The 54540-nt window shown below is 60.8% G+C and carries 61 protein-coding genes (1 of these 61 running past the window's edge); 34 read left to right on the top strand and 27 right to left on the bottom strand.

Annotated elements, in window-relative coordinates; genetic code table 11:
* The 3 genes from HX821_RS07715 to aldA form a co-directional block, all read right to left on the bottom strand.
* A protein-coding gene (locus tag HX821_RS07715; protein WP_008432553.1) for a mandelate racemase/muconate lactonizing enzyme family protein crosses the window boundary here: on the bottom strand, positions 1-1103 show its 5' portion. The gene continues 115 nt to the left of window position 1, outside the view; the window shows 1103 of its 1218 coding nt (coding positions 1-1103); it begins with the start codon at positions 1101-1103; its stop codon lies off the left edge, out of view.
* A 1-nt stretch (position 1104) separates the two neighbouring features.
* Positions 1105-2415: a nitrate/nitrite transporter gene (locus tag HX821_RS07710; RefSeq protein WP_177035525.1), complete on the bottom strand. Its 1311-nt coding sequence runs from the start codon at positions 2413-2415 to the stop codon at positions 1105-1107.
* A gap of 76 nt (positions 2416-2491) precedes the next feature.
* Positions 2492-3916 carry an aldehyde dehydrogenase gene (gene aldA / locus HX821_RS07705; RefSeq protein ID WP_177008514.1) on the bottom strand — a complete coding sequence of 475 codons (1425 nt, stop codon included), beginning with the start codon at positions 3914-3916 and terminating at the stop codon, positions 2492-2494.
* 208 nt (positions 3917-4124) lie between these two features.
* Between aldA and ccoN the strand changes: the two genes are divergently transcribed.
* Together ccoN and HX821_RS07695 are read left to right on the top strand one after the other, a co-directional pair.
* Entirely contained in the window at positions 4125-5552 is a 1428-nt protein-coding gene (ccoN, locus tag HX821_RS07700; protein WP_003212552.1) for a cytochrome-c oxidase, cbb3-type subunit I, read from the top strand.
* A complete protein-coding gene (locus HX821_RS07695; protein WP_017480401.1) occupies positions 5552-5773 on the top strand; it encodes a cbb3-type cytochrome c oxidase subunit 3 in 222 nt (73 codons plus the stop codon). Before ccoN ends, HX821_RS07695 begins: the two co-directional genes overlap by 1 nt.
* Positions 5774-5883: 110 nt before the next feature.
* On the opposite strand, the gene HX821_RS07690 is transcribed toward HX821_RS07695, so the two are convergent.
* On the bottom strand, positions 5884-6378 hold the full coding sequence (locus tag HX821_RS07690) for a hypothetical protein (RefSeq protein WP_003212554.1): 495 nt from the start codon (positions 6376-6378) through the stop codon (positions 5884-5886).
* 126 nt (positions 6379-6504) lie between these two features.
* On the opposite strand from HX821_RS07690, the gene HX821_RS07685 reads away from it, so the two are divergent.
* Complete coding sequence (locus tag HX821_RS07685; protein WP_177035524.1) at positions 6505-7200, top strand: aspartate/glutamate racemase family protein; 696 nt, start codon at positions 6505-6507, stop codon at positions 7198-7200.
* Here HX821_RS07685 and HX821_RS07680 read toward each other — a convergent pair.
* The 3 genes from HX821_RS07680 to HX821_RS07670 all read right to left on the bottom strand — a co-directional run bounded on the left by HX821_RS07680 (position 7197) and on the right by HX821_RS07670 (position 10131).
* A complete protein-coding gene (locus tag HX821_RS07680) occupies positions 7197-7709 on the bottom strand; it encodes a GNAT family N-acetyltransferase (protein ID WP_177008517.1) in 513 nt (170 codons plus the stop codon). The two genes, HX821_RS07685 and HX821_RS07680, sit on opposite strands and share 4 nt — an antisense overlap.
* 78 nt (positions 7710-7787) lie before the next feature.
* A complete protein-coding gene (locus HX821_RS07675; RefSeq protein ID WP_177020102.1) occupies positions 7788-8933 on the bottom strand; it encodes a glycerate kinase in 1146 nt (381 codons plus the stop codon).
* A 91-nt stretch (positions 8934-9024) separates the two neighbouring features.
* A complete protein-coding gene (locus tag HX821_RS07670) occupies positions 9025-10131 on the bottom strand; it encodes a sugar diacid recognition domain-containing protein (protein WP_003212558.1) in 1107 nt (368 codons plus the stop codon).
* Between the two features lie 161 nt (positions 10132-10292).
* Between HX821_RS07670 and HX821_RS07665 the strand changes: the two genes are divergently transcribed.
* Together HX821_RS07665 and HX821_RS07660 are read left to right on the top strand one after the other, a co-directional pair.
* Entirely contained in the window at positions 10293-11603 is a 1311-nt protein-coding gene (locus HX821_RS07665) for an MFS transporter (RefSeq protein ID WP_003212559.1), read from the top strand.
* A 254-nt stretch (positions 11604-11857) separates the two neighbouring features.
* Positions 11858-12211, top strand: a complete 354-nt coding sequence (locus tag HX821_RS07660; protein WP_023658819.1) for a hypothetical protein — start codon at positions 11858-11860, stop codon at positions 12209-12211.
* A gap of 65 nt (positions 12212-12276) precedes the next feature.
* On the opposite strand, the gene HX821_RS07655 is transcribed toward HX821_RS07660, so the two are convergent.
* Positions 12277-12981, bottom strand: a complete 705-nt coding sequence (locus HX821_RS07655; RefSeq protein ID WP_177023081.1) for an SDR family oxidoreductase — start codon at positions 12979-12981, stop codon at positions 12277-12279.
* 100 nt (positions 12982-13081) lie between these two features.
* Here HX821_RS07655 and HX821_RS07650 point away from each other — a divergent pair, with 100 nt between their 5' ends.
* From HX821_RS07650 to rarD, 3 genes are all read left to right on the top strand, one after another.
* A complete protein-coding gene (locus HX821_RS07650) occupies positions 13082-13984 on the top strand; it encodes a LysR family transcriptional regulator (RefSeq protein WP_177035523.1) in 903 nt (300 codons plus the stop codon).
* Positions 13985-14060: 76 nt separating this feature from the next.
* The gene (locus HX821_RS07645; protein ID WP_102604906.1) at positions 14061-15071 is read left to right on the top strand and encodes an aldo/keto reductase; all 1011 of its coding nucleotides are present in this window, start codon (positions 14061-14063) and stop codon (positions 15069-15071) included.
* A gap of 137 nt (positions 15072-15208) precedes the next feature.
* Positions 15209-16090 carry an EamA family transporter RarD gene (rarD, locus tag HX821_RS07640; RefSeq protein ID WP_023658818.1) on the top strand — a complete coding sequence of 294 codons (882 nt, stop codon included), beginning with the start codon at positions 15209-15211 and terminating at the stop codon, positions 16088-16090.
* On the opposite strand, the gene HX821_RS07635 is transcribed toward rarD, so the two are convergent.
* From HX821_RS07635 to HX821_RS07625, 3 genes are all read right to left on the bottom strand, one after another.
* A complete protein-coding gene (locus HX821_RS07635; protein WP_256344230.1) occupies positions 16059-17291 on the bottom strand; it encodes a dermonecrotic toxin domain-containing protein in 1233 nt (410 codons plus the stop codon). The two genes, rarD and HX821_RS07635, sit on opposite strands and share 32 nt — an antisense overlap.
* Before the next feature lie 158 nt (positions 17292-17449).
* A complete protein-coding gene (hppD, locus tag HX821_RS07630) occupies positions 17450-18526 on the bottom strand; it encodes a 4-hydroxyphenylpyruvate dioxygenase (RefSeq protein WP_003212566.1) in 1077 nt (358 codons plus the stop codon).
* Positions 18527-18772: 246 nt separating this feature from the next.
* Positions 18773-19699 carry a DMT family transporter gene (locus HX821_RS07625; protein ID WP_177035522.1) on the bottom strand — a complete coding sequence of 309 codons (927 nt, stop codon included), beginning with the start codon at positions 19697-19699 and terminating at the stop codon, positions 18773-18775.
* Between the two features lie 77 nt (positions 19700-19776).
* Here HX821_RS07625 and HX821_RS07620 point away from each other — a divergent pair, with 77 nt between their 5' ends.
* The 3 genes from HX821_RS07620 (at position 19777) to HX821_RS07610 (ending at position 22880) form a co-directional block, all read left to right on the top strand.
* Entirely contained in the window at positions 19777-20649 is an 873-nt protein-coding gene (locus HX821_RS07620) for a LysR family transcriptional regulator (protein ID WP_177035521.1), read from the top strand.
* Between the two features lie 124 nt (positions 20650-20773).
* Entirely contained in the window at positions 20774-22318 is a 1545-nt protein-coding gene (locus tag HX821_RS07615) for an EAL domain-containing protein (protein ID WP_177035520.1), read from the top strand.
* Between the two features lie 196 nt (positions 22319-22514).
* Positions 22515-22880, top strand: a complete 366-nt coding sequence (locus tag HX821_RS07610) for a histone-like nucleoid-structuring protein, MvaT/MvaU family (RefSeq protein ID WP_003212570.1) — start codon at positions 22515-22517, stop codon at positions 22878-22880.
* Positions 22881-23050: 170 nt separating this feature from the next.
* Here HX821_RS07610 and HX821_RS07605 read toward each other — a convergent pair whose 3' ends face one another.
* Complete coding sequence (locus tag HX821_RS07605; RefSeq protein WP_008432526.1) at positions 23051-23587, bottom strand: DUF4946 domain-containing protein; 537 nt, start codon at positions 23585-23587, stop codon at positions 23051-23053.
* 193 nt (positions 23588-23780) lie between these two features.
* Here HX821_RS07605 and gloA point away from each other — a divergent pair, with 193 nt between their 5' ends.
* A complete protein-coding gene (gloA, locus tag HX821_RS07600) occupies positions 23781-24302 on the top strand; it encodes a lactoylglutathione lyase (RefSeq protein ID WP_008432524.1) in 522 nt (173 codons plus the stop codon).
* A gap of 63 nt (positions 24303-24365) precedes the next feature.
* Here gloA and ahpF read toward each other — a convergent pair whose 3' ends face one another.
* The 3 genes from ahpF to HX821_RS07585 form a co-directional block, all read right to left on the bottom strand.
* The gene (gene ahpF, locus HX821_RS07595; protein ID WP_003212573.1) at positions 24366-25931 is read right to left on the bottom strand and encodes an alkyl hydroperoxide reductase subunit F; all 1566 of its coding nucleotides are present in this window, start codon (positions 25929-25931) and stop codon (positions 24366-24368) included.
* A gap of 127 nt (positions 25932-26058) precedes the next feature.
* Positions 26059-26622 (bottom strand): alkyl hydroperoxide reductase subunit C, encoded by a 564-nt coding sequence (gene ahpC, locus HX821_RS07590; protein WP_003173835.1) that lies wholly within the window; start codon positions 26620-26622, stop codon positions 26059-26061.
* A 149-nt stretch (positions 26623-26771) separates the two neighbouring features.
* On the bottom strand, positions 26772-27698 hold the full coding sequence (locus tag HX821_RS07585) for a site-specific integrase (protein ID WP_177035519.1): 927 nt from the start codon (positions 27696-27698) through the stop codon (positions 26772-26774).
* 161 nt (positions 27699-27859) lie between these two features.
* Between HX821_RS07585 and HX821_RS07580 the strand changes: the two genes are divergently transcribed.
* Positions 27860-28867, top strand: coding sequence for a DNA-binding protein (locus HX821_RS07580; RefSeq protein WP_003212575.1), 1008 nt, complete (start codon positions 27860-27862; stop codon positions 28865-28867).
* Here the strand turns inward: HX821_RS07580 and gorA are convergent, their stop codons facing one another.
* Both gorA and HX821_RS07570 read right to left on the bottom strand, forming a co-directional pair.
* Positions 28868-30226 (bottom strand): glutathione-disulfide reductase, encoded by a 1359-nt coding sequence (gene gorA, locus HX821_RS07575; RefSeq protein WP_177035518.1) that lies wholly within the window; start codon positions 30224-30226, stop codon positions 28868-28870.
* A 56-nt stretch (positions 30227-30282) separates the two neighbouring features.
* Positions 30283-32421 carry a TonB-dependent siderophore receptor gene (locus HX821_RS07570; RefSeq protein ID WP_134326572.1) on the bottom strand — a complete coding sequence of 713 codons (2139 nt, stop codon included), beginning with the start codon at positions 32419-32421 and terminating at the stop codon, positions 30283-30285.
* Between the two features lie 133 nt (positions 32422-32554).
* Here HX821_RS07570 and HX821_RS07565 point away from each other — a divergent pair, with 133 nt between their 5' ends.
* Positions 32555-33322 carry a helix-turn-helix domain-containing protein gene (locus HX821_RS07565; protein WP_102604912.1) on the top strand — a complete coding sequence of 256 codons (768 nt, stop codon included), beginning with the start codon at positions 32555-32557 and terminating at the stop codon, positions 33320-33322.
* A gap of 55 nt (positions 33323-33377) precedes the next feature.
* On the opposite strand, the gene galU is transcribed toward HX821_RS07565, so the two are convergent.
* Entirely contained in the window at positions 33378-34217 is an 840-nt protein-coding gene (galU, locus tag HX821_RS07560) for a UTP--glucose-1-phosphate uridylyltransferase GalU (RefSeq protein ID WP_003212579.1), read from the bottom strand.
* Positions 34218-34524: 307 nt separating this feature from the next.
* On the opposite strand from galU, the gene HX821_RS07555 reads away from it, so the two are divergent.
* Both HX821_RS07555 and HX821_RS07550 read left to right on the top strand, forming a co-directional pair.
* Positions 34525-34710: a hypothetical protein gene (locus HX821_RS07555; protein WP_003212580.1), complete on the top strand. Its 186-nt coding sequence runs from the start codon at positions 34525-34527 to the stop codon at positions 34708-34710.
* Between the two features lie 144 nt (positions 34711-34854).
* Positions 34855-35139 (top strand): hypothetical protein, encoded by a 285-nt coding sequence (locus HX821_RS07550; RefSeq protein ID WP_003212581.1) that lies wholly within the window; start codon positions 34855-34857, stop codon positions 35137-35139.
* Here the strand turns inward: HX821_RS07550 and HX821_RS07545 are convergent, their stop codons facing one another.
* The 4 genes from HX821_RS07545 to HX821_RS07530 form a co-directional block, all read right to left on the bottom strand.
* Positions 35140-35370, bottom strand: coding sequence for a hypothetical protein (locus tag HX821_RS07545; RefSeq protein WP_003212582.1), 231 nt, complete (start codon positions 35368-35370; stop codon positions 35140-35142). It abuts the gene before it with no gap.
* Between the two features lie 63 nt (positions 35371-35433).
* Entirely contained in the window at positions 35434-36357 is a 924-nt protein-coding gene (locus HX821_RS07540; RefSeq protein WP_003212583.1) for a c-type cytochrome, read from the bottom strand.
* The gene (locus HX821_RS07535; RefSeq protein WP_177035562.1) at positions 36354-36980 is read right to left on the bottom strand and encodes a c-type cytochrome; all 627 of its coding nucleotides are present in this window, start codon (positions 36978-36980) and stop codon (positions 36354-36356) included. Before HX821_RS07535 ends, HX821_RS07540 begins: the two co-directional genes overlap by 4 nt.
* A 218-nt stretch (positions 36981-37198) precedes the next feature.
* Positions 37199-37549 carry a hypothetical protein gene (locus HX821_RS07530; protein WP_003212585.1) on the bottom strand — a complete coding sequence of 117 codons (351 nt, stop codon included), beginning with the start codon at positions 37547-37549 and terminating at the stop codon, positions 37199-37201.
* 212 nt (positions 37550-37761) lie between these two features.
* Between HX821_RS07530 and HX821_RS07525 the strand changes: the two genes are divergently transcribed.
* The 5 genes from HX821_RS07525 (at position 37762) to ada (ending at position 40850) form a co-directional block, all read left to right on the top strand.
* Positions 37762-38064 carry a DUF1883 domain-containing protein gene (locus tag HX821_RS07525; RefSeq protein ID WP_003212586.1) on the top strand — a complete coding sequence of 101 codons (303 nt, stop codon included), beginning with the start codon at positions 37762-37764 and terminating at the stop codon, positions 38062-38064.
* Positions 38065-38075: 11 nt separating this feature from the next.
* The gene (locus HX821_RS07520) at positions 38076-38240 is read left to right on the top strand and encodes a hypothetical protein (protein ID WP_177035417.1); all 165 of its coding nucleotides are present in this window, start codon (positions 38076-38078) and stop codon (positions 38238-38240) included.
* An 82-nt stretch (positions 38241-38322) separates the two neighbouring features.
* A complete protein-coding gene (locus tag HX821_RS07515; RefSeq protein ID WP_177023086.1) occupies positions 38323-39039 on the top strand; it encodes a 2OG-Fe(II) oxygenase in 717 nt (238 codons plus the stop codon).
* Positions 39029-39709 (top strand): DNA oxidative demethylase AlkB, encoded by a 681-nt coding sequence (gene alkB / locus HX821_RS07510; RefSeq protein ID WP_177035517.1) that lies wholly within the window; start codon positions 39029-39031, stop codon positions 39707-39709. The genes HX821_RS07515 and alkB overlap by 11 nt, the downstream gene beginning before the upstream one ends.
* A gap of 76 nt (positions 39710-39785) precedes the next feature.
* Positions 39786-40850 (top strand): bifunctional DNA-binding transcriptional regulator/O6-methylguanine-DNA methyltransferase Ada, encoded by a 1065-nt coding sequence (ada, locus tag HX821_RS07505; protein WP_003212590.1) that lies wholly within the window; start codon positions 39786-39788, stop codon positions 40848-40850.
* A 6-nt stretch (positions 40851-40856) separates the two neighbouring features.
* On the opposite strand, the gene HX821_RS07500 is transcribed toward ada, so the two are convergent.
* Positions 40857-41441: an ABATE domain-containing protein gene (locus tag HX821_RS07500; protein WP_087693903.1), complete on the bottom strand. Its 585-nt coding sequence runs from the start codon at positions 41439-41441 to the stop codon at positions 40857-40859.
* A 176-nt stretch (positions 41442-41617) separates the two neighbouring features.
* On the opposite strand from HX821_RS07500, the gene HX821_RS07495 reads away from it, so the two are divergent.
* The 7 genes from HX821_RS07495 (at position 41618) to HX821_RS07465 (ending at position 48224) form a co-directional block, all read left to right on the top strand.
* The gene (locus HX821_RS07495) at positions 41618-42496 is read left to right on the top strand and encodes an alpha/beta fold hydrolase (RefSeq protein WP_177035516.1); all 879 of its coding nucleotides are present in this window, start codon (positions 41618-41620) and stop codon (positions 42494-42496) included.
* 110 nt (positions 42497-42606) lie between these two features.
* Positions 42607-43671: a nitronate monooxygenase family protein gene (locus HX821_RS07490; RefSeq protein WP_177035515.1), complete on the top strand. Its 1065-nt coding sequence runs from the start codon at positions 42607-42609 to the stop codon at positions 43669-43671.
* Positions 43672-43788: 117 nt separating this feature from the next.
* Entirely contained in the window at positions 43789-44556 is a 768-nt protein-coding gene (gene modA / locus HX821_RS07485) for a molybdate ABC transporter substrate-binding protein (RefSeq protein WP_102604918.1), read from the top strand.
* Positions 44557-45237: a molybdate ABC transporter permease subunit gene (gene modB / locus HX821_RS07480; protein ID WP_003212595.1), complete on the top strand. Its 681-nt coding sequence runs from the start codon at positions 44557-44559 to the stop codon at positions 45235-45237.
* Positions 45237-46322, top strand: coding sequence for a molybdenum ABC transporter ATP-binding protein (gene modC, locus HX821_RS07475; protein ID WP_177035514.1), 1086 nt, complete (start codon positions 45237-45239; stop codon positions 46320-46322). Before modB ends, modC begins: the two co-directional genes overlap by 1 nt.
* A 91-nt stretch (positions 46323-46413) precedes the next feature.
* Positions 46414-47442, top strand: coding sequence for a DNA topoisomerase IB (locus HX821_RS07470; RefSeq protein WP_003212597.1), 1029 nt, complete (start codon positions 46414-46416; stop codon positions 47440-47442).
* A gap of 77 nt (positions 47443-47519) precedes the next feature.
* Positions 47520-48224 carry a YoaK family protein gene (locus HX821_RS07465; protein ID WP_087693906.1) on the top strand — a complete coding sequence of 235 codons (705 nt, stop codon included), beginning with the start codon at positions 47520-47522 and terminating at the stop codon, positions 48222-48224.
* 141 nt (positions 48225-48365) lie between these two features.
* On the opposite strand, the gene HX821_RS07460 is transcribed toward HX821_RS07465, so the two are convergent.
* On the bottom strand, positions 48366-48719 hold the full coding sequence (locus HX821_RS07460) for a hypothetical protein (RefSeq protein ID WP_087693907.1): 354 nt from the start codon (positions 48717-48719) through the stop codon (positions 48366-48368).
* Between the two features lie 109 nt (positions 48720-48828).
* Here HX821_RS07460 and HX821_RS07455 point away from each other — a divergent pair, with 109 nt between their 5' ends.
* Positions 48829-49089 (top strand): hypothetical protein, encoded by a 261-nt coding sequence (locus HX821_RS07455; protein ID WP_003212600.1) that lies wholly within the window; start codon positions 48829-48831, stop codon positions 49087-49089.
* Positions 49090-49241: 152 nt separating this feature from the next.
* On the opposite strand, the gene HX821_RS07450 is transcribed toward HX821_RS07455, so the two are convergent.
* The 3 genes from HX821_RS07450 to HX821_RS07440 form a co-directional block, all read right to left on the bottom strand.
* Complete coding sequence (locus tag HX821_RS07450; protein WP_008432487.1) at positions 49242-49553, bottom strand: AzlD domain-containing protein; 312 nt, start codon at positions 49551-49553, stop codon at positions 49242-49244.
* Complete coding sequence (locus HX821_RS07445) at positions 49550-50245, bottom strand: AzlC family ABC transporter permease (RefSeq protein ID WP_003212602.1); 696 nt, start codon at positions 50243-50245, stop codon at positions 49550-49552. The genes HX821_RS07450 and HX821_RS07445 overlap by 4 nt, the downstream gene beginning before the upstream one ends.
* A gap of 72 nt (positions 50246-50317) precedes the next feature.
* The gene (locus HX821_RS07440) at positions 50318-50533 is read right to left on the bottom strand and encodes a hypothetical protein (RefSeq protein WP_003212603.1); all 216 of its coding nucleotides are present in this window, start codon (positions 50531-50533) and stop codon (positions 50318-50320) included.
* Positions 50534-50710: 177 nt separating this feature from the next.
* Here HX821_RS07440 and HX821_RS07435 point away from each other — a divergent pair, with 177 nt between their 5' ends.
* The 5 genes from HX821_RS07435 (at position 50711) to HX821_RS07415 (ending at position 54411) form a co-directional block, all read left to right on the top strand.
* Positions 50711-51067 (top strand): metalloregulator ArsR/SmtB family transcription factor, encoded by a 357-nt coding sequence (locus HX821_RS07435; RefSeq protein ID WP_003212604.1) that lies wholly within the window; start codon positions 50711-50713, stop codon positions 51065-51067.
* Between the two features lie 18 nt (positions 51068-51085).
* Positions 51086-52369 carry an arsenic transporter gene (locus tag HX821_RS07430; protein WP_003212605.1) on the top strand — a complete coding sequence of 428 codons (1284 nt, stop codon included), beginning with the start codon at positions 51086-51088 and terminating at the stop codon, positions 52367-52369.
* A gap of 13 nt (positions 52370-52382) precedes the next feature.
* A complete protein-coding gene (locus HX821_RS07425; RefSeq protein ID WP_177035513.1) occupies positions 52383-52853 on the top strand; it encodes an arsenate reductase ArsC in 471 nt (156 codons plus the stop codon).
* Between the two features lie 80 nt (positions 52854-52933).
* Positions 52934-53725, top strand: coding sequence for an AraC family transcriptional regulator (locus HX821_RS07420; protein WP_177035512.1), 792 nt, complete (start codon positions 52934-52936; stop codon positions 53723-53725).
* Between the two features lie 74 nt (positions 53726-53799).
* Positions 53800-54411 (top strand): LysE family transporter, encoded by a 612-nt coding sequence (locus HX821_RS07415; RefSeq protein WP_177035511.1) that lies wholly within the window; start codon positions 53800-53802, stop codon positions 54409-54411.
* Positions 54412-54540: the final 129 nt, after the last annotated feature.

The raw sequence follows: 54540 nt of genomic DNA, 5'->3' as shown, positions 1-54540 counted from the left end.
ACCCCAAGGCCCGGCTCGGTGGACGGGATGATGTAGCCGTCCTCCCATTGCAGCGGCTTGGTCAGCACTTCGGCATGGAAGCCGCCCCAGGTCATGATGCTTTCCTGGATCAGGAAGTTCGGCGTGCACGTGGCCAACTGGAAACTCGCCGCTGCGCCAATCGGTCCGTTGTACAGGTGCGGGGCGATCTGCGCGTAGTAGGCCTCGGCCATGCTCGCGATTTTCTTGGCTTCCAGCAGGCCGCCGCAGCGGGCCACGTTCATTTGCAGGATCGATGCACCACCGGCCTGCAAGAGCTTGAAGAACTCGTACTTGGTGGTCAGGCGCTCGCCGGTGGCGATGGGAATGCTGGTCTTGGCCGCGACCTGGGCCATGGCCTCTTCCTGGCCTGGTGGCACCGGTTCTTCGAACCACAGCGGGTCGTATTTCTCCAGGCGCTTGGCCAGGCGAATCGCCGACGACGGCACCATCTGCCCGTGGGTGCCGAACAGCAGGTCGCACTTGTCGCCCACCGCCTCGCGAATCTTGCGGCAGAAGGTTTCGCAGCGTTCCAGCACTTCCAGGGAGATCTGGTGGCCGGAGTACGCGGTGTACGGGCCTGCCGGGTCGAACTTCACGGCGGTGAAGCCCTTGTTCATGTTCTCGATCGCGCATTCGGCGGCCAGGTCCGGGTCGTCGTAGTCGTACTCGCCCTTGCTGTTGACCGGGTACAGGTAGGTGTAGGAACGCAGGCGTTCGTTGACCTTGCCCCCCAGCAACTCATAGACCGGTTTGTTGGCGGCCTTGCCGATGATGTCCCAGCAGGCCATTTCCAGGCCGCTGACCACGCCCATCATGGTCAGGTCGGGGCGCTGGGTGAAGCCGCTGGAGTACGCCTGGCGGAAGAAGCGCTCGATATGGTGCGGGTCGTGGTTGAGCAGGTAGCGCTCGAACACGTCCTCGATGATCGGCAGCATGGCCTTGGGGCCGAAGGTGGCGGCGTAGATCTCGCCCACGCCTTCGATGCCGCAGTCGGTTTTCAGTTTGACGAACAGCCAATACATGCCGCCGATGTGCGGCGGCGGTACGGCGACAATATGGGTTTCAAGGGCGACGATTTTCATCTCAGGCACCTGTCTGGTTGAATTTTTTACGATTGATCCGGGCGCGCAAGGTCAGGGCCGCGAGGGTCCCGAGCACGCCGATGAAGGCGATGTAGCCGAAGTACAGGTTGTAGCCGACCTGCCCCGGGTATGTGTCGGTGAGGTAGCCATTGATCAGCGGGATAAAGGTGTCCGGCAGGTAACCCACCACCGAGACGATGCCGATGGCCAGGCCGGTGATGCGCAGCGGGATGTCGCAGCTGTCGAGGATCGCCCAGTACAGGCCGCGAATCGCGTAGGTCATCAGGCCGATAAAGATCACCGTGCCGATCAGCAAGCCGAGGCTGCCAATGGCCGGGAACACGATCAGGCCGACCATCGCCAGGGTCACCAGCATCAGCGCGACGATCAGCACCGAGATGTTCGAAAACTTGTCCCCCAGCCAGCCGCCGCCGATCCCGCCGATGGGTCGCATCCACAACTTGATGGTGGTGATGGTGCCGGCCATCACGGCGGTCATGCCGCTGCCTTGCAGGTAATCGGAGAAGCTGTAGGTGGCCCAGAACATGTGGTAACCGCAGAACACGATGGCGGTCACCAGCCACAGCTCGGGGATTTTCACCAGGGTGGTGAGGTCGGCGATCAGGTTGAACTTGCCCTTCTCCACCGCCGCAGTTTCGGCCATGGACTTGGGGTCCTTGAGCAGCACCAGCACACAACCAATGGCGATACACACGAACGAATACAGGTACACCACGTGCTTGAAGCCTTCGGCCGCAGTTTGGCTGCGGGTCTCGGTGGCGTAGGCGAACAGCCCCAGGGCCACGGTCGCCAGCAAGGCTTCCACCAGGCCACGGCCGCCGTCGAGGATGCCGAAGAAACGGCCCTGCTCACTGTGATGGGCGATCATCTTCACCCGCTTGAGCACCGAAGCCCAGAAGGTCAGGCCGGTGGTCAGGCCCCAGCAGCCGAAGATGATCATCAGGCCGGTCATCGACGGCACGGTGGAGTACCAGATACCCAGGGCCCCGGTGGCCACCAACGAAAAGAAGATCAGGAAGCGTGGCGGCAGGCGATCGGCCAACCAGCCGCTCGGCAGGTAACTGAGCAGGAAGATCGTACCGAGCATCGAGTACAGATAACCCAGCTGGCTGTGGTTGATCTGGAACACCTCGAGCATGGTGGTCTGGTAGACCTGGCGCAGGTAGAGGATCGGGTAGATCGCCCCGGCAGCCAATACCAGCAACATCAATTGGAAGTAGCGACTGGCCTTGTCGCGTTTAGCCGCGGACACGGCATCGAAACCCTGGGCAACGGGTGCAGGCTTGGACATCTTGTAGACCTCGGGCACCCACTGTGCAGGTGCCCCGATAATTGTTTTTATTGAGGTGAAGCCGGTGATCGGTGAATCAGTACTTCATGACCACCAAACGGGTCTGGGTGAATTCAAGCATCCCGTGCTTGCCGTCATCGCCGCCCAGCCCTGAGCGTTTCCAGCCGGCGTGGAAACCCTGGTAAGGGTCGGCCGGGGTGCGATTGACGTACAACTCGCCGGCCTCGATGGCGTTGGCGACTTTCATGGCCGTGCGGTAGTTCTCGGTGTAGAGCACCGACGACAGGCCGAACTGGTGATCGTTGGCCATGGCCAGCGCTTCGTCGATATCGCGGTACTTGAGCACCGGCAGCACCGGGCCGAAGATTTCTTCCTGGATGATTTCCATGTCCTGGCGGCAGGCGCTGAGCAGCGTCGGCGGGTAGAAATGGCCCGGGCCGTCGGGGAGTACGCCGCCTGTTTCCAGTACAGCACCGTCGGCGATGGCGCGCTCGACCATGGCGTGAATATTCTGCCGGGAGCTGGCGTTGACCAGTGGGCCCATCAGGCCCGCATCCGTGGCACGGTCACCGAATTTGACGGCGCCGATCTTGGCCTTGAGCAGGGCCAGGAATCGGTCATAGACGCTTTCCTGCACATACACCCGCTCGACGGCCGTGCACAGTTGGCCGCAGTGGGTGGTCTTGGAAGCGATGATGTCGCTGGCGGCTTTTTCCAGGTCGGCGTCGGCCTCGATGATCGCCGGGGTCTTGCCGCCCAGCTCCAGGGACGGCTTGGCGATGTTGGCCTTGCAGTAGTCGAGCACGATGCGCCCGGCGTTGACGCTGCCGGTCAGGGTGATCAGGCCCACGGCCTTGTGGGTGCACAGGGCGGCGGCGGTGGCGTGGTCCATGGTCAGGATGTTGATCACGCCGGCCGGCATGCCCGACTGCTCGACGGCACGGGCGATTTCAAAGGCGGACAACGGCGTGTTGTTGCTCGGGCGCACCACCACGGTGTTGCCGGCAATCAGCGCCGGGGCGATTTTGCGCAGCAGGGTATAGACCGGGTAGTTGAACGGAATCAGGCAAGCCACGACGCCAATGGGCTCGCGTTGCAGGAACAGGTTTTCGTCCGGGGTGTCGCTGGGGATGATTTCGCCTTCGATGCGGCGCGCCCATTCGGCGTGGTAGCGGGTGATCTGGGCGGCGTAGCGCGCTTCGTTGCTGGCGTCGTCGAGGCTTTTGCCGGATTCGCTGGCCAGCGCCCGGCCTATGCTTTCAGCGCAGGTTTCGAGGGCGGCGGCGAAAGCCCGCAGGTGTTCGGCGCGCTGGATGCTGGTGAGCTTGCCCCAGGTTTTCTGCGCGCTGGCGGCGGCATCGACGGCCGCAATGGCTTCATCAGGGGTGGCGGCGGACACCCGGCCTACCTGGGCCTCGGTCGCGGGGTTGTAGACCGCGATTTGGGCGGTGCTGGCAGGTTCGGCGAAGTGGCCGTTGTAAAAGTTGCGCTCGATTTGCATATGGTTTTTTGCCCAATCGTTGTTGTTTTGCGAGTGACTTGCAGTTTTGTCATTGGGCGGGGGTTGGACAAACGATTTATTGACGGGGGTAACGTGCGAAAAATGCAGGTTAGTGGCTGATCCGTAGTAATGACCCGGGTCTGAGTCTGTATTGTTCTACCCATACTTCCTACAGTGCCGCCCACTTGGAACCGTGGGAGGACTAAGCATGCAACCACCATCAACCGCACAGGCCTACAACTACAAGGTCGTGCGTCAATTCGTCATTGCAACCATCGTCTGGGGCGTGGTCGGCATGGCCATGGGCGTGTGGATCGCCTCGCAACTGGTGTGGCCCGAGATGAACCTCGACCTGCCGTGGACCACCTTCGGCCGCCTGCGCCCGCTGCACACCAGCCTGGTGATTTTCGGCTTTGCCGGCAGCGCGCAATTCGCCGCCAGCTACTACGCAGTACAGCGCACCTGCCAGGTACGGCTGTACTCGGACAAGCTCGCTGCCTTTACCTTTTGGGGCTGGCAGTCGGTGATCGTGATCATGCTGGTCAGCCTGCCACTGGGTTACACCACCACCAAGGAATACGCCGAGATCGAGTTCAGCGGCGCGGTGTGGATGACCGTGGTGTGGGTGGCCTATGCGATCGTGTTTTTCACCACTGTGGTGCAGCGCAAGACCCGGCACATCTACGTCGGCAACTGGTTCTTCGGTGCATTTATCGTGGTGATCGCGATGCTGCACGTGGTCAATCACCTGTCGATCCCGGTGGACTGGTTCAAGTCCTACCCGGTGTATTCCGGGGCCACCGACGCGATGGTGCAGTGGTGGTACGGGCACAACGCCGTGGGGTTCTTCCTGACCACCGGTTTCCTGGGGATGATGTACTACTTCGTGCCGAAGCAGGTCGGGCGGCCGGTGTATTCCTATCGCCTGTCCATCGTGCACTTCTGGGCGCTGATCACCCTGTACATCTGGGCCGGTCCGCACCACCTGCACTACACCGCGCTGCCCGACTGGGCGCAGTCGCTGGGGATGGCGATGTCGCTGATCCTGCTGGCGCCGAGCTGGGGCGGGATGATCAACGGCATGATGACGCTTTCCGGGGCCTGGCATAAATTGCGCACCGACCCGATCCTGCGCTTCCTGGTGCTGTCGCTGGCGTTCTACGGGATGTCGACCTTTGAAGGGCCGATGATGGCGATCAAGACCGTCAACGCCCTCTCCCATTACACCGACTGGACCATCGGCCACGTCCACGCCGGCGCCCTGGGCTGGGTGGCGATGATCACGTTTGGCTCGCTGTACCACATGATCCCGAAAATCTTCGGGCGCGCGCAGATGCACAGTGTGGGGCTGATCAATATGCACTTCTGGCTGGCGACCATTGGCACGGTGCTGTACATCGCGTCGATGTGGGTCAACGGCATCACCCAGGGCCTGATGTGGCGGGCGGTGAACGATGACGGCACCCTCACCTACTCGTTTGTGGAAGCGTTACAGGCCAGCCATCCGGGATTTGTGGTGCGATTCGTCGGCGGGGTGTTCTTCCTCAGCGGCATGTTGCTGATGGCGTACAACACCTGGCGCACCGTGCGTGTGGCGGATTTGAAGGTGGCGCAGCTTGACGCGCAGATCGCCTGATGTGGGAGATAGCGCTGAACCTGGCGGCGGTGATCGGCCTGTATGGCGCGGTGGAGTATTGCCTGCGGGGCCAGTCGAAGGAGAGCCTGGATGAGGCCAGCCTGATGCCGTTCGCCGATGACCCGGAAGTGGCACGGCGGGTGGAGCTGGCCACGGGCAAGCGGGTCAACGCGGTGGCGCCTGAGGAAACAAAGCAGGACTGGGGCAATATAGAGATCTAATTGTGGGAGCGGGCTTGCTCGCGAATGCGGTGGTTCAGTCAACATATACAGCGACTGACACACCGCTTTCGCGAGCAAGCCCGCTCCCACACAAGCACCACATTGAGCGACTAGCCGCGTTCGCGGGGAATCAGGCTCTGCAACTGCAACGCCAGGAAGTTGGCATCGAAGCCGAACGTATCCGGGTCTTTCAAACCATTGGTTTTCTTCCACAGCCAGTCGTTTTTCCCCGGCAGCAATACCAGGGAAATGCTGCCGTAGCGGGCGGCGGTCAAGCCCATCACCGACAGCGAAATCAAACCGCCGGCGCCCATCACATCCGGCACGAACTCCACCGGTTTGCCGGCGATATGGATGGTCAGTTTCTCGGTCTTGAAGGTGGAGGTCTCCACCGGCACGCTGGGGCCGGAAGCCACGTACGCCTCGCGCTGCACTTCCAGCAAACCGACCGTCTTCACAGGCGCAAGCCACTGCTCGATCTGGCCGAACAACTCGCCGATCTTCTGCGCCCAATGGGCCGACTGCACTTCGAACTGCTGTTTCTTGTGGGCTTCGCTGTCGGCGTAATGACGCAGCATCTCGCCCAGTTGTTGTACATCGTCCATTGCCGTGTTCCTTGGGTGACCCATGTTGCGAGCCTTGATCATGGCAGATGCCGCACACCGGCGTATGACTAAAGCGCAGCGCGCGGGTAATGTGGTGCCCTCGCCCGTCCAATTCAGGAGCATCGCATGCGCACCATCGGCCTTATCGGCGGCATGAGCTGGGAGTCCAGCGCCGAGTATTACCGCATCATCAACCAGAACGTGCGCGACCAGCTCGGGCCGCTGCGCTCGGCACAACTGTTGATGTACAGCGTCGACTTCGGCCCGGTGGAGCAGGCCCAGCACGCCGGGCGCTGGGACGACGCGGCGCTGATCCTCGAAGACGCCGCCCGCCGCCTGCAAGCCGGGGGCGCCGAGTGCATCGTGCTGTGTACCAACACCATGCACCTGGTAGCGCCGCAGATTGAAGCGGCGGTGTCGATACCGTTTCTGCATATTGCAGACGCTGCCGGCGCGGCGGCCGTGGAAGCTGGCACCCTGAGCGTTGGCCTGCTGGGTACCGCGTTTACCATGGAGCAGGAGTTTCTCAAGTCACGCCTGGCGGCACAGGGGCTGACCGTGCTGGTGCCGGACGCTGAAGAGCGCCAGGCCGTGCACCGGATCATCTATGAGGAATTGTGTGTCGGAGTGATCAGCGACGCATCGCGCGAGGTGTACCAGCGGGTGATCGAGTCTTTGGCCGCCCGTGGCGCCCAGGCCATCATCCTCGGCTGTACGGAAATCAGCCTGTTGATCAAGCCGCAGCACAGCAACCTGCCCTTGCTGGACACCACCGAGCTGCATGCGCAGGCTGCGGTGGCGTTTGCGTTGCAGGACGACTAGGCCGGCTTGCGGATGCGCGCCATGGTCAGCGTGTCGACGAATGCGCCGTCACGCACGGCGTAGTCGCGCAGCAGGCCTTCGGTCTCGAAGCCGAACTTGTGGTACAGCCGGTGGGCGGCTTCGTTGTCGGCGTACACCGTGAGTTCCACCCGGTGCAGGTTCATCCAGTTATCCGCCACCTCCAGCGCCGCGCCCAGCAGCCGGGAGCCCACGCCCTTGCCCTGCCAGGCGGTGGCGACGCCCATGCCGAATGAACCGACGTGGCTTTGGCGCACGCGCAAATACTGTTCCAAACCCAGCTGGCCGATCACTTCACCGGCATGCAGCGCCACCAGCTGTAGCCGCCGCTCGTTGTCCTGCACCAGGCGTTTGCGCCAGCCCTCGACCGACTGGAAAGGCATTTGCAGCACCTGACGGCATACAGCCGGGTCGTTGTAGAGCGCAGCGACGCCTTCAAGATGGGCCTCGGTGAAGCGCGTGATAACGATCTTGGGTTCAGGTGTGTGCATGGTGTTTCGTCCTTTGAAAAACACGTGGCCGACCAGTGTAGGCGGCAAGGCCCCAGAATGGCGAGCCCTGCACTGCACTCATCGGGAACGCGCAGCCACCAATTTCCAGACCCGGGCAATGTCCGAGGCGCGCTCGCGCAACAGGCGCGGTGCCTCGCTGCAGGCCTGTTCCAGGGTAGTCGGGCCGGACGGCAAGGCGAACGCGGCATCCACGCCGTGGGCGTACATTTGCTCGTAGCCATCCCCCAATGTGCCGGCGATCACGATCACCGGCACGTTGTGCTGCCTGGCGATTCGCGCCACGCCAAACGGGGTCTTGCCGCGCAGGGTCTGGGCGTCGAACCTGCCTTCGCCGGTGATCACCAGGTCGGCGCCACGCACGGCTTGCTCAAGCCCAACAAGCTCTGCGACCACTTCAACACCCGCGCGAAACTGCGCGCCAAGGAACGCCTTGGCGGCGAAACCCAAGCCACCGGCGGCGCCGCTGCCGGGTTCGTCACGTACATCCTTGGGCAATACCTTGGCGCAGTGATCGGCGAAATGGCCGAGGGCCGCATCCAGTTGTTCGACTTGCTGGGGATTGGCGCCCTTTTGCGGGCCAAAAATCGCCGAGGCCCCGTGAGGACCGCATAAAGGGTTGTTCACGTCGGCGGCGATTTCGAAGCGCACTTCGTTCAGGCGGGGGTCCAGTTGCTCAAGGCTGATGCGCGACAGCTTGCCCAGCGCCAGGCCGCCAAGGGGCAGCGCTGCTCCCTCGGCATCAAACAACTGCACACCCAGGGCTAGCATCGCCCCGGCGCCGCCGTCGTTGGTGGCGCTGCCGCCAATGGCCAGGATGATGCGCTGGGCGCCGGCATCCAGGGCGGCGCGGATCAGTTCGCCAGTGCCGAAGGTGCTGCTGGAACACGCATTTCGCTGACCCGGTGGCACGAGTTGCAGGCCGCTGGCTTCGGCCATTTCGATGATTGCGGTGTGGCTCTCGGCCAACCAGCCCCAATGCGCGTCGACACTGCCGCCCAATGGCCCTTGCACACGGCTGGTGCGCAGCTCGCCCTGGCAGGCGGCGAGTACCGATTCCACCGTGCCCTCACCACCGTCCGCCATTGGGCACTTGATCAGCTCGGCGTCGGGCCACACGCTGGCCAACCCCTCGGCAATGGCATTCGCCACGCCTTCAGCACTCAGGCTGTCCTTGAACGAGTCGGGGGCGATGATGATTTTCATGGGCTTTCTCCGGTTTTTATAACGCCCATGCTGCCAGTTGGCACCGGCAATAACGCCGGTCCATTGCACAAGAGTGGCTGGGGTTTGTTGTTCATTTGGACAAAGCTTGCGGCAATAGCTGCACGCCGAGGTACAACGCGAGCATGCCGTCGAGGGTCAGCGGGTCGACGCCGCTCAGCTCGGCGATGCGTTCCATGCGGTAGCGCAGGCTGTTGCGGTGGATCCCCAGGGCATCGGCGCAGGCCTGGCTTTGGCCGTCGTGGTCGCACCAGCTGCGCAGGGTCGCCAGCAACTGGCCGTTGCTGTCCTTGGCCAGTACCTTGCGCAGCGGGTTGAGCAGTTCGTCGAGGGCGTCGTCGTTGCGGTGGCGCCAGAGCATGACCGGCAGGCGGTAGCGATTGAGGGTCAGCAACCGCGATTCGGGCAGCACATCACGGCCATAGGCGAGCAGGTCGCCGACCCGCCGGTAACAACGGCGCAGGCCGGCCAGCCCGTCCGCTTGCCCGCCGACGGCGACCCGCAGGATATTCCAGCCCAGGCCGTCGAGCTTTTCCAGCAGGCGCGGGTTATCGACTTGCACCGACGCCGGCCGGCACCACAGCAGGGAAAACTGCGCGGAGCTGACGCACCAGCTGTCGGGGTAGCGCGAGGTCAGCCAGGCGCTCAAGGCCTCGGCCGACTGGCCGCTGCCCAGCTCGAACAGGTACGGCGTGCGCGCCAGCTGCGGCTTGAGGCCCAGTTGCTGGGCTTCATCCACCAGGCGCGGCGAATCGCCGGTCTCGGCCAGCAGCAGTGCCAGCAGATCATCGCAGCGCTGGCGCCGCCATTGCTGCTCGGCTTGCTGGTGACGCTGGCTGACCAGCATTTCGGCGGTCATGCGCACCAGTTCGGCATAGGTGCGCAGCAATTCCGGCTCACCGGTAATGCCCAGCACGCCGATCAGGCGCTGGTCGTGCAGCAGCGGCAGGTTGATCCCGGGTTGCACGCCCTTGAGGTGCTTGGCGGTCTGGCCGTCGATTTCCACCACCCGCCCGTTGGCCAGCACCAACTGCGCGCCTTCGTGGCGGGTGTTGATCCGCTCGGGTTCGCCGCTGCCCAGGATCAGGCCCTGGCTGTCCATGACGTTGACGTTATAGGGCAGGATCGCCATGGTGCGATTGACGATATCCTGCGCCAGGTCATGATCCAGCTCGAACATGGGGCTAAATTCCTGAAAAAAACCGGTTGTTCATAGGCACAGCGCAAACCATGCTTCACTGTGCGCGAGCACAAAGACAGCACCCCTTGAGGTGGCCGAGACTCGTTGGGCGATCAACGTTACCCTCGCATCGCGAAAAATCATAATAAAGAGAGACTGCCATGTCACAGAGCGCCGCTGTTACCCAGGCCACCGATGACGATAAAAACGCCGTATACAAGCGCATCACCCTGCGCCTGATCCCCTTCATTTTCATCTGCTACCTGTTCAACTACCTCGACCGCGTCAACGTCGGCTTTGCCAAGTTGCAGATGCTCGACGACCTGAAATTCAGCGAGACCGTGTACGGCCTCGGTGCCGGGATCTTCTTTATCGGCTACGTGCTGTGCGGCGTGCCGAGCAACCTGGCGCTGACCAAATTCGGTCCACGGCGCTGGATTGCGCTGATGATGATCGTCTGGGGCGCCCTGTCCACCTGCCTGTTGTTCGTTACCACACCGACGCACTTCTACGGCTTGCGCCTGCTGACCGGCGCCGCTGAAGCCGGGTTCTTCCCGGGCGTGGTGCTGTACCTCTCGCAGTGGTTCCCGACCTTCCGCCGTGGGCGGATCATGGCGCTGTTCATGTCGGCGATTCCGGTCTCCGGCCTGCTCGGCAGCCCGTTCTCCGGCTGGATCCTCAACCACTTCGCCGCCGGCCAGGGCGGGCTTGCGGGCTGGCAGTGGATGTTCCTGCTGCAAGGCGTGCCGACGGTGATCCTCGGCGCCCTCGCCTACTTCCTGCTCAGCGACAGCTTTGCCAACGCCAAGTGGCTCACGCCCCATGAGCGCGCGGTGCTGGAAGCCGACCAGGCGACCGACCTGGCCAACAAGCCGAAGACCACCAGCGACTCGCTGCTGGAAGTGTTCAAGAACCCGGCGATCTGGGCGTTCGGCCTGATCTACTTCTGCATCCAGAGCGGTGTGTACGCCATCAACTTCTGGCTGCCATCGATCATCAAGAACATGGGCTTCAGCGATAACCTGGTGATTGGCTGGTTGAGTGCGATCCCGTACCTGCTGGCGGCGGTGTTCATGCTGCTGGTGGGCCGCTCTGCCGACTTGCGCAAGGAGCGTCGCTGGCACCTGGTGGTGCCGATGCTGATGGGCGCGATCGGGCTGGTGATTGCGGTGAACTTTGCAACCACGCCGGCCATTGCGATCCTCGGCCTGACCATCGCCACCATGGGTGCCCTCACCGGCCTGCCGATGTTCTGGCCGGTGCCAACCGCGATGCTCAGCGCAGGTGCGGCAGCGGGTGGTCTGGCGTTGATCAACTCCATGGGCCAGATGGCGGGGTTCCTCAGCCCGTATATCGTCGGGTTTGTGAAAGATGCCACCGGGTCTACGGACCTGGCGCTGTACCTGCTGGCGGCGGTGATCGTCGCGGGCAGTGTGCTGGCGTTGCGCATGACGCGCACACTCAAGGCTTGAATCAGCGCTGACCGGTGCCGCGATATCGAGGGCGGCGCCGGTCATCTATCTGCTCATATAAAGGCGTGTTTTTATAGGCAAACTACCGCCTGACAGCCGTATTAACCTCTACGCCCATTCCAGGTAACAAATAGGCTACAACCTTTACCCAGCCTTTACTTTCGTACCCCATCATCCCGTCCGAAACCGCTGTCTGAAGCCTATGCCCGGGGATATTATCAAGACCGGTTCGGTGCATACGTAGAGGACTTATCATGATCAGTCGACTCTCAAAAATGAAAGTAGCCATGTTGCTCATTGCCACCCTCGCCATCGCAGGGCAAGCAGAAGCCCGTGGAGGATATGGCTATGGCTGGGGTCACGGTTATGGGTACGGGCATGGCGGTGGTTGGGGCTGGGGTGGCCCGGCTTTACTGGGTGCGGTTGTCGGCGGCCTCGTAGTGGGTTCGGTGGTCGCCAACTCCCAGCCTCCGGTCTATGTGCAGCAGCAACCGGTTTACGTGCAACCGCAGCCGGTGTACATCCAACAGCCGCCACCGGTCTATTACCAGGCGCCGCCTCCAGGCTATTACTACCCGCCACAACCGGTTCCGGTGCCACGTTATTAAGCACGGCCCTATTACTGATAATGCAGGTCCCGCCTGAAAGCGGGACCTTTTTTATTCAGCTGCCTTTAGAGTAATCCGCCGCCGTCGACATCAATCACGCTACCGGTGATAAACCCGTTCTCCATCGCCAACACATACCCGGCAGCCACTTCTTCGGCCTGCCCCACGCGCCCCACCGGCAACGCCCCGCCCGCCTTGGCAAACATTGCCAGTCGCTGCTCATCGGACAACCCGGCATACGCCTCGGTGTCGATCACCCCCGGGCTGACCACATTGACCCGCCGTGGCGCCAGTTCCTTGGCCAGTTGCTTGCCCAGCGCTTCGGTCGCCGCATTGATGCCGGTCTTGATGAATTGCCCCGCAACCGTTTTGCGCCCCAACTGCCCCGACGTCAGGGTGATGCTGCCGCGCTCGGCGAGAAATGGCAGCGCCGACTGGATCGCCCGCAGCGAACCCCAGAGCTTCACGTTGAAGTTGTCTTGCGCCAGGTTCAGGTCGGTCTCGATCAGGGCCTTGGCCTGCACCGCAGGCCCTGCGGTGTAGACCAGATGGTCAAACGGCCCCACGGTTTCGAACAAGCGCTGTAATGAGGCTGCGTCGGTCACGTCCACCTGCTCGCTACGCACCCCGTTCTCCACGGTTGAAGACAAGCGCCGCCCGGCCAGCACCACGTGGGCACCGCGTGCCACGGCCTGCTTGGCCACCGCGGCACCAATGCCGCTGCTGCCGCCAATGACGATGATGGTTTTGCCGTTGAGGGGAGATGTCATGGGGAAATACCTGGCTGAGAAAATGAGCTTTCATCTTCCCAGCTTGGCAATCGTTGAAAAATCCCGGTAAAACGACAAGATCTTTAAAGGATTTTTACAAATGAGCTCAATCCTCGACCTTGAAGTGTTCGTGCGCACTGCTGACACCGGCAGCCTGTCGGCAGCTGCCCGCAGCCTCAGCCTGACCCCGGCCGCAGCGAGCATTGCCCTCAAGCGCCTGGAAACCCGCCTGGGCATCCGGCTGCTGGCGCGTTCCACCCGCAGCATGCGCCTGACCGAAGAAGGCCGGCGCTACCTCGACAGTGTGCGCGTGGCCCTGGAGGCGCTGTCGGAAGGCGAACAGGCGGTCAAGCAGCAAGGCCAGAGCCTGAGCGGGTTACTGCAATTGGCCGCGCCCTCGGATTTCGGGCGCAATGTGCTGCTGGGCTGGCTGGATGAGTTCAAGCTCGAACACCCGAACGTGCGCCTTCAGTTGCTGCTCAACGACAGCAATGCCGACCTGTTCCGCGAAACCGTCGACATCGCCCTGCGTTTCGGCGTACCACGGGACTCCAGCCTGGTCGCGTTGCCGGTGGTGCCCGACCACACGCGGGTGGCGTGCGCCAGCCCCGACTACCTCGCGCGCCACGGTACGCCACGCCTCCCCCAGGACCTGGCACAACAAAGCACGCTGCGCTATATGCGCCAGGGTCGGGCGAACAACACCTGGTACTTTCGCCAGGGCGAGGTGCTGCAGGAAGTCGAGGTCGGCGGCGACTACCTCAGTGATGACGGCGAGATCGTGCGGCGCTGGGCATTGGCCGGGCACGGCATCGCCTATAAAGCGCGGCTGGATGTAGCGCGCGATATCAAGGCCGGGCGCCTGGTGCCGTTGCTCACCGATTGGCAAGGCGAACCGACCCCGTTCAATCTGATGTGTCCCCATCGGTTGCAGGTGTCGGAGCGAGTCAAGGTACTGCACCGCTTCCTGCAACTGCGCTGCGCCGAACTATTACCGCAATAACCGTCGCGGGGCTTGTTCCAGAGCCTTGCTCTCTGGTATTGGATAGGGCCTGTCTCCCCCTTTTGAGGTGTTCACGATGATTTACCGCACACTGGGCCAGTCCGGGTTGAAGGTCAGCGCACTGACCCTGGGCAGCATGATGTTTGGCGAGCAGACCAACACCGAGGACTCGCTGCGCATCATCGACAAGGCCTGGGATCAAGGCATCAACTTTATCGACACCGCCGACGTCTACACCGCAGGGCGCTCCGAGGAAATCGTCGGCGAAGCCATCGCCCGCCAGCGCCAGGATTGGGTGCTGGCCTCGAAGGTCGGCATCGGCCCGGCGGATGGCCTGCCGAACCGCAGCGGCCTGAGTCGCAAGCGGATTTTCAATGCGCTGGAAGCCAGCCTGACGCGCCTCGACACCGATTACCTGGACATCTATTACCTGCACCGCGAAGACCACAACACGCCACTGGAAGTCACGATTTCAGCGATTGGCGACTTGATCCGCGAGGGCAAGATCCGCCACTGGGGCTTGTCCAACTACCGCGGCTGGCGGATCGCCGAAGTGATCCGCGTGGCCGAGCGCCTGGGGGTGGACAAACCGATCATCAGCCAGCCGCTGTACAACATCGTCAACCGTCAGGCCGAGGTGGAGCAGATCACCGCCGCCGCCGCGTATGGCCTGGGCGTGGTGCCTTACAGCCCGCTGGCCCGTGGCGTGCTCAGCGGCAAATATGCGCCGGACGTAACGCCTGAAGCCGGCAGCCGTGCCGGGCGCCAGGACAAGCGCATCCTGGAAACCGAATGGCGCGTTGAATCCCTGCGCATCGCCCAGCAGATCCAGCAATACACCCAGGGCCGTGGCGTGGGGATTGTCGAGTTCGCGATTGCCTGGGTCCTGAACAACTCGGCGGTCAGTTCGGCGATTGTCGGGCCGCGCACCGAGGCGCAGTGGGATGCCTACACCGGCGCGCTGGAGGTGAAGATCACGGCGGAGGACGAAGCATTCATCGACTCGCTGGTCACGCCAGGGCATGCGTCGACGCCAGGGTTCAATGATGTGAGCCACTTTGTGTCGGGGCGAGTTGCCCGGCCATAAGTCCCTTTTATGGGGGGATCTGAGAAATCCTCCCATAAACCGCTCCAAAACAGAGCAAACATCTCACCTCAAAAGCACTATATTCCCTCCCTGAAATCCCCCCTTCTTTTGTATCAATCGGCTTTCGTGAGGACAGTGTGTCTAAAGGTGTTGTGTTATCGGTCTTGGCCTCGGTGTTGTTTGCCGTGATGTATTACTTCACGTCGCTGCTTACGCCCTTGAGCGGCCTGGAGATCTTCGGCTGGCGCATGTTGTTGACGGTGCCCTGCATGACCGTGTTCATGATTGTCAGCGGCGAGTGGCGACGGGTGTGGGAACTGGTTCGCCTAGTTGCGGCCAAACCCGCGCTGATCGGCGGGGTCGTGGTGTCTTCGGCCCTGCTGGGGGTGCAGTTGTGGCTGTTCATGTGGGCGCCGCTCAACGGTCGCAGCCTGGATGTATCGCTGGGCTATTTCCTGCTGCCATTGACGATGGTGCTGACCGGTCGGCTGGTGTATGGCGAACAATTGTCACGCCTGCAAAAGATTGCGGTGTTCTTCGCCGGTGCTGGTGTGCTGAACGAGTTGTATCAGGTGGGCGGATTCTCCTGGGCAACCCTGGTAGTGATTATCGGCTACCCGGTTTACTTCGTACTGCGCAAACGCCTGAAGACCGACCACCTCGGCGGGCTGTGGCTCGATATGGCGCTGATGTTGCCGGTGGCACTGTGGTTCGTGCAAAGCGGCGAACAGGGTTTTGCCGTGCTCGACGCCCACAAGGGCTTGTACGCCTTGATCCCGATGCTGGGCTTGATCAGTGCGTCGGCGCTGGTGTGCTACGTCGTCGCCAGCCGCTTGTTGGCCTTCAGCCTGTTCGGGCTGCTCAGCTATGTAGAACCGGTGCTGCTGCTCGGCGTGGCCTTGTTGTTGGGCGAAAGCATCAAGGCGGGGGAATGGCTGACGTATCTTCCGATCTGGCTCGCGGTGATGGTGCTGGTGTTTGAAGGCTTCAAGCATTTGGTGCGTCAGCAGAAGGCCTGACAGCGCTTTTTTTTGCTGCCATTTCGAGCATTACAGCCGTTTGCGACAACCCCCCTCGGATGGCCCCGTAATACGGAATCCTGCCTTGGATTTCGTCGCCTATTTGCGTCAGTGCGGCGTCCATTTGCGCCTTTTCAACGCCAAACAGCTTACCGAGCCGGTTGCCATGGTTGAGTTCAAGCAAGGTGCCGGTGACGGGGTTTTTGACGATTTTTTCGATGGACTGCGCCACATCCTCAGGCACGCCCAGTGCGATCAAGGCCGTCCCAATGCCTGAACCCGGATTCTTCAGTTGGCGGATGAACTCGTCGAACAGCCCCCATAAATCGTTGGCACCCACATTATCCAGGCTGACACTGACGACCGTTTTCAAGTACTGCTCTCGCGAAACAGGCGACAGCGGCTGGTCATTGTTCAGGCCGTTTTTCACAAAGTAGAAGTTGCCCTTGTTACCTCCTCCATGGAAGTTGCCGTAGGCATCGTACTGATAGAGTACGGTTTCTCCGTCCGGACGTGTGCCTGCGAAAGTCACCCGGCCATCACGGGTCTCAACTTTCAGGTAGGTCCCCGTCAGCCCGTTGACCGGTACCGGCGGCACGCTTGGGTGCTTGTCCAGGCGATTGAAAATATCGCCCTTTTCGTAGCCAAAAGGCCCGACCACGGCATTGATATCGCCTGCGGCGAAGCGCGTCATCGTGTCTTTTACCCGCTTTGTCTGATCGGCAGGCGCATTGCGGGAAAAATGCCCGGCAAATACATCCAACTTGTCAGGGTCGATGGCGACCTCTTTGAGCCAGGCGTTCATTTCTTCAAGGTTATTGAATTCGAAGAACGAATTGCCCTCCACGTCAGGAATGTACAACAGGATATTCGTTCCGGTTTCAGAGGCGGGTACGCGTTTGACCACCAGAATGTCGCTCGACTGGATCCCGTCCACCGCGAACGTGCAGACCTGCGCGCCGACGGTTGATGAGGTACCCGGGGCCAATACGGCATTGGCCAGTTCGACGCCTGCGGCGGTCAGCTCGCCCTGCGCACTGCTCCATTCCACGTTCGAGGAAAACGTCACGCGGGCGACAGTGGCAGGACTTAATGGGGAGGGAACAGTTGGGGCCAAGGGACTGATGGCGGGTACGTCGTTGACGGCTGCTGCCTGATTCAAACCTGGAGGTGGACTACCGGTGTGCGTAATGACTGTCATACATGAACCTCAACTGGGCATATGACACTGAGTAACGCTGGCAGTGAATTCCGTTCCTGGCCGCTAGCAACCGCCTATGTCCCGATGTTTCTGCCGGGCAACAAAAAGCCCGGCCAGGTGCAATCCCGGTCGGGCTTTTTTGTGTATCGCCCAGGCGATCAGTCAGCGGTCAACACACCACGACGCACTTGGTCGCGCTCGATGGATTCGAACAGCGCCTTGAAGTTGCCTTCACCAAAGCCGTCGTCACCCTTACGCTGGATGAACTCGAAGAACACCGGGCCCATCAGGGTTTCCGAGAAGATCTGCAGCAGCAGGCGCTTGTCCCCCGCCACTGACGAGCCGTCCAGCAGGATGCCCCGTGCCTGCAGTTGATCCACCGGCTCGCCGTGGTTCGGCAGGCGGCCTTCGAGCATCTCGTAGTAGGTGTCTGGCGGCGCGGTCATGAAGCGCATGCCGATCTTCTTCAACGCATCCCAGGTCTTGACCAGGTCATCGGTGAGGAAGGCAACGTGCTGGATGCCCTCGCCGTTGAACTGCATCAGGAACTCTTCGATCTGCCCGGCACCCTTGGACGATTCTTCGTTCAGCGGGATGCGGATCATGCCGTCCGGGGCGCTCATGGCCTTGGAGGTCAGGCCGGTGTATTCGCCCTTGATGTCGAAATAGCGCGCCTCACGGAAATTGAACAGCTTCTCGTAGAAGTTCGCCCAGTAGGCCATGCGGCCGCGGTACACGTTGTGAGTCAAGTGGTCGATGACCTTGAGGCCCGCGCCCACCGGGTTGCGCTCGACACCTTCGAGGTACACGAAGTCGATGTCATAGATCGAGCTACCTTCACCAAAGCGGTCGATCAGGTACAGTGGCGCGCCGCCAATGCCCTTGATCGCCGGCAGGTTCAACTCCATCGGGCCGGTTTCGATATGGATAGGCTGGGCGCCCAGTTCCAGGGCCCGGTTGTAGGCCTGTTGCGAGTCCTTGACGCGAAACGCCATGCCGCACACCGACGGGCCGTGCTCGGCCGCAAAGTAGGAGGCGATGCTGTTGGGTTCGTTGTTGAGGATCAGGTTGATCTCGCCCTGCCGGTACAGGTGTACGTTCTTGGAACGGTGGGTCGCGACCTTGGTGAAGCCCATGATCTCGAAGATCGGCTCCAGGGTGCCCGGGGTTGGCGATGCGAATTCGATGAACTCAAAGCCCATCAGGCCCATTGGGTTTTCGTACAGGTCTGCCATTTTCGGTGCCTCATCATCATTCTTGTAATTAACAAATGTTTATTTGCGAGCAAGGATGAGGTCAGCGGGTGGCGCACAGGAGATACCCCGCACGCTGCGGGCGAGGAAGTCACCAAAGATGAGGGGGGACCCGAGTAGCTTCATGGTTACATCAGTCTCTGACGGGCGAGGCTTGCGTTAGCGCAAGTCCTTATTCTTGTATGCGTAAATCGATTCTACACAGCGTAAACAGATTTGTCCGTACTCTTATCTGATCCCCATTGCCCTGGCCCGCGCAAGGGGTTTGTTGCACAGATAGATGCCCAGCAGAATGACCGCCCCACCCAGCAGCATCGGCACGGTCAGTTGCTCGCCAAGCAGCAATGCGCCGCAGATCACTGCCGTCAGCGGATTGAGGGCGATAAATACACCCGCACGGGTGGCGCCGATGCGGCGCAGGCCATCGTAGTAGCCGATGTAGGCCAGTGCCGAGCCCAGCACGCCCAGGTACAGCAAACTCATCAGTTGGGGCAGATCAATCCGGCCCAATGCGGCCACCGTTAGTCGGCCCGTCACCAGCGTGGTGATCGTCAGCATCAGCGTGCCCAGCAGGATCGACCAGGTCACGGTTTGCAACGGCCCCAGGCGCTGGTTGAGACCCCGGGAAAACAGCGAGTACACGCCCCACCCCACCACGCAGCCGAAAATCAGCAAGTCGCCGACCCACGCATCTGCCGTGCCCTGCAGCAACTGCGGGTTGCGACTGACGATCACCAGCCCTGCGCCACCCAGGCACAGCGCGATCCCCACCAGCTTGAAGCAGCCCAGGCGTTCCTTGAACAGCAGCCACGAGGCCAGGCCAATCACTGCCGGGTTCAGCGCCACGATCAACGACGCCCGGGACGCATTGATGTAATGCAGGCCGTAGAAAAAACACAGGTTGTAGAAAAAGATCCCGAAAAAGCCCAGCACCATCAATTGCATCCATTGCGCGGTGGTCGGACGCACCAGGCGAATACGCGCGGCGCCCAGGAAGGCCAGCAGCGCCAGGCTGGCCAGTGCAAAGCGCACGGTCGCCGCCAACAGTGGGTCCAGGCCTGCCGCCAGATAGCGCCCGGCAACGAAGGTGCCGCCCCAGATCATGGTCACGGCCGCCAGCTTCAGATACGTCAGACGGTCAGGGCTCGGGTTCATCAGATTTCTACTCACAAGACACGGGATTGGCTTATTGTTTGGCTAATCCCCGATCATCGTAAAATGAGTAAATACTCATGACCCTTACCCAACTGGAAATCTTTTCCCTGGTGGCCGAACTGCAAGGTTTCACCAGCGCCGCCAATCGCCTGGGCATCAGCCAATCGGCGGTGTCCCATGCGATCAAATCCCTGGAGCAGGAACTGGGTGTGGAGTTGATCCGACGTCATCAGTCCCAGGTCGAACTCAGCGATATCGGCCAACAACTGCTGTTGCGCGCCCGGGCCATGCTCGGGTTGGCCAACACGCTGCAACAGGAAGCCGCCGATGCCCGCGGGATGAAGCGCGGCACGCTGCGCATCGGCTCGTTCGGGCCGACCTCATCGATTCGCTTGTTGCCCGCGATCCTGCGGCATTTTCGCGAGCAGCATCCGGGCATCGAGGTGCATGTCGACGAAGGCCCCGATCGCCAGGTGACGCAGTGGCTGGAAGAGCGGCGCGTCGACGTTGGGTTTGTGGTGCTGCCTGAAGAGCGCTTCGATACGTTCCCGTTGATTGAGGACCAACTGGTCGCGCTGCTGCCCTTGGGGCATCACTTGGGCGCGCAGCCAAGTGTCAGCCTGAAAGCGCTGTGTGGTGAACCTTTTATCCTGACCCAGGCCGGCTCTGCCGAACTGGTCTCAAGGCTGTTCGTCGGTGCAGGGTTGCAGCCGGATGTGCGTTACCGCTGCTCACAGCTGCTCAGCACCCTGGACACCGTGCGCCGGGGCGACGGCGTGACCATTGTTGCCGAGTTGTCGCTGCCTGAATCCACGCAGGCGGATTACCTGATCAAACCGCTCAAGCCTGCCGTCAAACGCCAGGTGGGGCTGGCGGTACTGGACCGTCGGCAGTCCTCGCCGGCAACCCTGGCATTTATTCAACTGGCCACACGGTTGAAGCTTTATTGAACATGCACAGACGCCTGCCGCCATCTATCATGGCCAATACCGATACGCTTTGTTGGAAGGCCACCGAGGTTGTCCCGACCGCATTTGAGCGTCCTATTGCCCTCTCCCGCTACAGGCTGCGCAAATGCCACTGACCGTCAAAGGCCCCCGAAAGGCCTCTACTCGCCATCTGATCACCCTGCTCAGTGGCGCGCTGCCCATTTTGCTGGGTGTGCTTATCCTGTATTGGCAAGCCGGGCGCACCCTCGAGCACAGCACCGCGCAAACCGCCCAGGAGGCCGTGCGCCAGTTTGACCTGATGCTCGACAACACCGCCCTCGCCGCCCAGGACCTGCTGCCACTGGCCGGCCATGAATGTGATAACCCGACTCAACTGAAGCTGCGGGAACAGGTCACCCGCCGGCCGTTCGTGCGCGCCACCACCTTGTCCTGGCAGCGCAACATCTATTGCAGCTCGTTGTTTGGCGGCAACTACCAGTCACCGGTCAACCCTGAGGACTACGTCGGCGGCCGTCTCTGGCTGATGAAAGGCAACCCGGTGACACCCGACACCGCATTGCTGGTTTATCGCCTCACCGAGGGAGACCGGGGGGCCTTTGCCTCCATCGATGGCTACCACCTGACAAACGCCTTGCGCCTGATCAGCCGATATACCGACCTGGTGTTGCAGGTGGGGCCTAACTGGCTGGCGGCGGATGGCAAGGTGCACAGCACAACGCTGCCGACATTTTCCGTCGCGCATCATCATCTCGACTCCACACGGTATACCTACAGCGTGGAAGCCGGGATGCCGGAGGGTGAAACCTGGCGCTACATGCAGGCGCGGTATCCTGCACTGTTCGTTCTGGTGGTGTTTTTCGGCGTGCTGGCAGGCATCCTCGCCCACTGGCTGCAAAAGCGCTCATCGGCACCGACCCTGGAACTGCAACGGGCCCTGGGCGCCAATGAATTTGTGCCCTATTACCAGCCAGTGGTGCGTGGCGACAACATCCGGCAGTGGGCCGGCTGTGAAGTGCTGATGCGCTGGAATCATCCCAGGGAAGGCCTGGTGCGCCCGGACCTGTTCATTCCCCTGGCCGAACATTCGGGCCTGATCGTACCGATGACCCGCGCCCTGATGCGCCAGACCGCCGCACAGTTGGCGCCCCACACCGCGCGGTTTGCCGACAATTTTCACGTGGGCATCAACATTACCGCTCGCCATTGTCACGACCTGGAGCTGGTGGAGGACTGCCGGGAGTTCCTCGCTGCCTTCCCGCCGGGCAAGGTGATCCTGGTCCTGGAGTTGACCGAGCGCGAGTTGATCGAACCCACGGATATCACCCGCCAGCTGTTCCAGGCGCTGCATGAAATGGGGGTAATGATCGCGATCGACGACTTTGGCACCGGCCACTCCAGCCTGGGTTATTTGCGCAACTTCAATGTCGATTACTTGAAGATAGATCAAAGCTTCGTGGCAATGATCGGTGTTGATGCACTCTCGCGGCATATACTCGACAGCATCATTGAACTGTCTGCCAAGCTGGACCTGGGCATCGTTGCCGAAGGCGTCGAAACACAAGAACAATGCGACTATCTGGCGGCCCAAGGCGTTGATTTCTTGCAAGGCTACCTGTTTGGCAAGCCTGTACCTTGCGACGAGTTCATTAGATTCCTGAACAGCCATTGAATAGCCAGCCACTTCAACGGAAATATTGTTATTTATACAAAAGACATGATTTACTCATGACTGATTAACTACTACAATTTTTCCTGCCTGTGCTGAATTGGCAGGAAGGCCACTTTCATTGAGTCGCCTTAAGGCTCTTGGCTTATCGCTTTGTTTGCAGTAGATATCAGCCAAATACACTATTGGAGTATAGATTTTGTCCAGACTCGCCGAATTTCGCGCAGCAGAAAAAGCCCTTCAAGAGCAGCTTGCCCAGCTGGAATCCCTGAAGAACGATGCTGGTTTGAAGAAAGAAATCGAATTCGAAGAAAAGCTGCAAGGGCTGATGAAGACCTACGGCAAAAGCCTGCGCGACATCATCTCCATCCTGGATCCTAACCCGGGCAAGTCCGGCGCTTCCGTCGCTGCCGCACCCAAACAGCGCCGTGCCCGCGTCGTCAAGGTTTACCACAACCCGCACACGGGTGAACTGATCGAAACCAAGGGCGGCAACCATCGCGGCCTGAAGGCGTGGAAAGAACAGTACGGCGCAGCCACTGTAGACTCCTGGCTTCGCGGCTAATGCTTTGCGGCTAGTACAAACGCACTAAGAAAAGCCCTGCACATGCAGGGCTTTTTTGTTTACAGGCATCGATAGTGAAACAAATCAGGACGCTGGCACTTTCAAAAGCGAACTTTAAAAAACATTTCACTTTGTTCAAATCGACTTATTTGTCGCGATGCCTACAACGCTCAAAGTTTAAGGCTGTCACGCACCGAACTGACTTCATCCTTGCTTGATTCGTAAGCGTCGGCCTGGCCTGCGTATGAAAAAACATAGGCCTTATCGGTATCGACAGCCCCCACCAACGTTTGCGACAGCACATGCCGACCGTTCTCGGTGATTACACAGGTAGTTTCCAATGCCTCAAGCCGGCTCAATGTTGTGGGGTGCATCTTGGTGCACACACTTTGATAACCACCCTGGGCAAAGTCCTTCTGGATGGATTTGCGCATTTCCAGCAGCACACCTTGCAGGTTGACCGTATGCCCCGCTTCGATTGGCGTGCCTGTCAACTCCATGACCATCAAGGTCGCGCCATTCTCATCATTCTTTATGGCCCGCTGGCGGGACACCGCCGACGGTTGCGCCGGGGCCTGGTCGTCGGGCGCCACTTCCTCTACCTGCCAGCCGCTGGGCCAATGAATTTCCGGGTCAGCCGCCCATGCAGCGGTGCTGCCCAGCAACAGGCCCAGGGTACTCAACAACGGTGCGCGAAATCCGGTCATTACGAAAAACACTCAAGGTTCAAGCGACAAAGTTTGGGCCCCTGCACCCGCTGGCCGCAAGGGTTGCGTGACCTTTTTCATTTGGCGCAACCGGCAGGGCTGCGTATCATGGACCGGCTGCACGGATGCCAGCCGCAAGCCAAGGGATGCTCCAACCGGAGCCACGTTTGCCCCATTTTTCTCTGGAGGGCCCATGAGCCTGCACGAACTGAACACTTTCCCGGGCGTCACCGCCCAGCCTGACGCCGCCACCACGAACTTCGTATTCAACCACACCATGCTGCGGGTCAAGGACATCACCAAGTCGCTGGATTTCTACACCCGCGTACTGGGTTTTTCCCTGGTTGAAAAACGTGACTTCCCGGAAGCCGAATTCAGCCTGTACTTCCTGGCCCTGGTCGACAAGGCCCAGATCCCGGCCGACGCTGCCGCCCGCACCCAGTGGATGAAGTCGATCCCGGGCATCCTCGAACTGACCCACAACCACGGCACCGAAAACGACGCGGACTTTGCCTACCACAACGGCAACACCGACCCGCGTGGCTTTGGCCATATCTGCATCTCGGTGCCGGACATCGTTGCTGCCTGCGCGCGCTTTGAAGAACTGGGCTGCGACTTCCAGAAGCGCCTGAGTGACGGCCGCATGAAAAGCCTGGCCTTCGTGAAAGACCCGGATGCGTACTGGGTTGAAATCATTCAGCCAACGCCGCTGTAAGGTTCCGCCGGCAATAAAAAACCCCATGATCACTCATGGGGTTTTTCATTTCCGGGCCGGAATTTACGCCGGGGCGGAAGTGCGGATCAGGTGATCGAAAGCACTCAGGGAAGCCTTGGCGCCCTCGCCTACTGCTATTACGATCTGCTTGTACGGCACAGTCGTTACGTCGCCGGCGGCAAAAACGCCTGGCAACGAAGTCTCACCACGTGCATCGACGATGATCTCGCCACGTGGAGTCAACTCCACAGTGCCTTTGAGCCAGTCGGTGTTGGGCAGCAAACCGATCTGTACAAAGATGCCTTCCAGGTCGATAGTCTTGAATTCGCCACTGTCGCGATCCTTGTAGGCCAGGCCGGTAACTTTCTGGCCATCCCCCTTGACCTCACTGGTCAGCGCGCTGGTAATCACGTCAACGTTCGGCAGGCTGTACAGCTTGCGCTGCAACACGGCGTCGGCGCGCAACTTGCTGTCAAACTCAAGCAAGGTCACGTGGCTGACGATACCGGCCAGGTCGATGGCTGCTTCAACGCCGGAGTTACCACCGCCGATCACCGCCACGCGCTTGCCCTTGAACAGCGGGCCGTCGCAGTGCGGGCAGAAGCACACGCCTTTGGCCTTGTATTCCTGCTCGCCCGGTACACCCATTTCACGCCAGCGGGCACCGGTGGCCAGGATCACGGTCTTGGACTTGAGGGTCGCACCGCTTTCGAAACGGATTTCGTGCAGCTCACCGTTGTTTTTCGCCGGGATCAGCGCAGTAGCACGCTGCAGGTTCATGATGTCCACATCGTACTGACGCACGTGGGCCTCCAGGGCGCTGGCGAGTTTCGGCCCTTCGGTTTCCTGTACCGAGATAAAGTTCTCGATCGACATGGTGTCCAGCACCTGCCCGCCGAAGCGCTCGGCTGCAACGCCGGTACGGATGCCTTTACGTGCAGCGTAGATAGCCGCTGCCGAACCCGCTGGGCCACCGCCGACGACAAGTACGTCGAACGCATCTTTGGCGCTGATTTTCTCGGCGGCTTTTTCGATACCGCTGGTGTCGAGCTTGGCGAGGATTTCTTCCAGGCCCATGCGGCCCTGGCCGAAGTTCACACCATTCAAGTAAACGCTGGGCACGGCCATGATCTGACGATCATCGACTTCTGCCTGGAACAGCGCACCGTCGATGGCGACGTGGCGGATGTTCGGGTTCAATACTGCCATCAGGTTCAGCGCCTGGACCACGTCCGGGCAGTTCTGGCACGACAGCGAGAAGTAAGTCTCGAAGCTGAACTCGCCTTTAAGGGCGCGAATCTGTTCAATCACTTCGACACTGGCCTTCGAGGGGTGGCCGCCGACTTGCAGCAGCGCCAACACCAGCGAAGTGAATTCATGGCCCATTGGGATGCCGGCAAAACGCAGGCTGATATCGGCACCCGGGCGGTTGATGGAGAACGATGGCTTGCGCGCATCATTGCCATCGCTTTTCAGGGTAATCAGCGTCGAAAGGCTGGCTACATCCTGCAAGAGGGCAAGCATTTCCTGGGATTTCGCACCGTCATCGAGGGAGGCGACGATCTCGATCGGCTGGGTGACCCGTTCCAGGTATGACTTCAACTGAGCTTTAAGATTGGCGTCCAACATACGGGCGATTTCCTATTAATTCGGTTTATTGCAGACAAAAAAACGCCCGAGCGAATCTCGCCCGGGCGTTTCGAGGGCGGATGCAGCTTACTTAGGTGCGGTAACCCGCCCTTGGCATTTCACAGACTTAGATCTTGCCGACCAGGTCCAGGGACGGAGCCAGGGTGGCCTCGCCTTCTTTCCACTTGGCTGGGCAGACTTCGCCCGGGTGAGCAGCAACGTACTGGGCCGCCTTGATTTTGCGCAGCAGCTCGGAAGCGTCACGGCCAACGCCGCCATCGTTCAGTTCAACGATTTTGATCTGGCCTTCAGGGTTGATCACGAAGGTGCCACGGTCTGCCAGGCCAGCTTCTTCGATCAGCACGTCGAAGTTGCGGGAGATGGTCAGGGTCGGGTCGCCGATCATGGTGTACTGGATTTTGCCGATGGCTGGCGAGGTGTTGTGCCAGGCAGCGTGGGCAAAGTGGGTGTCGGTGGAAACGCTGTAGATTTCGACGCCCAGTTTCTGGAATTCGGCGTAGTTGTCAGCCAGGTCTTCCAGTTCGGTTGGGCAGACGAAGGTGAAGTCGGCTGGGTAGAAGAAGACGACAGACCATTTGCCTTTCAGGTCAGCATCAGTCACGTCTACGAAGTTGCCGTTTTTGTAGGCGGTAGCTTTGAACGGTTTTACTTGGCTGTTGATGATAGGCATCGTTGACTCTCCGTCAGGGTTGTAGAAGGGCTTAGTAAGTTGATGAGGTGAATCCTACCCACTCTCCCGGCCGATGGCTCATTGGCAAACCTGATGCTGACGATTGGTTTTCACTATCAAGAGACTGTATTAATAGAAGAAACCTTGAATCACTCGAGGGATGCCCGGGTCATGCCGAGAAAGGGCGTCGCTTCAACATAGCGCATGGCCGATTTCATGTCTTTCCAGCCGACGTAAGTCATCAACGACTTCAAGTCCCAGCCACTGCGATGAGCCCAGGTAGCGAAGCCCCGGCGCAGGGAGTGGCTGGTGTACTGATCGGCCGCAATCCCGGCGCGCTCCAGCGCCTGGCGCAATAGCGGGATCACGCTGTTGGCGTGCAAGCCCTCCTCGCCCAGGTTGCCCCAACGATCAATGCCGCGAAACACCGGGCCGCGCACCAGCGCTGAAGCGCTGAGCCATTCGCTATAGGCCTGCACCGGGCACAGCCGCAACAGCGCCGGCGTCTGGTAGGTGCGGCCGATATTTTCCCGATCACTTTTGCTGCGCGGTAGATACAGGGTGATGCCCGAACCGGGCACCGCCTGCACGTGCTCGATATTCAGCCGGCACAACTCATCGCTGCGAAAGCCACGCCAGAAACCCAGCAGGATCAACGCTGCGTCACGCTTGGCCCGCAGCCATCGGGGATGGTCTTCTGCGCCTCGGGCGTCGTGGCCTTCCTGTTCGAGGAACTGGATGACCTGCTCCAGGTGCTGCAGCTGTAATGGCTCCGCCTGTTTTTCCTGAGCCGGGTGCAGGGCGCGAATGCCTTTCAGGACTTTGCGCACCACTGGCGCCTTGGTCGGATCAGGAAACCCCTGGCTGGTGTGCCACTGGGCCAGCGCCGATAAACGCAGCTTCAACGTGTTGACCGACAGCACGCCCGCATGCGCCACCAGATAGCGCGCCACGCTGTCGCTGGTCGCCGGCAGGAATCCACCCCAATTCACCTCGAAATGCTCGATTGCCACTCGATAGCTGCGGCGGGTGTTATCGCGGGTGGCCGCATTCAGATAACGGTCCAGCTCACTCATGCCTGTACTGCCATTGGCTGTTGTCCATTTCAAAACCTGTATCACACGGGATAATACGCCAATATCCCATCTGATAAATCATCAATTTCGGCTTTAAAACAATCGTGATATAGTACGTATATACATACTACGTACCACAGTACCAAATCGACGGAGACTCCATGGCTCGCGGCGGCATCAATAAAGCAGTAGTTCAAACGGCACGCCTGGCAATCCTTGCCCGTGGCGAAAACCCGAGCATCGATGCAGTACGCATCGAGATGGGCAATACCGGCTCGAAAACCACGATTCATCGCTATCTGAAGGAGCTGGACGAAAGCGAAACCCGCCAGACCATCACCGAAGCGCCCATTGACGACGAACTGGGTGAACTGGTGGCGCGACTGGCCCAGCGCCTGAAGGAGAAGGCCCAGGAGCCTATCGACCTGGCCCTGGCGCAGTTCCAGCAACAGAAAACCGCCCTGCTCGCCCAGGTTGAGGAGCTGGAAGCGGCCCACTCCCAGCTCAAGCAGCAGTTCGATATCCAGTCCGCCGCCCTGGCCGATGAAAGCGCGGCCTTGCAAAGCACTCGCTCCAGCCTGCAAACCGAGCAAACCCGCAACGCCGGGCTGAGCCAGGCGTGCAGCGATTACGAGTTGCGGATCAACGACAAGGACGAGCAGATTCGCTCACTGGAAGAAAAGCACCTGCATGCCCGGGACGCCCTGGAGCATTACCGCAATGCGATCAAGGACCAGCGTGAACAGGAACAGCGTCGCCATGAAGGCCAGTTGCAGCAGGTCCAGGCAGAGCTGCGCCAGGCCCAGCAGAGCGCGATGGTGCGCCAGGATGAAATCACTCAGTTGCACCGCGATAACGAGCGCCTGCTGATCGAGCATCGGGTGACCGTGAAGGAATTGAGCGCACTGCAGGAACAGGCTCGCCAGGACCGCGAACAGCAGCGTCAATTGAGCGAGCAAGTGAGCGTGATCGACAGCGAGCGTACCCTGTTGCAGGAACGCTTGCGGGTTGCCCAACTGGAGAATCAGGCGCGCCAGGAAGCGCTGGCCGAGCATCAGAAGGCCAACAAAACCCTGGAACTGGACCTGGTCAAGGCCCAGGCCAGTATTGATGCGCTGCGCCTGGCAGCCGTCGTTGCGACGGTGCCGGAAGCAACTACCGAGGGCTGATTACTGCGCCACTGGCGTGCGCATGGTGACGAACTCTTCCGCCGCCGTTGGGTGCACGCCGATGGTTTCATCAAAATGCTGCTTGGTCGCGCCCGCCTTGAGCGCGATCGCCAGGCCCTGCACGATCTCGCCAGCGTCGGGGCCGACCATGTGGCAACCCAGGACCTTGTCGGTCTCGGCGTCGACCACCAGCTTCATCAAGGTCTTTTCCTGGCAGTCGGTCAGGGTCAGTTTCATCGGCCGGAAGCGGCTTTCGAACACCTGCACCTTGTGCCCGTCTTCACGGGCCTGCTCTTCGCTGAGGCCCACGGTGCCGATATTCGGCAGGCTGAACACCGCCGTCGGGATCATCGCGTAGTCCACCGGACGATATTGCTCAGGCTTGAACAAGCGACGTGCCACGGCCATGCCTTCAGCCAGGGCCACTGGCGTCAGTTGCACGCGGCCGATCACATCACCAATCGCCAGGATCGACGGTTCGGCGGTCTGGTACAGCTCATCCACTTCGACAAAGCCGCGCTTGTCCAACTTGACGCCAGTGTTTTCCAGCCCCAGGTTATCGAGCATCGGGCGTCGGCCAGTGGCGTAGAACACGCAATCGGCTTCCAGCACGCGGCCATCTTTCAAGGTGGCCTTGAGGCTGCCATCGGCCTGCTTGTCGATACGCTCGATGTCGGCGTTGAACTGCAGGTCCAGGCCGCGCTTGGTCAGTTCCTCCTTCAAGTGCGTGCGCACCGAGCCGTCAAAACCGCGCAGGAACAGGTCGCCGCGATACAGCAGCGAAGTCTGTGCGCCCAGGCCATGGAAAATCCCGGCGAACTCGACGGCGATATAGCCACCGCCGACTACCAGCACACGCTTGGGCAGCTCCTTGAGGAAAAACGCCTCATTGGAGCCAATGGCGTGCTCGCTCCCCGGGATGTCCGGGATCTGCGGCCAGCCACCGGTGGCCACCAGAATGTGCTTGGCGGTAAAACGCTCGCCGTTGATTTCTACCTGGTGCGGGTCCACCAGCCGCGCATGCCCTTCGTGCAGGGTCACGCCGCTGTTGACCAGCAGGTTGCGGTAGATGCCATTGAGACGGTTGATTTCACGATCCTTGTTGGCGATCAGGGTCGCCCAATCGAAGTTCGCTTCACCCAGGGACCAGCCAAAACCGCTGGCCTGCTCGAAGTCTTCGGCGAAATGCGCGCCGTACACCAACAGTTTCTTCGGTACGCAGCCCACATTCACGCAGGTACCGCCCAGGTAGCGGCTTTCAGCCACCGCCACTTTGGCGCCAAAACCCGCAGCGAATCGTGCAGCGCGCACACCGCCGGAACCGGCACCAATTACATAAAGGTCAAAATCGTAGGCCATTTCACTCTCCTCGGCAGGACAACAGCATACCTGCTGCCGCGCCAGAGGTCAGCGCCTTACCAGCGATACGTCGCGCTGGCCTGCAACGAACGGGTTGCGCCCCAGTAGCAAAGGAAACCGTTGCTGCAGTAGGCCAGGTATTCCTTGTTGAACAGGTTGCTGGCGTTGAGGGCCAGGCGCCAGTTCTGCACGTCATAGTGCGCCGCGGCATCAAACAGCGTGCGCGATGACACCTCCAGCGTGTTGTCGGCGCTGCCGTAGCTCGGCCCGAAATAGCGCGCACCCGCCGCGAAACCGACGCCCTGCAGCGGGCCGTCGTGGAAGGTGTAGTCCGCCCACAGCGAGGCACTCTTGCCCGGGATGCCGGTCGGGTGTTCGCCCTGGTCGCCGTCATTGGATTTGAGGATGCGCTGGTCCATCCAGGTGTAAAAACCGATCAGGCTGAGGTTCGAGGTGACCTCGGCATGGGCTTCCAGCTCGATGCCGCGGGAGCGGATTTCGCCTTTCTGCGTGGCAAAATTGGGGTCGACATCGTCGGTGGTCAGGACGTTTTGCTGACGCAGGTCGAACACTGCCGCGCTGTACAGGCTGCGGGAGCCCACAGGCTGGTATTTAACGCCGGCTTCGTACTGCTTGCCGGTGGTCGGCACAAATGTCGCGCCCAGCCGGTCAGTGCCCAGTTGCGGCTGGAACGATTCGCTGTAGCTGACATACGGCGCAACGCCGTTATCAAACACGTAGCTCAGGCCCGAACGCCAGGTGAGTTTCTCGTCGTGCTGGCGCGTGTTGCTCAGGTTGGCGCCAGTCAACGCGCTGTCCTGATTGTCGTAGGTACGCGCCCAGTCTTGCCGCACACCGATCAGCCAGCGCCAATGGTCGAAGCTGAGCTGGTCCTGCAGGTACACGCCAAACTGGCTCTGGGTGGTGTATTGGTTGATGGACACCGGCACCCTCGGCAAGGCGCTGAAGTCGGGGTTGTAGATATTGATCGCACTCGGGAAATACTGACCGCCCCGGTTGATGGTCTGCAACAGCCGCTGGAAGTCCGCCCCCATCAGCACAGTGTGCTTGACCGGGCCGGTGCTGAAGTCGGACTGCAACTGGTTATCAAGGGCGAACTGGCCAAGGTGCTCATGATTGACGTTGGCCCACAGCGGCGCGGTGGCAAGGTTGGCGTCCAGCGGCCCGGTGAGGGAAGTCTGGTAGTAGTCGACGTCATCATGCATATAGCGCAGGTGCTGGCGAAAGCTCCAGGTGTCGTTGAACCGGTGGCTGAACGCGTAGCCCAGGGAAAACTGATTGCGCTTGAAGCGATCGCGGTCCGGGTCGCCCAGGTAATCATCGGGGCGCAAGCGCCCATTCGGGTTGTGCAGCGCGGTGCCATACGCGGGTACCGGGTTGAACAGCCCACCTTCCGGGTCGTATTGATAGTTGGCCAGCAGGGTCAGGCTGGTGTCGTCGTCGATGTTCCAGGTGATGGCCGGCGCGATGGCGATGCGCTGGTCCTTGATGTGATCGGTCTGGGTATCGGCCATGCGGCCCAGCCCGGTCAGCCGATAGGTCACATCGCCCTGCTCGTCCAGGCGCCCGCCAAAATCGAAGCCGGCCTGATAGCGGTTGTCATTGCCCACGCTCATTTGCAACACGTGCAGTGGCTCATCCGTCGGCCGCTTGCTCTGCATGTCCACCAGGCCGCCCGGCCCGCTCTGGCCGTACAGCACGGAAGCTGGCCCGCGCAGCACGTCGATGCGCTCCAGAAACCAAGGGTCGACCCGAGGCGTAGCGAACCAGGTCGTGCGATTGAGCTTGAGCCCGTCGAGGTAGGAGTCGGCATCGAAGCCGCGAATGCTCAACTGGTCAAACCGCAGGTCGTTATCCTGGGAGTAAACCCCTGGTGTGTAGCGCAATGCCTGGTCGACGGTTTGCGCCGCCTGGTCATCCATCTGCTGGCGGCTGACCACCGAGATCGATTGCGGCGTCTCCACGATCGGCGCGCCGGTTTTGGTGCCCACGGTGGTGTTGCGCGCCACATAGCCTGGCACCACGCCGTCTGCCGGCTCGGCCTCGGCGGCTGTCACCGCGGTGTCCTTCAACACGATGGGCGCGTCATCGGCCCACACAACAGGAGCAAGCGCCAACACCACCAGCGCCAGCCTGGAAAGGTAAAACGGAGGAGAAGACAACGCACCGGACATGACGATTCCTTGAAAAGTCTTTTTGTTAATCGTTCTTATTTAATATTGAATCGCGTTAAAGATCCGGTCATTCTTCTACGCGCATGGGTCAATTAATGACCGTTCCAACCTACATCTCAGGAATCATTCTTGATTGGACAACATCTGGCGTAAACGCTTTGGGGCGCCCGCTCGCAGCACCAGCGAGGAATTACGGGTTCGGGCCCATGACTATGTCGATGGCGCACGAGAGATTTGGCACAGCCATGAATATGGCCAACTGGTGCACGCCACCCAAGGCGTGATCCGGGTGTTGACCCGCATGGGCGCCTGGACCGTCCCGCCGGCATACGGCTTTTGGATTGCGCCGGGTGTCGACCATGAATTGCACATGGTCGGTGAGGTTGCGATGCGCGCACTGTACGTGGAAAGCGATCAATTACCCACGGCGTGGCAATCCTGCCGATTGATCAGGGTAGAGCCGCTGCTGCGGGAGCTGATTCTGGGCATGCTCGCACCCGACGCCCACACTGCCCTGCTCACGCCATTGCTGCTGCACCAGTTGATATCCGCGACTGAAACCGAAGGCTGCAGCCTGCCATTGCCCCGGGACAAACGCCTGCTCAGTGTGTGTGAAATGCTTCTGGAAGACCCGGCGAACCCGGCCACCCTGGAAGACTGGAGTGAATCCATCGGCGCCAGCGTGCGCACCCTGCGCCGGCGGTTTCGGGATGAAACCGGGCTGAGCTTCAACCAATGGCGCCAGCAGCTACGGATTGCCGAAGCCGTTTGCCAGTTAGCCCAGGGCCGACCATTGGGGGCTATTGCACGGGACATGGGCTATGCCAACGGCAATGCGTTTGGTGCAATGTTCAAGCGGGTACTGGGCGAAGCCCCCAGCCGCTATTTGGGCAAGGCATAAAAAAACCTGCGGTCTTTCGACTCGCAGGCTTTTTCAACGGGCTGGCAACGATGAATCAGTAAGCCTTGCCAGTCTTGTAGAAGTGCTCGTAGCAGAAGTTGGTCGCTTCGATGTAGCCTTCAGCGCCACCGCAGTCAAAACGACGACCCTTGAACTTGTAGGCAATCACGCAACCGTCTTTTGCCTGCTTCAGCAGGGCGTCGGTGATCTGGATCTCGCCACCCTTGCCCGGCTCGGTTTCTTCGATCAGCTTGAAGATGTCCGGGGTCAGGATGTAGCGGCCGATGATCGCCAGGTTCGACGGAGCATCTTCCGGCGCTGGCTTTTCAACCATGTCGCGTACGCGGATCAGGCCATCACCGATATCGTCGCCGGCAATCACGCCGTACTTGTTGGTTTCCTGAGGATCGACCTCTTGAACCGCGACGATGGTGCAACGGTACTTCTGGTACAGCTTGACCATCTGGGTCAGGACGCCGTCGCCTTCCAGGTTTACACACAGGTCATCGGCCAGTACCACGGCGAACGGTTCGTCACCGATCAGCGGACGACCGGTCAGGATCGCGTGCCCCAGGCCTTTCATTTGGGTCTGGCGGGTGTAGGAGAACGAGCACTCGTCGAGCAGCTTACGGATGCCGACCAAGTATTTTTCCTTGTCGGTGCCCTTGATCTGGTTTTCCAGCTCGTAGCTGATGTCGAAGTGGTCTTCCAGGGCGCGTTTGCCACGGCCGGTCACGATCGAGATTTCGTTCAGGCCGGCATCCAGTGCTTCTTCCACGCCATACTGGATCAGTGGCTTGTTCACCACCGGCAGCATTTCTTTGGGCATGGCCTTGGTCGCTGGCAGGAAGCGAGTGCCGTAACCGGCTGCTGGGAACAAGCATTTCTTGATCATATGAGTCCTTACAAAGGGCTGTGCGTACGAAATTCGGCGCAGTCTAATCAGGCCGCAGTCACCTTACAATGGGTCCTGCTGGCGTTGCGATGTCAACATAGAGAAAAAATGTCGGCGTAAGTTCCGCCGGCATTCAATCAAGTACCTTCGCCGCTGTTAGAAATCGTCGGCTTGTGCCCGTCATTCAAAGGGCTCCAACCTTTTTAGCATGCTTTATGGCGATCGGCACTGACCTGCAACAACTTGCGCCGCCCCACGCCGTTTGGCGCTATCATTACGCCCTTGAACCAGACAACGAGATTGATAGATGTCAGAACCAAAAGGCGTGAACGGCTACCTGATCACCAAGCGAGCGGACGGCTGGCACTTGATCAACTTCCATGGCGACAGCGTTGCCGGCGCATTCGCGACCGAAGCTCAAGCCTGTGCCGTGGCCGAAGTGTTTGTGGATGAGGCCGGCCACGCGTCGAGCAAGCGTCCGAAAACCAAGTAACACCGCGGTAACGCCAATCAAGCCTCGTTTGACGGGGCTTTTTTGTGTTTGTCTGTACGTTGATGGCGGTTCGCTATAATCTCGCCTGTAACGCCCCACGACAGTGTCAGCGCTCCCCTCCAACACCCTGATGACGACTCCTACATGAACAAGATCCTGGCACTGATTGCGGTACTGGCGCTTACCGGTGGCTGCACCACCACTTCCGACACGGTCCTGAAGAACGGCGAACAAGGACTGGCCATCGACTGCTCCGGCGAAGCCAACTCCTGGGCCAGCTGTTATGAAAAGGCTGATGCGTCCTGCGCGGGCACCGGCTACCGGATTGTCGGCACCGAAGGCACACCGGCCCTGAAAGAAAGCGACAAGACCCTGGGCAAGGATGTCGGCAACTACAAGACCCGCAGCGTGACGGTGGTCTGCAAATAATTACATGTGAATTTCGGCGAACTTGATGCCCAGGCCGCGAATGGTCTCGATCAAGTCGTCCAGGCGGGAGAAGGATTCGACTTCATCCTGGTCATCCACCAGGAAGTAACTGCGACCGCCGCTCTTCTTGAAGAACACGATCCACTCGCCCGTATCCGCGGGATTTTGAATCACATGGGTCGCAGAAATATGCCCCCCTGCATGCTGTTCCCTGACTTGCTCACGTTTCATGACTGAGTTTCCGAAAAGACAATGCCGCTGATTCAGCGGCATTTTTTATGGGTTATCGACAGTTTAACGGATGCCTTGCCCGATCAGTACGCCATCGACCGTCTGCCCGTAAAGATTGACGCCGTCATTGGCGTGGAACTTCACCCGGGTTTTCTCCACGGAGCCGTCCACGAGGCGCGGGTCCTGAGGACGCTCGTGACGGTTGACGTAGGCCGCCACGTCCCAGGCTTGCTGGTCGGTCAGGCTGCCGCCCTGGCCCAGGGGCATGTTGTGCTTGATGAAGGACGCTGCCGTATTGATTCGATGCATCCCGGCGCCCCAGTTGTAGGAGTCTTTACCCCAGAGCGGCGGCATCACGTAGTTGTCGCCCACTTTCTGGCCCTGGCCTTCGGCGCCATGGCACACCGCGCACTGGCCCTTGTAGACCTCTGCGCCCTGGGCCAGGTCGTAACCCTTGGCGGGTGCCGGCACGTCCGGGTAGCCACGGCCCGGCAGTTCGACGCCCAAGGGAGCCTTGCTCGCCAGCCAGTAGGCATATACCGACAGCGCGGTAATCTCCGGGCTGTCTGCAGCCGGTGGCGTGCCGCCATTCATGCTGAACTGGAAACAGCCCTGCAAACGCTCGGCGAAGGTGTTGACCTTGTCGTTCTTTTTCCGATACGCCGGGTACATCGGGTAGGCACCCCACAGCGGCGCCGAATTGGCCAGGCGACCCTGGTCCAGGTGGCAATTGCTGCAATTGAGGCCATTACCGACAAATTGCGGCGCCAGGCGCTTGGTGTCGACAAACAGCGCGTAGCCCTGTTTCACCAGCTTGCCGTAGGCGTTGTCCGGCAGCTCGCTTTCTTTGGGCGGCTGGAACTGCACGGCAGCCCCATGAGCGCCGGCTGGCTGCAACTGTGACTGGTCTTCCATGGCAATAGGGGCGGCATGGACGGGTACGCCGATCAGGCTTCCCAGCAGCGGAGCAAACAAGAAGCGCTTCATGGCTTGGCCTCCTGGCCGCTCAACGAGGCAAAATAGGTGGCCACGGCCTGCACTTCTTCAGCGCTGAGGGATTTGGCGATATGGCCCATCAGAGCATTCGGATCGTTATGGCGCGTGCCGCTGCGCCAGGCGTTCAACTGCGCCGCGAGGTAGGCCGCAGATTGTCCGGCCAGGGGTGGAAACCCGTCGCCGACGCCCACGCCGGCCGGGCCATGACAGCTGACACAGGCCGGAATCTGGCGCTCCCACGCACCTTGCAGGGCAATCTTTTGCGCAGCGTCAGTAGGCATCTCGCTGCGGTGCACCGGCACAGGTGCGGGCGCAGGCATTGCCGCCAGCTGCCGGGTTACAGCGCTGACTTCCTCTTCCGTGAGGGCGTTGGCCAGTGGCTGCATCACCGGGCTGTTCCGGGCGCCACTTTTAAAATCCTGCAGCTGCTTACGCAAATACACCGCCGATAAACCGGCCAAACGCGGAAAACCCGCGGCTGCCAGCCCCAGGCCATCAGCCCCGTGGCAGGCCACACACGGCGCAGCTCCCGGCTGCGAGCCGCCCTGCATATAAACGTTTTTCCCCTCCAGCGCGTGGGCATTGCCCAACATCAGCAACAACGCGCTACCCATCAGAACTCGTTCCATAGACATCATCACGACTCCATTTTTATAGTTATATGCTTAGGCGAATTAGGCATAAGCCTACAAATGGTAGGGCAATGGCCCGGTCGCGACAACACTCATTCGCGAGTAAAGGACGGCGTACTGAACCTCGCGCACAAAAAAGCCCGACGCTGCGGCAGCAGGGTCGGGCTTCTTGATCGGATTCGAGGTGGGCGGCTACAGACTCAGCCGGAAATGCACGCTTCCCCCGCAGCCTTCACGTCACCTGGACGAATAGGCACATTGGACATGCTCTCGTAGAGCTTGATACTGCTCCCGCTGGAGCGCTCTTCAATTTCAAAAATGGCCGAAGGGTCGGCAGAAAACTTCTGCGGTACGATAACTTGAACACCATCCTTGTGAGGCTCGATCTGCGAAGGCCTGCGGGTTTTAGACAATTTCTGGACAACGCACGCCGCGTATTCCTGTGGTTTTTTCCCGGAGATCACTGCCAGCGTTGGTGGGGTCTGCTTGATATCCGCCACCGAAGCACATCCACCCAACGCCAGGGCCAGAACCAACACACTCCACTTCATATAAAAACCTCCGATAAAGACCCTACGACAGCGAAGAAGGTATTTTTCTCCCGCCCACGTAGGATTTATCCCTGATAACTCGGTAAATAACTGTTTTAAATTGTCGAAGTCGTCGACGACGGTCCGATAATAAACGTGCTGGGGCTGATAAACTCCATCTTAACCTACGTATCGTTCTGATTTTTCAGAAAAAGCCCTTCTGGAGACACCTTATGAAATTCATCCACCAGCGTGAGCACCTCAATGAAGGAGATATTGTCGTCATTGAATGCTCGCAAACCTGCAACATCCGCCTGATGAGCGATGCCAACTTTCGCAGCTTCAAGAACGGCGGCCGCCATACTTACCACGGCGGCGCGTTCGACAAGTTCCCGGCAAAAATCACTGCGCCCAGCACCGGGTTCTGGAACATCACCCTGGACGTCGTGACCCGCCGCGCCATCAGCGTGACCAAAAAGCCGACCTTGTCCCACAAGATCCGCATTGTGCGCCGCACCAATTCGAAACTGAGCTGACAGGAATGCCCGTGACTACCACCAAATATGTGATCAAGTACAAACTCAACGGTGAGCGCCGCTTCGAGTTCGCCCAACTGCAAGCAGGCAGCGTGGAGGAAGCCAAGGAAGCCCTGACGAAAATCCACGATGCCAGCGATGAGATTACCGACATCAATGTGAGCAAGGCGCTGTAATTCGAGCGCAAGCATCGGAGTGTTCTGACGCTGACGACTTTCTAGACTGGCAGCCCTAATGCGCTGCCACAGGAACTTGTCGATGCCTTCCACTCCACTGCATGAACGCCTGGCCAAGCTGGACTGGGCCGCCATCGAGCAAGCCCTCGATGAACAGGGTAACGCACTGATTCCGGCCCTGCTGGATCAGCAGGAATGCGCTGAACTGAGCGGCCACTACCCCCGACCCGAACTGTTTCGCTCCCATGTGATGATGGCCAGGCACGGCTTTGGCCGGGGCGAATACAAATATTTCCGCTACCCGCTGCCAGCGCCGATCTGCGCGCTGCGTGAACAGCTGTATGGGTTCCTGGCGCCCCAGGCCAATCGCTGGAACGAACAGATGAACCTGCCGATCACCTATCCGGTGCACCATGCCGACTTCATTGCCCGCTGCCACGCTGCCGGGCAGCAACGCCCTACCCCGTTATTGCTGCAATACGGCCCAGGCGACTACAACTGCCTGCATCAGGATCTGTACGGGGAACATGTGTTTCCCCTACAAGTAGCCATCCTGTTGTCGCAGCCGGGAGAGGACTTTCGTGGCGGGGAGTTGGTGCTGACGGAGCAGCGGCCAAGAATGCAATCCCGGGCTCAGGTCGTCCCTCTCAACCAGGGTGACGCGGTAATCTTCGCGGTCAATCAGCGACCCATGCCGAGTGTGAGGGGGTTTCATCGGGTGACCTTGCGCCATGGGGTCAGTGTTCTGCACAGTGGTACCCGGCATACCTTGGGAGTGATTTTTCACGATGCGCAGTAAGACCCTTCCCGGATCAACCGCCGATTTGTTCGCCGATGAGGCGCTGCAACAGCCCCCGGGGCGCGAGCAAATCGGTGAACAATCCTACGTCCTCAGAGGCTATGCCCTGCCCTGGGTCGAGCGTTTGCTACCGGAGCTACGACGGGTATTGGCTCAATCGCCCTTCCGGCAAATGGTCACGCCCGGTGGTTTTACCATGTCGGCGGCGTTAAGCAGTTGCGGTGACTTGGGCTGGACGACCTACTCCACCGGTTATCGCTACTCCCCGATTGACCCGAATAACCAACAACCCTGGCCAGCCCTGCCGGCCGCATTGCGCGAACTGGCCGTGATGGCCGCAGCAGATGCAGGTTTCGACGATTTCGAGCCGGATGCCTGCCTGATGAACCGCTATGTGCCAGGCGCGAAAATGTCCCTGCACCAGGACAAGAACGAGCGTCGCTATGCCGCCCCGGTGGTCTCCGTGTCATTGGGTTTACCGGCGATCTTCCTGTTCGGCGGCCATGAGCGCAGCGACAAGACGCAAAAAGTCTCGCTGTTCCATGGCGACGTAGTGGTATGGGGCGGCGTGGACCGCCTGCGCTTTCACGGCGTGATGCCGATCAAGCCCGGCACGCATCCGGTCATGGGGCCGCAGCGCATCAACCTGACGTTTCGCACGGCCGGATGAATTTGACCGCAAGCATCGGAGTGATGGGAATGCCCCACGGGACTAACCTGGCATTCTTCAACCAGGAGCCACCACCATGACCGCGCGCCACGCCACCGAACAAGACCCGCGCTGGGCAGCGATTGTCGCCCGAGACGCCAAGGCCGACTTGACCTTCGTCTATGGTGTGAAAACCACCGGTGTGTACTGTCGCCCCAGCAGTTCCGCACGGCGCCCGCGCCCGGAGAACGTCGAGTTCTTCGACACCCCGCAACAGGCTGAAGCGGCGGGCTACCGGCCCAACAAGCGCGCGTCGGGGGACCAGACCCAGGTGGCCGCACGCCATGCGCAACTGGTGGCAGCGGCCTGTCGGCACATCGAACAGGCCGAAACCCTGCCGCCCCTTGAAGATCTGGCCGCCCTCGCCGGCTTGAGCCCGTTCCATTTTCATCGGGTGTTCAAGGCGGTGACCGGCCTGACGCCCAAGCGCTACGGCAGCGCTCATCGCTCGCGCAAGGTGCGCGACGGCCTCAAGGACCAGCACTCGGTGACCAATGCGCTGTACGACGCCGGCTTCAATTCCAACAGCCGCTTTTATGAGGCTGCCGACCAATTGCTCGGCATGAAGCCCCGCGACTACAAAGCCGGCGGCACCAACACGGATATTCGCTTTGCCGTTGGCCAATGCTCGTTGGGCGCCATTCTGGTGGCCCAGAGCAATCGCGGTGTGTGCGCGATCCTGCTGGGGGATGACCCGGACAAACTGGTGCGCGACCTGCAGGACCAGTTTCCCCGCGCCAATCTGCTGGGTGCCGATCACGACTTCGAACAATTGATCGCCCAGGTGGTGGGCTTTATCGAAGCGCCGGCCCTGGGCCTGGACTTGCCCCTGGACTTGCGCGGCACTGCGTTTCAGGAACGCGTGTGGCAAGCCTTGCGGGAAATCCCGGTGGGGTGCACCGCCAGCTACGCCGAGATCGCCCAGCGCATCGGCGCGCCGACCGCCTATCGCGCCGTGGCCCAGGCGTGTGGTGCCAACAGCCTGGCGGTGGCGATTCCCTGCCATCGCGTGGTGCGCGCCGACGGCAATCTGTCGGGCTACCGCTGGGGTGTCGAGCGCAAGCGGCAGTTGCTGGAGCGCGAAAGCCCGGCAGAATCCTGAGGACGTCTACACCAGTTTGCGCTTGCGAAACTCGGCCACCTTATGCCGATTGCCACACAGCGCCATGCTGCACCAGCGGCGCTTGTGGCCCTTGGTGCGGTCGTAGAACCACAGCACGCACTCGGGATGTTCACAGGTGCGGACCAGGCCGAAATCCCCTTCCACCAGTAACGTCGCGGCGGCTTCGGCAATCGGCGCCAGGAACTGCTCGGCAGTCTGCACCTTGCGCTGGCGCTCCAGCCGCAACTCGCCAGGCGCCGGCCAAGCCAGTTGCGGGTGACTGACCGCCTTGCGCAGAAACGCATTCAGCGCGCCGGGATCGCCCTGCTGGCCGGCCTTGCGCTGTTCCAGTAACACGCGGATCACTTCCCGCAATCCCCGCGCCGCGCCCAGCAGTGCCCCCTCCTCAAATACCGGTACTGCGCCCTCCTCGGCCCAGCCAAGCCGCACCAGCCAGCGCTCGACATCGGCATCACCTTGCCAGAATTCAAAGGGCACACCGTCGACATTCGCCCGGGTATTGAGCATGTCCAGCACGGGATGATCAGCCAGGACGTAGGGTTCCAACGGGGATGGGGTGATGGCGGGCATGGTAAATCCTCTTCAAGTCCGCGCCATCGTAACCGCTGATTTCGCTTTTGAATAGTTACTAAATTTGCTAATCAGTAACCCAATAAATTAATTTGACAGGTTACATTTTCAAGCGCAGCCTGCAAAACCAGTAACCCAACAAATAAATTTAACCAGTTACAAAGAGGACTACGATCATGTCGATTTCAGCCCCGGTTGTTCGCTATCAGCACGTTGATGCCGATGGTGTGCGCATTTTCTACCGTGAAGCCGGCGACCCGTCCGCGCCGGTGTTGCTGCTGCTGCATGGCTTTCCCAGTTCGTCCCATATGTACCGTGACCTGATCCCGCTGCTTGCCACCCGTTACCGGATCATCGCCCCGGACTTGCCAGGCTTCGGCTTCACCGAAGTCCCCGCCGAACGCAATTACCACTACAGCTTCGATAACCTGGCGATCACCGTTGGCCACTTCGTCGACGCCCTGAACCTCAGTCGCTATGCCCTCTATGTGTTCGACTATGGCGCACCGGTGGGCCTGCGCCTCGCCGTGGCCCACCCGGAACGGGTCAGCGCGCTGATATCGCAAAACGGCAATGCCTACCTGGAAGGTTTGGGTGACGCCTGGGATCCGATCCGGGCCTACTGGGCCGAGCCGAGCCAGGCCAATCGCGAGGTGATTCGCAACGCGGTCATCAGCCTGGAAGGCACGCGCTATCAGTACCTGCATGGCGTGTCGCAACCGGAGCTGGTGGCGCCGGAGTCCTATATGCTCGACGTGCTCCTGATGCAGCGTCCCGGCAATGACGAGATCCAGTTGGACCTGTTCCTCGACTACCGCAACAACCTGACGCGGTACCCGGCGTTCCAGGCGTTTTTCAAGGCCACGCAAGTGCCGGCGCTGGTGATCTGGGGCCAGAACGATCCCTTCTTCATCCCGCCGGGCGCCCATGCCTACAAAGGCGACAACCCCAACGCCGTGGTGGAATTACTCGACACCGGCCACTTCGCCCTGGAAACCCACGCCGCGCACATTGCCCAACGGATTCATGCAGTACTGGGCGACGCCATCAACTGATAACCGCCCATGAAACACTGGATTCGTCCAGTGAATAATACAGACTGGCCTGGTGCTGCCTGGCCCTGCTAAAACGACGGAACAGCATTCCACCGTTGGAGAAGCGTCCCATGAGCACCTGGCCAGACACCCGAATTCTTGACCTGCTGGGCATCGAGTTACCGATCATTCAGGCGCCCATGGCCAATGCCACGAGCACGGCCATGGTGATTGCGGCCAATCAGGCCGGCGCCCTCGGTTCAATGCCGGCGGCGGCGCTCAGCATCGAGCAACTGCGCGAAGCACTCACCACGATTCGCCAGGCCAGTTCGCGGCCGCTGAACGTAAATTTCTTCTGCCATCAGCCACCGACGCCGGATGCTCACCGCGACCTTCAGTGGAAGAACCTGCTGGAAACCTACTACCGTGAGCTGGGCGCCGATTTTGACGCGCCGACGCCCGTCTCCAACCGCGCACCGTTCAACAACGCCGCCTGTGAAGTGGTGGAAGAATTCCGCCCGGAAGTGGTGAGCTTTCACTTCGGCCTGCCGGAAAAATCCCTGCTGGACCGGGTCAAGGCCACCGGGGCGAAAGTGCTGTCGTCGGCTACCACCGTCGAAGAAGCCATCTGGCTGGAACAGCACGGCTGCGATGCAATCATCGCCATGGGCAACGAAGCCGGTGGCCATCGCGGGATGTTCCTCAGCGACGACCTGAACAGCCAGATCGGCACCATGGCGCTGGTGCCACAGGTTGTCGATGCCGTGCGCGTGCCGGTGATTGCGGCCGGCGGCATCGGGGATGCCAGGGGCATTGTCGCGGCCTTCGCCCTTGGCGCGTCAGCGGTGCAGATTGGCACCGCGTACCTGTTTACCCCCGAGGCCACCGTCTCGAAGTCACACCACCATGCCTTGCGCACTGCCCAGGCCAGTGAAACCGCGCTGACCAACCTGTTCACCGGGCGCCCGGCGCGGGGCATCATCAACCGCGTAATGCGTGAGTTGGGCGCGATCAACCCCACGGCGCCGGCGTTCCCGCTGTCCGGCGGTGCGTTGATGCCGCTCAAGGCCAAGGACGAAGCCGGCTTCAGCAACTTGTGGTCGGGCCAGGCGCTGCGCCTCGGCAAAGACATCTCCAGCTATGACCTGACGCTGCAACTGGCCGCGCAAACCCTGGAAAAACTCGACCGACGCTGAACCTGAACTCCCGGGACAACTTTGCGCTGTACCGGCAGTGGCCAACCGCTATATATTCCCATACATAGCGGTAGTCCCCCTCTGCCTAACAAGCCGCAAACCCCAAGGAGCTTCTTGATGATGATTCGCGCCTCACGCCTGGCCCCCACGGCCCTCGCCACCCTGATCGCCGCGTTTGCCTTCTCCTCGGCGAATGCCGATGAAGTACAGGTGGCCGTGGCTGCCAACTTCACCGCACCGATCCAGGCGATTGCCGCCGACTTTGAAAAAGACACCGGCCATAAACTGGTCGCTGCCTACGGCGCTACCGGCCAGTTCTACACCCAGATCAAGAACGGCGCGCCGTTTGAAGTGTTCCTCAGCGCCGACGACACCACCCCGCAGAAGCTCGAAGCCGAGGGCGACACCGTCAAGGGCTCGCGCTTCACCTACGCGGTCGGCACCCTGGCGCTATGGTCGGCCAAGGAAGGCTACGTCGATGCCAAGGGCGAAGTGCTGAAGAAAAACCAGTTCCAGCACCTGTCCATCGCCAACCCGAAAGCCGCGCCTTATGGCCTGGCCGCCACCCAGGTGCTGGCGAAGGAAGGCCTGACCGAGAAGGTCAAGGACAAGCTCGTTGAAGGCCAGAACATCACCCAGGCCTATCAATTCGTCTCCACCGGCAACGCCGAACTGGGTTTTGTAGCGCTGTCGCAGATCTACAAGGACGGCAAAGTCACCAGCGGTTCGGCCTGGATCGTACCGTCGTCGATGCATGACCCGATCAAGCAGGACGCGGTAATCCTCAACAAGGGCAAGGACAGCGCCGCCGCCAAGGCCCTGGTTGAATACCTCAAGGGTCCGAAAGCCGCCGCGGTGATCAAGTCCTACGGTTACGAGCTGTAAATGCCGCTGTCGAGTGCCGATTTTTCCGCGATCTGGTTGACCCTGAAACTGGCATCGCTGACCACGGTCATCCTGCTGATCATCGGCACTCCGATAGCCCTCTGGCTGTCGCGCACCCGCTCGTGGTGGCGCGGCCCCATTGGCGCGGTGGTGGCCTTGCCGTTGGTGTTGCCACCCACGGTGATCGGCTTCTACCTGCTGCTGACCATGGGCCCCAATGGCTACTTCGGCCAGTTCACCCAATGGCTGGGCCTGGGCACCCTGACCTTCAGCTTCGCCGGGTTGGTGATTGGCTCGGTGATCTATTCGATGCCGTTCGTGGTGCAGCCGTTGCAAAACGCCTTCTCCGCCATCGGCACTCGCCCGCTGGAAGTGGCCGCGACCTTGCGGGCCAATCCCTGGGACACCTTTTTCACGGTGATCCTGCCCCTGGCGCGCCCAGGGTTTATCACCGCGTCGATTCTCGGTTTTGCCCACACCGTCGGCGAGTTCGGCGTGGTACTGATGATCGGCGGCAATATTCCCAACAAGACCCGGGTCGTCTCGGTGCAGATCTACGACCACGTCGAAGCCATGGAATATGCCCAGGCCCACTGGCTGGCCGGGTCCATGGTGGTGTTTTCTTTCCTGGTGTTGCTGGCGCTCTACTCCAGCCGTAAAACCAAGGCGGGCTGGAGCTGATGTCGATGATCGAGGTACGCCTGCAACTGAAGTATTCCGGGTTTGCCCTGGACGTCGACCTGCACCTGCCCGGTCGCGGGGTGACGGCGCTGTACGGCCATTCCGGCTCCGGCAAGACCACCTGCCTGCGTTGCATCGCCGGGCTGGAGCGGGCTGAAGAGGGTTTCGTGCAGATCAACGACGAGGTCTGGCAAGACAGCCGCAAAGGACTGTTCGTGCCACCCCACAAACGCGCCCTGGGCTACGTGTTTCAAGAAGCCAGCCTGTTCCCGCATTTGTCGGTGCTGGCCAACCTGGAGTTCGGCCTCAAGCGCATCCCGCGCCAGCAACGCCGGGTGGAGATGAGCCACGCCACCGAACTATTGGGCATCGGCCACCTGCTGGAGCGCCATCCGCAGCACCTTTCCGGCGGTGAGCGCCAGCGCATCGGCATCGCCCGCGCCCTGCTCACCAGCCCGAGCCTGTTGCTGATGGATGAACCGTTGGCCGCGCTGGACAGCAAACGCAAAAGCGAGATCCTGCCGTATCTCGAACGCCTGCATGACGAACTGGAGATTCCGGTGCTGTACGTCAGCCATGCCCAGGACGAAGTGGCGCGCCTGGCTGATCACATCGTGTTGCTCAGCGACGGCAAGGCCCTGGCCAGCGGTCCCATCGGCGAAACCCTGGCCCGGCTGGACCTGCCCATGGCCCTGGGCGACGACGCCGGTGTGGTGATCAACGGCACCGTCAGCGCCTACGACGCGCACTACCAGTTGCTCACCCTGCAATTGCCCGCGAGCCAATTGCAGATGCGCGTGGCCCATGCACCATTGGCGCTGGGCAAACCGTTGCGTTTCAAGATCCAGGCGCGGGACGTCAGCTTGAGCCTGCAGGCCGAGGAACACAGCAGCATCCTCAATCGCCTGCCGGTGACGGTGACCCAGGAAATCCCGGCGGACAACGCAGCCCACGTGCTGGTAAGCCTGGACGCGGCCGGCACGCCGCTGCTGGCGCGCATCACCCGTTACTCGCGGGACCAGTTGCAGCTGCATCCCGGCCAGACGCTGTGGGCGCAAATCAAGGCGGTGGCGGTACTGGCCTGACTGCCCGACAGCTGCTATGGGGGAGCAAACTTGTTGGCACGACCGCAAAACCCTGCGGTCAATCAGAAATACCTGCCAAGGAATTTGCGCCATGCCCGATCCTGCGTTGCTTGCCGACCTGCCCCGCGACCTGCATTACGTCGACGATACCCAGCCCGGCCTGTCCCGGAAAAAGCTGCGGGGCAAATTCCAATACTTCAAGGCCGACGGCACACGCATAACCGATGCCGACGAAATCAAACGCATCAACGCACTGGCAGTGCCGCCGGCCTATACCGATGTGTGGATCTGCGCCGACCCGCGCGGCCATCTGCAGGCCACCGGGCGGGATGCCCGGGGGCGCAAGCAGTACCGCTACCACCCGCGCTGGCGCGAGGTGCGCGACACCGACAAGTATTCCCGGCTGCAACAGTTCGGCAGCGCGCTGCCCAAGTTGCGCAAACAGTTGGAAGCACAGATCGAGGCGCCAGGGTTCAATCGGGAAAAGGTCCTGGCCACGGTGGTGCTGCTGCTCGACGCCACCCTGATCCGCGTCGGCAATACCCAATATGCCCGCGACAACCGCTCCTACGGCCTGACCACCCTGCGCACCCGCCATGTGGACATCAAGGGCAGTGAGATCCTGTTCCAGTTTCGTGGCAAGAGCGGCATCGAGCACCAGATCAGCGTCAAGGACCGGCGCCTGGCCACGGTGATCAAGCGTTGCCTGGAGTTGCCGGGGCAGAACCTGTTCCAGTACCTGGACGAGAACGGCGAGCGCCATACCGTCAGTTCCACCGATGTGAATGCCTACCTGCACACCCTGACCGGCGCGGATTTTACCGCCAAGGACTACCGCACCTGGGCCGGCAGCGCCCTGGCGCTGGCAGTGCTGCGCGAGCTTGAGTGGCAGCCGGAATCCGACGCCAAGAAACATGTGGTGGAGATGGTCAAGAACGTTGCCAAGCAACTGGGCAACACGCCGGCGGTGTGTCGCAAGTGCTACATCCACCCGGCGGTGCTGGAGCATTTCAGCCTGGGCGAACTGGCGAAACTGCCCAAGCCCCGAGTGCGCAAAGGCTTGAAGGCCGAGGAAGTCGGGCTGGCGATGTTTCTGGAGCAACTGGCCGAACGCCTGTAAGTGCACCAAGTCATTGCAGCGGAGCACGAAGCGCCCTACGGTAGTGGCCGGATAATCTCACCGAGGAACCCGGCCCCATGCTGCCTTCATCCCTGAAGCCCTACACCAACGCCGCCTTGCTGCATCGCCACAAATGGCGCGGGCGTGTCGGGTTGCTGCTGGTGGCCAGCCTTTCCGTGCTGGCGGGCATGACCGATGCGATTGGTTTCATGGCCAGCGGGGATTTTGTGTCGTTCATGAGCGGCAACACCACGCGCCTCGCCGTGGCGATCAGCGAAGGCGACCTGGGCCTTACCGCGCGCCTGACACTGCTGGTGGCGACGTTTATCGCCGGGAATGCGCTGGGCGTGATGGTCAGCCGCGTCAGCCGGCGCCACGCCCTGCCCCTGTTGCTGTGCATCGCCACCCTGCTGTGCGGGGCTGCGGCCTGGCCGTTCGCCGATCAATTGCCGGCGTTGCTGGCAGCGATCATCGCCATGGGCATGCTGAATGCCGCCGTCGAAGAAGTGAACGGGTTGCCCGTGGGGCTTACCTATGTCACCGGGGCGCTGTCACGCTTTGGTCGCGGACTGGGCCGCTGGATGCTCGGTGAACGCCGCAACGGCTGGCGCGTGCAACTGATCCCGTGGGCCGGGATGTTTGTGGGTGCGGTGATCGGTGCGTTGCTGGAGCACCACATGGGGATTCGTGCGCTGCTGGTCAGCGGGGTGCTGTCGGCGCTGTTGGGGCTGGTGTCGCTGAAGATTCCGCGGCGCTGGCACCTGGGGTACATGCCCCGCTAGAAAACAGTTGCCCTCCCGACGCTCCGGCCTCGACATCCCTGTACCGGTAAAGAGCCGTCACGCCGGGTGAGCGGGAAAATACTAAAACAATGCCTGCGGGACTGTCCGCAGGGCATTTCTGAACTTTTCTAACGGAATGGATTACAGGCAGGTCGCCAGTGCCGCCAGGCGGCGCTTGGCCGGATAGTCATCCTGGGCCGCGTAATAGTTGACGGAGGCGCCGGCGCCGGCACTGCGCACGTCGACAAAATAGTCACCTGCCGTGGTGTAGATGGTGAAGCCACCAGCCTGTGCAGGCTCCATGAAACCACCGGCATCCACCCCGAACACCGCTTCATCCTGCCAGCCGAACTGGATGCACTGGGCAACCACCAGCGGAGCCTTGTCCGAGGCCAGGGTTTTGTAGGGCGCGCCGGTACGCGCCTCTTTCATCTTCGAGCCCGCGCAACCGGCCAGCGATGCCAGGACCAAAGCGCCAATTACCACCATCCGCATACCGAAGCTTCCTTGGAAAAAACGCGACTGTACCATTAGCAGGCGACACCGAAGGATTATTGCGTCACCCTGCCGCCTACTTACGAACCCGCTTTTACCCGGAACCCCCATGACACCCAATGCCGAGCGCTACAACCCCTCCACCGACTACGCCGACAAGCTGATCAGCCGCATCGGCCAGACGCCTTCGTGGATCGCCAAACGCATCGGCGTGACCGACAAGCGCATCCGCTACATCCTTGACGGCGAGCGCACCGTGAAGGGCGAAAGCACCCCGATCCAGATGACCTACACCGAGCAATTTGCCCTGGAATGCCTGGCGGCCGAGGCGAAAGCCAACAAGAAAGCCGCCGCCCCGGTTATCGAATAGCTGACAGATTCATGAACTTTGTTTCACTGTGAAGGAAGACCTCGCCGCCTATAGTCGGCAGGCTCATTTTTAAGAAGTCTCCCTTCCAGCCTGCCCTCCCGCAGGCTTTTTTTTGCCTTGGTTTTGCTCCCCCCGTAGCAGGAGTTTGCTGGTCAGAGCAGCCAGCGGAACAGATAGAACAGCGCCATGCTCAGCAACACGGTGATTAGCACGCTACGGGTCCAGAACATCAACGCCACGGCGCTGATTCCGGCCAGCAGGTAGGGGTTGCCTACACTCAGGTTGAGCTTGTGATCAGCCAGGAAAATGATCGGGCCGCAGATGGCGGTGAGCATCCCCGGTACGGCAAACCCGAGAAACTCCCGCGCCCCGCGATTGAGGCGCACCGGCAGGCGCGGCTCGAGAAACAGGTAGCGGTTGAGAAACACGATCAAACCCATGCCAAAAATCATCACGAAGATCATTGTTGCCCTACTCCCAGCCGCTTGCAGGCAAACCCTGCGCTCATCCCCAACACACCGGACACCACCACCGCCGATTCCCAGTGCAGGTAGCTCAGCCAAACCGAGCACAGCAACGACACGGCTACGCAGACGATGGTCGGCACGTCGCGCACTACCGGGGTGATCAGGGCGATAAAGGTCGCTGCGATCGAGAATTCCAGGCCCAGTTGATCCAGCCCGGGAATGCTTTTGCCGAGCACGATGCCGGCGAAGGTAAAGACGTTCCAGATGATATAGAACGTCAGGCCGACGCCCAGGGCGTACCAGCGATTGAAGGTCTGGCGGTCGTACTGGCTGACCAGGGCGAAGAATTCGTCGGTCAGCAAAAAGCCCAGGCTCATGCGCCACCTTGGCTTGAGCGGCGACAGCGTGGGACGCATGTGCATGCCGTAGAGCAAATGCTGGGAGGTCAGCAGCAAGGTGGTCAGCAGGATCGAAATCAGGCTGGCGCCGCTCTTGACCATGCCGATGGCCACCAATTGTGCGGCACCGGCAAACACGATGGTCGACAGCCCCTGGGCTTCCAGCGGCGTGAATTGGGCATCAATTGCAGTCGAACCGGCCAGCAATCCCCACGGCGCACACGCCAGGGACAATGGAATGATCGCAATCGCGCCACGGGAAAAGGCGTTCAGAGGCAGAGCGTTAGGCATACACAACAAGCTCATCGACAGTCAGTCGACAAGCATGCCAGCGGTATCAGGGATTGTCTTGAACGATCGTGCTCAAGCCAGTTTGACCGACACCCGCTCCACCGCGTCCCGGGCTTCGCGCAGTTCGTGGGCGTCCTGGTTGAGCCGGTGGATGGTATTGAGCAGGCGCTGCCGCAGCACTTCATCGCTGAGCTTTTCGACGGCGCGCATCAGGTCAAAGGCCGCGGTTTCGTTATTGTCCGCGACGGAATCCAGGGTCTTGCGCAGGTTGCGAGTGGCACGGGTCACACGTTTTCTTCCTTCATCACCAATGGGCAGGCACTTTAGGACATTTGTGTTTCAGTTTAATTTCAACCACTTGTCATCGATTGTCGGGCACTTGACGCAGGTCAATCGAAACAAGGCTTGACCAATAAATATGGATATCCGTATATTCGTATTTCCATATGTATCAAGGCACTGACCATGTCAGATCTTTTCTCCCCGCCCAACGTCTTCAAATGCCTGGCCGACGCCACCCGCGCCAGGCTGACGTTGTTGATCCTGCGTGAAGGCGAACTTTGCGTGTGCGAATTGATCCATGCTCTGGACGACAGCCAGCCGAAAATCTCCCGCCACCTGGCGCAACTGCGCAGTTGCGGGTTGCTGCTGGACCGTCGCCAGGGCCAGTGGATTTATTACCGCCTCAACCCGGCCTTGCCGGAGTGGGTGACGGCAGTGCTCGACACCACCCTGCAAGCCAACCAAGCCTGGTTAAAAACAGACGCCCAGCGTCTGGAAACCATGGGTGACCGACCACAACGGGCCAGCGCCTGCTGCTGATCCTGCGGAGAGCTTTTCATGCTTGTTGCCGTTGCTATCTTTCTGTTCACCATCATTTTGGTCATCTGGCAGCCCAAGGGCCTGGGCGTGGGCTGGAGCGCCACGATGGGTGCGATCCTGGCCCTGGCCTGTGGGGTTATCAGCCTGGCCGACATCCCGGTGGTGTGGCACATCATCTGGAACGCCACCGGGACCTTTGTCGCGCTGATCGTCATCAGCCTGCTGCTGGATGAGGCGGGCTTCTTTGCCTGGGCTGCCTTGCATGTGGCGCGCTGGGGCCGTGGGCGCGGTCGGCGACTGTTCGCGTACATGGTGCTGCTGGGCGCGCTGGTATCGGCTTTGTTCGCCAACGACGGCGCGGCGCTGATCCTCACGCCCATCGTGATGTCGATGCTGTTGGCGTTGCGCTTTTCCCCGGCAGCCACCCTGGCGTTCGTCATGGGCGCCGGGTTTATCGCCGACACCGCGAGCCTGCCGCTGGTGGTCTCCAACCTGGTGAACATCGTCTCGGCCGACTATTTCAAGATCGGCTTCAACGAATACGCTGCAGTGATGGTGCCGGTAAACCTGGTGAGCGTCGCCGCGACCCTCGCCGTATTGCTGTGGTTTTTCCGCCGGGACATTCCGCAAACCTACGACCCGGCCGACCTCGATGACCCCGCCAGTGCGATCCACGACCGCGCCACCTTCCGCGCCGGCTGGTGGGTGCTGGGCATCCTGCTGGTGGGCTGCTTTGCCCTGGAACCGCTGGGCATTCCCATCAGTGCAATTTCTGCCGCCTGCGCCATATTACTGCTGGTGATCGCCGCCAAGGGCCACAAAATCTCCACCCGCAAGGTGCTGAAGGAAGCGCCCTGGCAGATCGTGATTTTCTCCCTGGGCATGTACCTGGTGGTCTACGGCCTGCGTAACGCCGGGCTGACCGACTACCTCGCGACCTGGCTCGACACCTTCGCAAGCTATGGCGTATGGGGCGCGGCCTTGGGCACCGGTGTGCTCACCGCGCTGCTGTCTTCGGCGATGAACAACCTGCCAACCGTGCTGATCGGCGCGCTCTCCATCGAGGCCAGCCACGCCGTGGGCGTGGTCAAGGACGCGATGATCTACGCCAACGTGATCGGCAGCGACCTCGGCCCCAAAATCACCCCTATCGGCAGCCTGGCGACCTTGCTCTGGCTGCACATCCTGGCACGCAAAGGCATCACCATCACCTGGGGTTACTACTTCAAGGTCGGGATCGTGCTGACCCTGCCGGTACTGTTGATCACCCTCGCCGCCCTGGCCTTGCGCCTGAGTTTCTGACGGAGTTCGCTTGATGAAAGTCCTGTTCATGTGCACCGCCAACAGCTGCCGCAGCATTCTTTCGGAAGCCTTGTTCAACCATCTGGCGCCGGACGGTTTCCAGGCCATCAGCTCCGGGAGTTTCCCCAAGGGCCAGGTGCTGCCACGCAGCCTGACCACGCTGAAGGCCGCCGGCATCAGCACCGAAGGCTTGTACAGCAAGGGCAACGACGCCTTTGAAGGCAGCCCGCCAGACATCGTCGTCACCGTATGCGACAAGGCTGCCGGAGAAGCTTGCCCGGTGTATTTCGGCCCGGCGCTCAAGGCGCATTGGGGATTGGAGGATCCGTCTGATGTTCAGGGCGATGAAGCCCAAGTCGACGCCGCGTTCCGCGCCACCCTGAAAATCATTGAACGGCGCTGCCGGGCTTTTTTCGAGATTCCGTTCGCCAGCCTCAGCCCCATCGAAATCAAGGCCGAGCTTGATCGCATCGCCACGCCGTAACCGAAGAGCCGGGCGAGTAGTCGATCTGAAGCCCTTTTCCGGCGTATGCTCGCGGGCAACGGTCACAGCGAGCCCCCTCAATGAGTTCCATGCAGCACGCCTGGCTGGGCAACTACGAAGTCAGCAGCACCACCTGCACCGGCCTGACATTTGCCCGCCACAGCCATGATGAATGCGTGATCGGCGTCAACCTGCTTGGCGAGGAACAGGTGTGGCTGGATCGTCGCACCTTCGAGGCCGGCCCCGGCAGCATCACCCTGTACAACCCGGGGCAGATTCAAGGCGGCGGCGCGGCCGAAGGGCAGCCGTGGCGGTTTGTCAGCTTGTATGCGACTGCCGAGCAATTGGCGGCTGACCTGGGCCTGGCGCACCTGGAGTTCGACCGTTCGCTGTGCTTCCAGCCGGCGTTGGCGATGAAACTCGCCGGGGCGATTGAAGGCGCGTTGAGTGTCGATCCGCTGGCCCGTGAGCTGAGTGAGGAAGCCCTGGTGGTGCTGCTCGGCGAAGTCGTCGGTTGCAGCGGCGTCCGCTTGCCGGGCAGCACTGCGGTGGGACGCGGGTTGGTGATCAAGGCCCAGGAATTGCTGGCTGAAAACCTGCACCAGGCGGTGGCACTCGAGACCCTTGGTGACGAGTTGGGCCTGTCGAAATTCCATCTGCTGCGGGCTTTTCAGAAAGAAACCGGGCTGAGTCCACGCCAGTGGGCGATGCAACTGCGTACCCGGCGCGCCAAGGGGCTGTTGCGCTCAGGCGTTGCGGCGTCGCAGGTTGCCCATGCCTTGGGGTTTGCTGACCAGAGCCATCTGAATCGGCATTTCCGGGCGGCCTACGGGATCACACCGGGGCGCTATCAACGCGTGCTCAAGGGCTGAAAAGCGCAATCTGGTTCAAGACGACTTACACACCCTTCCCTAAAATGCCGGCCATCACTTGAAGGAAGGCAGGCATGTTGACGATCTTTTTTTCGGCGCTGGTGTTTGGGTTTGTGTTTTGCCTGTCGCCGGGGGCGGTGCTGGCGGAGACGCTGCGCCGTGGGCTGCTGCATGGGTTTACCCCTGCGCTGTTGGTGCAGATCGGTTCGCTGGTGGGCGATGCCGTGTGGGCGGTGATCGGGCTTACGGGCATGGCGTTGTTGATCCAGCATGAGTCGGTGCGGGTGCCGCTGACGGCCGTTTGTGGGCTGTATCTGGCCTGGCTCGGGATTCGCAGCCTGATGGATGCCTGGCACTTGCCAGAGGCCGGGAGTGCGCCGCCCAGGTCCGGGCAGAATGCGCTGGTGGTGGGGGCGGCGATTTCCCTGGCCAATCCGAAGAACATTGTCTATTGGGGGGCGCTGGGGAGTGCGTTATCGGGGATAGTCGGGGCGGCGCCTAGCCATGGGCAGACGTTGATGTTTTTTGCGGGGTTTATGCTGGCGTCGGTGTTGTCGTGCTTTTTGATTGCGGGGTTGGTCAACTTGCTGCGGCGGAATGCTTCGCCCATGTGGCAGAGGGTTAGCTATGGGGCTTGTGGGGTGGTGCTGCTGTATCTGGCGATGTTGGCGTTGCGGGGGATTTGAGGGGGCATATCCGTTATTTGGGTAACGGCGGCCTATGGTTCCGCTCTTACAGCGGCTCACTTTGGAAAAGCCGGAATGCCGGCCCAGCCCAAAGTAGGCAAAGGGCTCCGCAATACCTGCGTTCGGCCT

The organism is Pseudomonas sp. B6001, assembly GCF_013386015.1.
Taxonomy (GTDB): domain Bacteria; phylum Pseudomonadota; class Gammaproteobacteria; order Pseudomonadales; family Pseudomonadaceae; genus Aquipseudomonas.
The sequence above is the reverse complement of the archived record's forward strand: the minus strand, read 5'-3'. Positions and strand labels throughout refer to the sequence as shown.

Coding starts and splice junctions, on each gene's coding strand:
- HX821_RS07710 (WP_177035525.1), bottom strand. CDS start 2,415: ATGTCCAAGCCTGCACCCGTTGCCCAGGGTTTCGATGCCGTGTCCGCG.
- aldA (WP_177008514.1), bottom strand. CDS start 3,916: ATGCAAATCGAGCGCAACTTTTACAACGGCCACTTCGCCGAACCTGCC.
- ccoN (WP_003212552.1), top strand. CDS start 4,125: ATGCAACCACCATCAACCGCACAGGCCTACAACTACAAGGTCGTGCGT.
- HX821_RS07695 (WP_017480401.1), top strand. CDS start 5,552: ATGTGGGAGATAGCGCTGAACCTGGCGGCGGTGATCGGCCTGTATGGC.
- HX821_RS07690 (WP_003212554.1), bottom strand. CDS start 6,378: ATGGACGATGTACAACAACTGGGCGAGATGCTGCGTCATTACGCCGAC.
- HX821_RS07685 (WP_177035524.1), top strand. CDS start 6,505: ATGCGCACCATCGGCCTTATCGGCGGCATGAGCTGGGAGTCCAGCGCC.
- HX821_RS07680 (WP_177008517.1), bottom strand. CDS start 7,709: ATGCACACACCTGAACCCAAGATCGTTATCACGCGCTTCACCGAGGCC.
- HX821_RS07675 (WP_177020102.1), bottom strand. CDS start 8,933: ATGAAAATCATCATCGCCCCCGACTCGTTCAAGGACAGCCTGAGTGCT.
- HX821_RS07670 (WP_003212558.1), bottom strand. CDS start 10,131: ATGTTCGAGCTGGATCATGACCTGGCGCAGGATATCGTCAATCGCACC.
- HX821_RS07665 (WP_003212559.1), top strand. CDS start 10,293: ATGTCACAGAGCGCCGCTGTTACCCAGGCCACCGATGACGATAAAAAC.
- HX821_RS07660 (WP_023658819.1), top strand. CDS start 11,858: ATGATCAGTCGACTCTCAAAAATGAAAGTAGCCATGTTGCTCATTGCC.
- HX821_RS07655 (WP_177023081.1), bottom strand. CDS start 12,981: ATGACATCTCCCCTCAACGGCAAAACCATCATCGTCATTGGCGGCAGC.
- HX821_RS07650 (WP_177035523.1), top strand. CDS start 13,082: ATGAGCTCAATCCTCGACCTTGAAGTGTTCGTGCGCACTGCTGACACC.
- HX821_RS07645 (WP_102604906.1), top strand. CDS start 14,061: ATGATTTACCGCACACTGGGCCAGTCCGGGTTGAAGGTCAGCGCACTG.
- HX821_RS07635 (WP_256344230.1), bottom strand. CDS start 17,291: ATGACAGTCATTACGCACACCGGTAGTCCACCTCCAGGTTTGAATCAG.
- hppD (WP_003212566.1), bottom strand. CDS start 18,526: ATGGCAGACCTGTACGAAAACCCAATGGGCCTGATGGGCTTTGAGTTC.
- HX821_RS07625 (WP_177035522.1), bottom strand. CDS start 19,699: ATGAACCCGAGCCCTGACCGTCTGACGTATCTGAAGCTGGCGGCCGTG.
- HX821_RS07620 (WP_177035521.1), top strand. CDS start 19,777: ATGACCCTTACCCAACTGGAAATCTTTTCCCTGGTGGCCGAACTGCAA.
- HX821_RS07615 (WP_177035520.1), top strand. CDS start 20,774: ATGCCACTGACCGTCAAAGGCCCCCGAAAGGCCTCTACTCGCCATCTG.
- HX821_RS07605 (WP_008432526.1), bottom strand. CDS start 23,587: ATGACCGGATTTCGCGCACCGTTGTTGAGTACCCTGGGCCTGTTGCTG.
- gloA (WP_008432524.1), top strand. CDS start 23,781: ATGAGCCTGCACGAACTGAACACTTTCCCGGGCGTCACCGCCCAGCCT.
- ahpF (WP_003212573.1), bottom strand. CDS start 25,931: ATGTTGGACGCCAATCTTAAAGCTCAGTTGAAGTCATACCTGGAACGG.
- ahpC (WP_003173835.1), bottom strand. CDS start 26,622: ATGCCTATCATCAACAGCCAAGTAAAACCGTTCAAAGCTACCGCCTAC.
- HX821_RS07585 (WP_177035519.1), bottom strand. CDS start 27,698: ATGAGTGAGCTGGACCGTTATCTGAATGCGGCCACCCGCGATAACACC.
- HX821_RS07580 (WP_003212575.1), top strand. CDS start 27,860: ATGGCTCGCGGCGGCATCAATAAAGCAGTAGTTCAAACGGCACGCCTG.
- gorA (WP_177035518.1), bottom strand. CDS start 30,226: ATGGCCTACGATTTTGACCTTTATGTAATTGGTGCCGGTTCCGGCGGT.
- HX821_RS07570 (WP_134326572.1), bottom strand. CDS start 32,421: ATGTCCGGTGCGTTGTCTTCTCCTCCGTTTTACCTTTCCAGGCTGGCG.
- galU (WP_003212579.1), bottom strand. CDS start 34,217: ATGATCAAGAAATGCTTGTTCCCAGCAGCCGGTTACGGCACTCGCTTC.
- HX821_RS07555 (WP_003212580.1), top strand. CDS start 34,525: ATGTCAGAACCAAAAGGCGTGAACGGCTACCTGATCACCAAGCGAGCG.
- HX821_RS07550 (WP_003212581.1), top strand. CDS start 34,855: ATGAACAAGATCCTGGCACTGATTGCGGTACTGGCGCTTACCGGTGGC.
- HX821_RS07545 (WP_003212582.1), bottom strand. CDS start 35,370: ATGAAACGTGAGCAAGTCAGGGAACAGCATGCAGGGGGGCATATTTCT.
- HX821_RS07540 (WP_003212583.1), bottom strand. CDS start 36,357: ATGAAGCGCTTCTTGTTTGCTCCGCTGCTGGGAAGCCTGATCGGCGTA.
- HX821_RS07535 (WP_177035562.1), bottom strand. CDS start 36,980: ATGGGTAGCGCGTTGTTGCTGATGTTGGGCAATGCCCACGCGCTGGAG.
- HX821_RS07530 (WP_003212585.1), bottom strand. CDS start 37,549: ATGAAGTGGAGTGTGTTGGTTCTGGCCCTGGCGTTGGGTGGATGTGCT.
- HX821_RS07525 (WP_003212586.1), top strand. CDS start 37,762: ATGAAATTCATCCACCAGCGTGAGCACCTCAATGAAGGAGATATTGTC.
- HX821_RS07515 (WP_177023086.1), top strand. CDS start 38,323: ATGCCTTCCACTCCACTGCATGAACGCCTGGCCAAGCTGGACTGGGCC.
- alkB (WP_177035517.1), top strand. CDS start 39,029: ATGCGCAGTAAGACCCTTCCCGGATCAACCGCCGATTTGTTCGCCGAT.
- ada (WP_003212590.1), top strand. CDS start 39,786: ATGACCGCGCGCCACGCCACCGAACAAGACCCGCGCTGGGCAGCGATT.
- HX821_RS07500 (WP_087693903.1), bottom strand. CDS start 41,441: ATGCCCGCCATCACCCCATCCCCGTTGGAACCCTACGTCCTGGCTGAT.
- HX821_RS07495 (WP_177035516.1), top strand. CDS start 41,618: ATGTCGATTTCAGCCCCGGTTGTTCGCTATCAGCACGTTGATGCCGAT.
- HX821_RS07490 (WP_177035515.1), top strand. CDS start 42,607: ATGAGCACCTGGCCAGACACCCGAATTCTTGACCTGCTGGGCATCGAG.
- modA (WP_102604918.1), top strand. CDS start 43,789: ATGATGATTCGCGCCTCACGCCTGGCCCCCACGGCCCTCGCCACCCTG.
- modB (WP_003212595.1), top strand. CDS start 44,557: ATGCCGCTGTCGAGTGCCGATTTTTCCGCGATCTGGTTGACCCTGAAA.
- modC (WP_177035514.1), top strand. CDS start 45,237: ATGTCGATGATCGAGGTACGCCTGCAACTGAAGTATTCCGGGTTTGCC.
- HX821_RS07470 (WP_003212597.1), top strand. CDS start 46,414: ATGCCCGATCCTGCGTTGCTTGCCGACCTGCCCCGCGACCTGCATTAC.
- HX821_RS07465 (WP_087693906.1), top strand. CDS start 47,520: ATGCTGCCTTCATCCCTGAAGCCCTACACCAACGCCGCCTTGCTGCAT.
- HX821_RS07460 (WP_087693907.1), bottom strand. CDS start 48,719: ATGCGGATGGTGGTAATTGGCGCTTTGGTCCTGGCATCGCTGGCCGGT.
- HX821_RS07455 (WP_003212600.1), top strand. CDS start 48,829: ATGACACCCAATGCCGAGCGCTACAACCCCTCCACCGACTACGCCGAC.
- HX821_RS07450 (WP_008432487.1), bottom strand. CDS start 49,553: ATGATCTTCGTGATGATTTTTGGCATGGGTTTGATCGTGTTTCTCAAC.
- HX821_RS07445 (WP_003212602.1), bottom strand. CDS start 50,245: ATGCCTAACGCTCTGCCTCTGAACGCCTTTTCCCGTGGCGCGATTGCG.
- HX821_RS07435 (WP_003212604.1), top strand. CDS start 50,711: ATGTCAGATCTTTTCTCCCCGCCCAACGTCTTCAAATGCCTGGCCGAC.
- HX821_RS07430 (WP_003212605.1), top strand. CDS start 51,086: ATGCTTGTTGCCGTTGCTATCTTTCTGTTCACCATCATTTTGGTCATC.
- HX821_RS07425 (WP_177035513.1), top strand. CDS start 52,383: ATGAAAGTCCTGTTCATGTGCACCGCCAACAGCTGCCGCAGCATTCTT.
- HX821_RS07420 (WP_177035512.1), top strand. CDS start 52,934: ATGAGTTCCATGCAGCACGCCTGGCTGGGCAACTACGAAGTCAGCAGC.
- HX821_RS07415 (WP_177035511.1), top strand. CDS start 53,800: ATGTTGACGATCTTTTTTTCGGCGCTGGTGTTTGGGTTTGTGTTTTGC.